Annotated in this window: 56 protein-coding genes (2 of these 56 cut by a window edge); 27 read left to right on the top strand and 29 right to left on the bottom strand. The window is 68.9% G+C overall.

Annotated features, from left to right (window positions below; genetic code table 11):
* The 6 genes from ACWEOW_RS01455 to ACWEOW_RS01480 all read left to right on the top strand — a co-directional run.
* On the top strand, positions 1-939 hold the 3' portion of the coding sequence (locus tag ACWEOW_RS01455; protein WP_452267361.1) for an acyl-CoA dehydrogenase family protein. 207 nt of this gene lie to the left of the window's left edge; 939 of the gene's 1,146 nt are visible here — the last part of the coding sequence; its start codon lies beyond the left edge, outside the window; the stop codon is at positions 937-939.
* Positions 940-987: 48 nt separating this feature from the next.
* Positions 988-1,764: an SDR family NAD(P)-dependent oxidoreductase gene (locus ACWEOW_RS01460; protein WP_452267362.1), complete on the top strand. Its 777-nt coding sequence runs from the start codon at positions 988-990 to the stop codon at positions 1,762-1,764.
* A 184-nt stretch (positions 1,765-1,948) separates the two neighbouring features.
* Positions 1,949-2,449: a SigE family RNA polymerase sigma factor gene (locus ACWEOW_RS01465; RefSeq protein WP_452267363.1), complete on the top strand. Its 501-nt coding sequence runs from the start codon at positions 1,949-1,951 to the stop codon at positions 2,447-2,449.
* The gene (locus ACWEOW_RS01470) at positions 2,446-3,786 is read left to right on the top strand and encodes a hypothetical protein (RefSeq protein ID WP_452267364.1); all 1,341 of its coding nucleotides are present in this window, start codon (positions 2,446-2,448) and stop codon (positions 3,784-3,786) included. The genes ACWEOW_RS01465 and ACWEOW_RS01470 overlap by 4 nt, the downstream gene beginning before the upstream one ends.
* Before the next feature lie 251 nt (positions 3,787-4,037).
* Positions 4,038-4,532: a SigE family RNA polymerase sigma factor gene (locus ACWEOW_RS01475; protein WP_452267365.1), complete on the top strand. Its 495-nt coding sequence runs from the start codon at positions 4,038-4,040 to the stop codon at positions 4,530-4,532.
* On the top strand, positions 4,529-5,935 hold the full coding sequence (locus ACWEOW_RS01480) for a hypothetical protein (RefSeq protein ID WP_452267366.1): 1,407 nt from the start codon (positions 4,529-4,531) through the stop codon (positions 5,933-5,935). Before ACWEOW_RS01475 ends, ACWEOW_RS01480 begins: the two co-directional genes overlap by 4 nt.
* A gap of 283 nt (positions 5,936-6,218) precedes the next feature.
* Here ACWEOW_RS01480 and ACWEOW_RS01485 read toward each other — a convergent pair whose 3' ends face one another.
* From ACWEOW_RS01485 to ACWEOW_RS01505, 5 genes are read right to left on the bottom strand one after another with little or no spacing between them, the layout of a single operon-like run.
* Complete coding sequence (locus ACWEOW_RS01485; protein WP_452267367.1) at positions 6,219-7,466, bottom strand: nitrate/nitrite transporter; 1,248 nt, start codon at positions 7,464-7,466, stop codon at positions 6,219-6,221.
* Positions 7,467-7,468: 2 nt separating this feature from the next.
* Positions 7,469-8,224: a respiratory nitrate reductase subunit gamma gene (gene narI, locus ACWEOW_RS01490; protein ID WP_452267368.1), complete on the bottom strand. Its 756-nt coding sequence runs from the start codon at positions 8,222-8,224 to the stop codon at positions 7,469-7,471.
* A complete protein-coding gene (gene narJ, locus ACWEOW_RS01495) occupies positions 8,221-8,925 on the bottom strand; it encodes a nitrate reductase molybdenum cofactor assembly chaperone (RefSeq protein WP_452267369.1) in 705 nt (234 codons plus the stop codon). Before narJ ends, narI begins: the two co-directional genes overlap by 4 nt.
* The gene (narH, locus tag ACWEOW_RS01500) at positions 8,922-10,655 is read right to left on the bottom strand and encodes a nitrate reductase subunit beta (RefSeq protein ID WP_452267370.1); all 1,734 of its coding nucleotides are present in this window, start codon (positions 10,653-10,655) and stop codon (positions 8,922-8,924) included. The genes narJ and narH overlap by 4 nt, the downstream gene beginning before the upstream one ends.
* Positions 10,655-14,476 carry a nitrate reductase subunit alpha gene (locus ACWEOW_RS01505; RefSeq protein WP_452267371.1) on the bottom strand — a complete coding sequence of 1,274 codons (3,822 nt, stop codon included), beginning with the start codon at positions 14,474-14,476 and terminating at the stop codon, positions 10,655-10,657. Before ACWEOW_RS01505 ends, narH begins: the two co-directional genes overlap by 1 nt.
* A 274-nt stretch (positions 14,477-14,750) precedes the next feature.
* Here ACWEOW_RS01505 and ACWEOW_RS01510 point away from each other — a divergent pair, with 274 nt between their 5' ends.
* The gene (locus ACWEOW_RS01510; RefSeq protein WP_452267372.1) at positions 14,751-15,158 is read left to right on the top strand and encodes a DUF7144 family membrane protein; all 408 of its coding nucleotides are present in this window, start codon (positions 14,751-14,753) and stop codon (positions 15,156-15,158) included.
* A 127-nt stretch (positions 15,159-15,285) separates the two neighbouring features.
* Here ACWEOW_RS01510 and ACWEOW_RS01515 read toward each other — a convergent pair whose 3' ends face one another.
* From ACWEOW_RS01515 to ACWEOW_RS01525, 3 genes are all read right to left on the bottom strand, one after another.
* Complete coding sequence (locus tag ACWEOW_RS01515) at positions 15,286-15,933, bottom strand: HAD-IA family hydrolase (RefSeq protein ID WP_452267373.1); 648 nt, start codon at positions 15,931-15,933, stop codon at positions 15,286-15,288.
* 34 nt (positions 15,934-15,967) lie between these two features.
* The gene (locus ACWEOW_RS01520) at positions 15,968-16,330 is read right to left on the bottom strand and encodes a cupin domain-containing protein (protein ID WP_452267374.1); all 363 of its coding nucleotides are present in this window, start codon (positions 16,328-16,330) and stop codon (positions 15,968-15,970) included.
* 85 nt (positions 16,331-16,415) lie between these two features.
* Positions 16,416-17,324 (bottom strand): LysR family transcriptional regulator, encoded by a 909-nt coding sequence (locus ACWEOW_RS01525; RefSeq protein WP_452267375.1) that lies wholly within the window; start codon positions 17,322-17,324, stop codon positions 16,416-16,418.
* A 97-nt stretch (positions 17,325-17,421) separates the two neighbouring features.
* Between ACWEOW_RS01525 and ACWEOW_RS01530 the strand changes: the two genes are divergently transcribed.
* The 4 genes from ACWEOW_RS01530 to ACWEOW_RS01545 all read left to right on the top strand — a co-directional run bounded on the left by ACWEOW_RS01530 (position 17,422) and on the right by ACWEOW_RS01545 (position 20,440).
* Positions 17,422-18,039 carry a LysE family translocator gene (locus ACWEOW_RS01530; RefSeq protein WP_452267376.1) on the top strand — a complete coding sequence of 206 codons (618 nt, stop codon included), beginning with the start codon at positions 17,422-17,424 and terminating at the stop codon, positions 18,037-18,039.
* Positions 18,040-18,296: 257 nt separating this feature from the next.
* Positions 18,297-19,619, top strand: coding sequence for a DUF1254 domain-containing protein (locus tag ACWEOW_RS01535; RefSeq protein WP_452267377.1), 1,323 nt, complete (start codon positions 18,297-18,299; stop codon positions 19,617-19,619).
* Positions 19,620-19,661: 42 nt separating this feature from the next.
* Entirely contained in the window at positions 19,662-19,973 is a 312-nt protein-coding gene (locus tag ACWEOW_RS01540) for an ArsR/SmtB family transcription factor (protein ID WP_452267378.1), read from the top strand.
* Positions 19,970-20,440, top strand: coding sequence for an SRPBCC family protein (locus ACWEOW_RS01545; protein ID WP_452267379.1), 471 nt, complete (start codon positions 19,970-19,972; stop codon positions 20,438-20,440). Before ACWEOW_RS01540 ends, ACWEOW_RS01545 begins: the two co-directional genes overlap by 4 nt.
* A gap of 152 nt (positions 20,441-20,592) precedes the next feature.
* On the opposite strand, the gene ACWEOW_RS01550 is transcribed toward ACWEOW_RS01545, so the two are convergent.
* A complete protein-coding gene (locus ACWEOW_RS01550; RefSeq protein ID WP_452267380.1) occupies positions 20,593-21,069 on the bottom strand; it encodes a PPOX class F420-dependent oxidoreductase in 477 nt (158 codons plus the stop codon).
* A 59-nt stretch (positions 21,070-21,128) separates the two neighbouring features.
* Here ACWEOW_RS01550 and ACWEOW_RS01555 point away from each other — a divergent pair, with 59 nt between their 5' ends.
* Positions 21,129-21,587, top strand: coding sequence for a methyltransferase family protein (locus ACWEOW_RS01555; protein ID WP_452267381.1), 459 nt, complete (start codon positions 21,129-21,131; stop codon positions 21,585-21,587).
* A gap of 22 nt (positions 21,588-21,609) precedes the next feature.
* Here ACWEOW_RS01555 and ACWEOW_RS01560 read toward each other — a convergent pair whose 3' ends face one another.
* The 3 genes from ACWEOW_RS01560 to ACWEOW_RS01570 all read right to left on the bottom strand — a co-directional run bounded on the left by ACWEOW_RS01560 (position 21,610) and on the right by ACWEOW_RS01570 (position 23,871).
* A complete protein-coding gene (locus ACWEOW_RS01560; protein ID WP_452267382.1) occupies positions 21,610-22,623 on the bottom strand; it encodes an RNA polymerase subunit sigma-70 in 1,014 nt (337 codons plus the stop codon).
* A 159-nt stretch (positions 22,624-22,782) separates the two neighbouring features.
* On the bottom strand, positions 22,783-23,307 hold the full coding sequence (locus ACWEOW_RS01565) for a pyridoxamine 5'-phosphate oxidase family protein (protein ID WP_452267383.1): 525 nt from the start codon (positions 23,305-23,307) through the stop codon (positions 22,783-22,785).
* 48 nt (positions 23,308-23,355) lie between these two features.
* Positions 23,356-23,871 (bottom strand): nitroreductase family protein, encoded by a 516-nt coding sequence (locus ACWEOW_RS01570; RefSeq protein WP_452267384.1) that lies wholly within the window; start codon positions 23,869-23,871, stop codon positions 23,356-23,358.
* A 534-nt stretch (positions 23,872-24,405) separates the two neighbouring features.
* Here ACWEOW_RS01570 and ACWEOW_RS01575 point away from each other — a divergent pair.
* Positions 24,406-24,903 carry a hypothetical protein gene (locus tag ACWEOW_RS01575; protein WP_452267385.1) on the top strand — a complete coding sequence of 166 codons (498 nt, stop codon included), beginning with the start codon at positions 24,406-24,408 and terminating at the stop codon, positions 24,901-24,903.
* Between the two features lie 52 nt (positions 24,904-24,955).
* Here ACWEOW_RS01575 and ACWEOW_RS01580 read toward each other — a convergent pair whose 3' ends face one another.
* Both ACWEOW_RS01580 and ACWEOW_RS01585 read right to left on the bottom strand, forming a co-directional pair.
* Positions 24,956-25,543 (bottom strand): GNAT family N-acetyltransferase, encoded by a 588-nt coding sequence (locus ACWEOW_RS01580; RefSeq protein ID WP_452267386.1) that lies wholly within the window; start codon positions 25,541-25,543, stop codon positions 24,956-24,958.
* Positions 25,544-25,672: 129 nt separating this feature from the next.
* Complete coding sequence (locus ACWEOW_RS01585; RefSeq protein WP_452267387.1) at positions 25,673-26,068, bottom strand: MerR family transcriptional regulator; 396 nt, start codon at positions 26,066-26,068, stop codon at positions 25,673-25,675.
* 31 nt (positions 26,069-26,099) lie between these two features.
* On the opposite strand from ACWEOW_RS01585, the gene ACWEOW_RS01590 reads away from it, so the two are divergent.
* Positions 26,100-27,329, top strand: a complete 1,230-nt coding sequence (locus ACWEOW_RS01590; protein WP_452267388.1) for an MFS transporter — start codon at positions 26,100-26,102, stop codon at positions 27,327-27,329.
* A 13-nt stretch (positions 27,330-27,342) separates the two neighbouring features.
* Here the strand turns inward: ACWEOW_RS01590 and ACWEOW_RS01595 are convergent, their stop codons facing one another.
* Positions 27,343-27,861 (bottom strand): NUDIX hydrolase, encoded by a 519-nt coding sequence (locus ACWEOW_RS01595; protein ID WP_452267389.1) that lies wholly within the window; start codon positions 27,859-27,861, stop codon positions 27,343-27,345.
* A 300-nt stretch (positions 27,862-28,161) separates the two neighbouring features.
* Here ACWEOW_RS01595 and ACWEOW_RS01600 point away from each other — a divergent pair, with 300 nt between their 5' ends.
* Positions 28,162-28,596, top strand: coding sequence for an SRPBCC family protein (locus ACWEOW_RS01600; RefSeq protein ID WP_452267390.1), 435 nt, complete (start codon positions 28,162-28,164; stop codon positions 28,594-28,596).
* A 76-nt stretch (positions 28,597-28,672) separates the two neighbouring features.
* Here the strand turns inward: ACWEOW_RS01600 and ACWEOW_RS01605 are convergent, their stop codons facing one another.
* Positions 28,673-29,284 (bottom strand): YdeI/OmpD-associated family protein, encoded by a 612-nt coding sequence (locus ACWEOW_RS01605; protein ID WP_452267391.1) that lies wholly within the window; start codon positions 29,282-29,284, stop codon positions 28,673-28,675.
* A gap of 170 nt (positions 29,285-29,454) precedes the next feature.
* Here ACWEOW_RS01605 and ACWEOW_RS01610 point away from each other — a divergent pair, with 170 nt between their 5' ends.
* Positions 29,455-29,664 (top strand): hypothetical protein, encoded by a 210-nt coding sequence (locus tag ACWEOW_RS01610; protein ID WP_452267392.1) that lies wholly within the window; start codon positions 29,455-29,457, stop codon positions 29,662-29,664.
* Between the two features lie 98 nt (positions 29,665-29,762).
* On the opposite strand, the gene ACWEOW_RS01615 is transcribed toward ACWEOW_RS01610, so the two are convergent.
* Entirely contained in the window at positions 29,763-30,287 is a 525-nt protein-coding gene (locus ACWEOW_RS01615; protein WP_452267393.1) for a hypothetical protein, read from the bottom strand.
* A gap of 89 nt (positions 30,288-30,376) precedes the next feature.
* A complete protein-coding gene (locus tag ACWEOW_RS01620; RefSeq protein ID WP_452267394.1) occupies positions 30,377-30,568 on the bottom strand; it encodes a hypothetical protein in 192 nt (63 codons plus the stop codon).
* Positions 30,569-31,070: 502 nt separating this feature from the next.
* Between ACWEOW_RS01620 and ACWEOW_RS01625 the strand changes: the two genes are divergently transcribed.
* Both ACWEOW_RS01625 and ACWEOW_RS01630 read left to right on the top strand, forming a co-directional pair.
* Entirely contained in the window at positions 31,071-31,538 is a 468-nt protein-coding gene (locus ACWEOW_RS01625; protein ID WP_452267395.1) for an N-acetyltransferase family protein, read from the top strand.
* 151 nt (positions 31,539-31,689) lie between these two features.
* Positions 31,690-35,211: an ATP-binding cassette domain-containing protein gene (locus ACWEOW_RS01630; RefSeq protein ID WP_452267396.1), complete on the top strand. Its 3,522-nt coding sequence runs from the start codon at positions 31,690-31,692 to the stop codon at positions 35,209-35,211.
* A gap of 194 nt (positions 35,212-35,405) precedes the next feature.
* Here the strand turns inward: ACWEOW_RS01630 and ACWEOW_RS01635 are convergent, their stop codons facing one another.
* Both ACWEOW_RS01635 and ACWEOW_RS01640 read right to left on the bottom strand, forming a co-directional pair.
* The gene (locus ACWEOW_RS01635) at positions 35,406-36,533 is read right to left on the bottom strand and encodes an acyltransferase family protein (protein ID WP_452267397.1); all 1,128 of its coding nucleotides are present in this window, start codon (positions 36,531-36,533) and stop codon (positions 35,406-35,408) included.
* Positions 36,534-36,669: 136 nt separating this feature from the next.
* Positions 36,670-38,070, bottom strand: coding sequence for a cytochrome P450 (locus ACWEOW_RS01640; protein ID WP_452267398.1), 1,401 nt, complete (start codon positions 38,068-38,070; stop codon positions 36,670-36,672).
* 213 nt (positions 38,071-38,283) lie between these two features.
* Between ACWEOW_RS01640 and ACWEOW_RS01645 the strand changes: the two genes are divergently transcribed.
* The 4 genes from ACWEOW_RS01645 (at position 38,284) to ACWEOW_RS01660 (ending at position 41,073) form a co-directional block, all read left to right on the top strand.
* Positions 38,284-38,859 (top strand): SRPBCC domain-containing protein, encoded by a 576-nt coding sequence (locus ACWEOW_RS01645; RefSeq protein ID WP_452267399.1) that lies wholly within the window; start codon positions 38,284-38,286, stop codon positions 38,857-38,859.
* A 110-nt stretch (positions 38,860-38,969) separates the two neighbouring features.
* The gene (locus ACWEOW_RS01650; RefSeq protein WP_452267400.1) at positions 38,970-39,632 is read left to right on the top strand and encodes a DUF1214 domain-containing protein; all 663 of its coding nucleotides are present in this window, start codon (positions 38,970-38,972) and stop codon (positions 39,630-39,632) included.
* Between the two features lie 8 nt (positions 39,633-39,640).
* Positions 39,641-40,228, top strand: coding sequence for a DUF1254 domain-containing protein (locus ACWEOW_RS01655; protein WP_452267401.1), 588 nt, complete (start codon positions 39,641-39,643; stop codon positions 40,226-40,228).
* A gap of 74 nt (positions 40,229-40,302) precedes the next feature.
* A complete protein-coding gene (locus tag ACWEOW_RS01660) occupies positions 40,303-41,073 on the top strand; it encodes a DinB family protein (protein WP_452267402.1) in 771 nt (256 codons plus the stop codon).
* A 206-nt stretch (positions 41,074-41,279) separates the two neighbouring features.
* On the opposite strand, the gene ACWEOW_RS01665 is transcribed toward ACWEOW_RS01660, so the two are convergent.
* On the bottom strand, positions 41,280-42,860 hold the full coding sequence (locus tag ACWEOW_RS01665) for a DHA2 family efflux MFS transporter permease subunit (protein ID WP_452267403.1): 1,581 nt from the start codon (positions 42,858-42,860) through the stop codon (positions 41,280-41,282).
* A 78-nt stretch (positions 42,861-42,938) separates the two neighbouring features.
* Here ACWEOW_RS01665 and ACWEOW_RS01670 point away from each other — a divergent pair, with 78 nt between their 5' ends.
* Positions 42,939-43,595: a winged helix-turn-helix transcriptional regulator gene (locus tag ACWEOW_RS01670; protein ID WP_452267404.1), complete on the top strand. Its 657-nt coding sequence runs from the start codon at positions 42,939-42,941 to the stop codon at positions 43,593-43,595.
* A 38-nt stretch (positions 43,596-43,633) separates the two neighbouring features.
* Here ACWEOW_RS01670 and ACWEOW_RS01675 read toward each other — a convergent pair whose 3' ends face one another.
* Complete coding sequence (locus tag ACWEOW_RS01675) at positions 43,634-44,116, bottom strand: nitroreductase/quinone reductase family protein (RefSeq protein ID WP_452267405.1); 483 nt, start codon at positions 44,114-44,116, stop codon at positions 43,634-43,636.
* Between the two features lie 106 nt (positions 44,117-44,222).
* Here ACWEOW_RS01675 and ACWEOW_RS01680 point away from each other — a divergent pair, with 106 nt between their 5' ends.
* The 3 genes from ACWEOW_RS01680 to ACWEOW_RS01690 all read left to right on the top strand — a co-directional run bounded on the left by ACWEOW_RS01680 (position 44,223) and on the right by ACWEOW_RS01690 (position 46,679).
* Positions 44,223-44,777 carry a TetR/AcrR family transcriptional regulator gene (locus tag ACWEOW_RS01680; protein ID WP_452267406.1) on the top strand — a complete coding sequence of 185 codons (555 nt, stop codon included), beginning with the start codon at positions 44,223-44,225 and terminating at the stop codon, positions 44,775-44,777.
* Between the two features lie 322 nt (positions 44,778-45,099).
* Positions 45,100-46,251 (top strand): helix-turn-helix domain-containing protein, encoded by a 1,152-nt coding sequence (locus ACWEOW_RS01685; protein ID WP_452267407.1) that lies wholly within the window; start codon positions 45,100-45,102, stop codon positions 46,249-46,251.
* Positions 46,252-46,493: 242 nt separating this feature from the next.
* Positions 46,494-46,679, top strand: coding sequence for a hypothetical protein (locus ACWEOW_RS01690; RefSeq protein WP_452267408.1), 186 nt, complete (start codon positions 46,494-46,496; stop codon positions 46,677-46,679).
* 53 nt (positions 46,680-46,732) lie between these two features.
* Here ACWEOW_RS01690 and ACWEOW_RS01695 read toward each other — a convergent pair whose 3' ends face one another.
* From ACWEOW_RS01695 to ACWEOW_RS01715, 5 genes are all read right to left on the bottom strand, one after another.
* Positions 46,733-47,503, bottom strand: a complete 771-nt coding sequence (locus tag ACWEOW_RS01695; protein ID WP_452267409.1) for a MerR family transcriptional regulator — start codon at positions 47,501-47,503, stop codon at positions 46,733-46,735.
* Between the two features lie 27 nt (positions 47,504-47,530).
* Positions 47,531-48,298, bottom strand: a complete 768-nt coding sequence (locus tag ACWEOW_RS01700; protein WP_452267410.1) for an ABC transporter permease — start codon at positions 48,296-48,298, stop codon at positions 47,531-47,533.
* An 11-nt stretch (positions 48,299-48,309) separates the two neighbouring features.
* Positions 48,310-49,176, bottom strand: coding sequence for an ABC transporter ATP-binding protein (locus ACWEOW_RS01705; protein ID WP_452267411.1), 867 nt, complete (start codon positions 49,174-49,176; stop codon positions 48,310-48,312).
* A 106-nt stretch (positions 49,177-49,282) separates the two neighbouring features.
* Positions 49,283-49,978, bottom strand: coding sequence for a response regulator (locus ACWEOW_RS01710; protein ID WP_452267412.1), 696 nt, complete (start codon positions 49,976-49,978; stop codon positions 49,283-49,285).
* On the bottom strand, positions 49,975-51,459 hold the full coding sequence (locus ACWEOW_RS01715) for a sensor histidine kinase (RefSeq protein ID WP_452267413.1): 1,485 nt from the start codon (positions 51,457-51,459) through the stop codon (positions 49,975-49,977). The genes ACWEOW_RS01710 and ACWEOW_RS01715 overlap by 4 nt, the downstream gene beginning before the upstream one ends.
* 81 nt (positions 51,460-51,540) lie before the next feature.
* On the opposite strand from ACWEOW_RS01715, the gene ACWEOW_RS01720 reads away from it, so the two are divergent.
* Entirely contained in the window at positions 51,541-53,514 is a 1,974-nt protein-coding gene (locus tag ACWEOW_RS01720) for an APC family permease (RefSeq protein WP_452267414.1), read from the top strand.
* Here ACWEOW_RS01720 and kdpC read toward each other — a convergent pair.
* On the bottom strand, positions 53,474-53,998 hold the full coding sequence (kdpC, locus tag ACWEOW_RS01725; RefSeq protein WP_452267605.1) for a potassium-transporting ATPase subunit KdpC: 525 nt from the start codon (positions 53,996-53,998) through the stop codon (positions 53,474-53,476). The genes ACWEOW_RS01720 and kdpC overlap by 41 nt on opposite strands.
* Before the next feature lie 76 nt (positions 53,999-54,074).
* Positions 54,075-55,048, bottom strand: partial view of a potassium-transporting ATPase subunit KdpB gene (gene kdpB, locus ACWEOW_RS01730; RefSeq protein WP_452267415.1) — the end only. 1,195 nt of this gene lie beyond the right edge of the window; only the last 974 of its 2,169 coding nucleotides appear in the window; its start codon lies beyond the right edge, outside the window — the gene reads right to left on this strand; its stop codon occupies positions 54,075-54,077.

Here is a 55,048-nt window from a genome sequence, read left to right on the forward strand (position 1 = left end):
GAGGTCTACCTCCAGGTCGTCGAGGAGATCGCCTCGGTGTGGATGAGCGTGGCTGTAGGGGTCAGCGTCCACAGCCTGACGGCATACCCGGTGGCGACGTACGGCACCCGTGAGCAGCGGGAGGCACTGCTGCCCGACATGCTCTCCGGTGAGCGCCTCGGCGCGTACTGCCTCTCCGAGCCGCTCGCCGGCTCCGACATCGGCTCGATGACGACCCGGGCTACCCGCGACGGCGACGGCTGGTCGCTCAAGGGCACGAAGGCCTGGATCTCACACGCCGGCCACGCCGACTACTACACGACCTTCGCCCGCACGTCCGACGACGGCGGCAGGGGTCTGTCGACCTTCGTCGTGCCCGCCGACGCCACCGGCCTGACGTTCGCCGAGCCGGAGAAGAAGATGGGGCTGCACTGCGACCCGGTGTCGCAGGTGATGTTCGACGGCGTGAAGGTCGACGGCGCACGCCTCGTCGGCAAGGAGGGCGACGGCATCAAGATCGCGCTCGCCGCCCTCGACTCAGGCCGGCTCGGAATCGCCGCTGCCGCAACGGGACTCGCACAGGCCGCCCTCGACGCTGCGGCAGGCTACGCGAAGGAGCGGGAGCAGTTCGGCCGACCCATCGCCGACTTCCAGGGCCTCGCGTTCCTCATCGCCGACATGGAGGCGGCCGTGACCTCCGCACGCGCCACCTACCTGCACGCCGCCCGGCTGCGCGACGCCGGCCGCCCGTTCAGCAAGGAGGCAGCGGTCGCCAAGCTCGTCGCCACCGACGCCTCGATGCGGGTGACGACCGACGCGGTGCAGGTGCTCGGCGGTGCCGGCTACACCGAGGACTTCCCCCTCGAGCGCTACATGCGCGAGGCCAAGGTCACCCAGATCTTCGAGGGCACCAACCAGATCCAGCGCCTCGTCATCTCCCGACACCTCCTCGCCCGCTGACCAGCCCCTGAGCCCCACCAGCACGCCGACGACCCGAAAGGCCTTGCCATGCAGCTGAACTCGTCCGCAGTCGCCATCGTCACGGGAGGTGGGTCGGGCCTCGGCGGGGCCACGACCCGGCGTCTCGTCGCCGACGGTGCTCGCGTCGTCATCCTCGACCTCGAGGGGTCGGCAGCGCCCGCCCTCGTCGATGAGCTCAACGCGAGCCGCTCTGGCAGCGCTGTGTTCAGCCCGGCTGACGTCCGCGACGAGGAACAGGTTCAGGCGGCGGTCGCGACCGCGCGGGACCTCGGTGAGCTCCGCGTCGCCGTCAACTGTGCCGGAGTTGCGACACCCGGCCGGGTCGTCGGCCGCGGCGGCCCGCTCGCGCTCGACACCTTCCGCACCGTCGTCGACATCAACCTTGTCGGCTCGTTCAACGTCATGCGCCTCGCAGCCGCGGCGATGCTCGACAACGAGCCGCTGGAGGGCGACCGCGGGGTCATCGTCAACACGGCCAGCATCGCGGCATACGACGGTCAGATCGGACAGGCTGCGTATGCCGCGAGCAAGGGCGGAATCGTCGGGCTCACCCTGTCAGCCGCTCGAGACCTGGCGGACAAGGCGATTCGCGTCATGACCATCGCCCCAGGCACGTTCGAGACGCCGATGCTGGCTGGCCTGCCCGGCGAGGTGAAGGAGATCCTCGAGAAGCAGGTCCCCCACCCTTCGCGCCTCGGCCACCCGGAGGAGTACGCCAGCCTGGTCCGTCACATCGTCGCCAACCCGATGCTCAACGGCGAGGTCATCCGCCTCGACGGCGCGCTCCGTATGCCGCCGCGCTGACTCCCAGCACACACTGACCCGGGCGCCCGGTCGAGCTCACTGCTCGGCGGGGCGTTCCCTTTCGCCGGCACGTATCGGGCGGCCCCTGGACGGTCTCTGAGAGCCAGCACACCGTTCGATGACAACCGGATGAGGTGCCAGCGCGTTCAGAGAGCATCACGCCCGACCGAACAGGGGAACGTCAGTGTCAAGCACCGAGCGCGAGGCCGACTTCACGGCCTACGTGCGCGCGAGGCAGAAGTCCTTCGCACGGTTCGCCTACCTGCTCACCGGTGACCCGCACAACGCCGAGGACCTGGTCCAGTCGGCGCTGGCGAAGGTGTACGGCCACTGGGACCGCGTGAGCACGGTGGAGTCGCCCGACGCCTACGTGCGCAAGGTCATGGTCAACGAGCACACCTCGTGGTGGCGCCGCCAGTGGCGGCATCGCGAGCGCACCGACAGCGACCTCATCCGCGTGATCGACCCGGCGGCGGTGCCGGACGTCGCTCACGACGGTGACCTCTGGGCCCAGGTCCAGAGCCTCGCGCCGCAGCAGCGTGCGGCCGTGGTCCTGCGCTTCTACGAGGACCTCAGCGAGGCCCAGACGGCGGAGATCCTCGGCTGCTCCGTGGGCACGGTCAAGAGCCACACCAGCCGGGCGATCAGCTCCCTGCGCGGCAAGATGAAGGAAGTCACGTCATGACCACGACACCCGAGCGCGAGTACGAGCTGCAGGCGTTCCTGCGCCAGCGTGCCGAGAAGGTCGACGTGCCGGGCGACTTCGCTCCGCTGGCCATCGCGACGCGGCGTCGGACGATGCGCAACCGAGCCGTGCTCGGTGCGGTCGCAGCGGTGGCCGTGGTCGCGGTCGCGACCCCGGCTGTCTGGTCTCGGCAGGGGCCTGGCCCGTCGCCGGCCCCGGCCATCACGACTCCGACGTCGAGCTCGGGGACGAGCACCGTGCCGACGGAGACCGCCCCGACGACGCCGCCCACTCGGTCAGCGACCGTGACGAGTGGTCCGCCGGCCACATCCACCTCTCCGCCGGCCAGCCAGCCGGCAGCAGCACCGACCCAGGACTCGAACGCCTCGCCCATGAACACACAGGAGCTGGGGTTCGGCCCTCAGGACGGAAGCCCAGAGGCCGCATACGCGGTGGGTGACGTCCTGTACTTCCGTGGGGCGGAACGACGACTTCCGGTCGCGTCCGGCATCCAGTACCTCGCGATGCTCGCGCAGGACGGGGTGCTCGTGCACGCTCCCGCCGAGGGGCGAACCCGGCCGACGTACGTCATCGACTCCAACGACGCGATCGTCCTGCGCCTGTCGGACGTCCAGGACATCAAGGCCAGCGGCGACGGCAGCCGGTTCACGACGGTCGACGGGACGGGCAGGATTCGCCTCCGCGACGCGAGGGGCGCCGTCCTCGCGTCGCTCGCGGTCGGCGACCCGAACGTCACCGTCCGGGGCTTCTTCGGCGACGCCGTCTACTTCGTGGTCGTCGACGGGTCCGGCCACTCGAAGACCCGCGCCTGGGATCCGGCCAGCGGCAGCACCCGTGACGTCACATCCGGCAGCTTCGTGGACATCAGCGAGCTCAAAGGTCTGGCGATCCTGTGGCCCGAGCAGGACTACGACCCCGGACACACCTGCTACGGCATGTTCGACCTCGCCGCGGGTCGCGTCAACTGGTGGTCGTGCGGCTCGTTCGCCCCGACCCATTTCGGTGCCGGCGGAAACATCGTGGTCGGCCCCGAGGTCGCCGATGGTGCCGGAACGACCGGCTTCAAGTCGGCGCGCACGGACGACGGAAGGATCGAGGGACGGGTGACCCTCACCCGCGGGGCGTGGTCCCCGTCGTGGACTGCGGACGACGCCAAGGGTCTGACCTTCACGCTGCTCGACCGTGAGGCGCCCACGCGCCAGGCCCTCGCCGCCTGTTCCTTCCCGACCGCATGCTCGATCGACTCGCTGCCTGCGAGCGTGACCGCTGCGCAACGCGACTCCTACGACTGGCCGATCGTGCTGGCCGACAACTGACCCCGCCACGCCCGGCCACCGCAACACACCGAGCAGTCGCAAGATCCGACCGAAATAACCGCCGAAGTTGCCGACTGCTCGGTGTGTTGCACGGGGGCACCCGGTTGCGCGGGGGGCACTGGGGGTGCGCAGGGGGTGCATACGCGGCTGGACGGCATACGTTTTCGGGGACCGAGGCAACCCTGACGCGGCGCCGATGCGTCATGGGGGCAACGGGTCCGCAGGGGGACCCGGCCGAGGAGGCTCACACCATGCAGGGACACGAGGAGGACTTCGCCGCCTTCGTCCGCGCGCGGCAGAACGCTCTCGTGCGCTTCGGCTACCTCCTCACGGGTGACCGGATGAGCGGCGAGGACCTCACCCAGACAGCCCTGGCCCGGCTCTACCTGAAGTGGGACACCATCCGCCAGACCGAGGCCATCGAGGCCTGGGTCCGCCGAGTCATGGTCAACGAGCACGCAAGCTGGTGGCGCCGGGCATGGCGGCACCGTGAGCGCCTCGACTTCGACACCGCCCACTCGGACTCCAACGCCGGCCCCCAGTCCGCGCCGTTCGACGACGATCTCTGGCGGCAGGTGCTGGCCCTGCCACCCCGACAGCGCGCCGCGATCGCGCTGCGCTACTACGAGGATCTCAGCGAGGCACAGACCGCCGAGATCCTCGGCTGCTCGGTCGGCACCGTCAAGAGCCAGACTCACCGAGCCCTGACGGCGCTCCGGACCAAGCTCGAGGAGGTCCCCGCATGACCATCGACCCGACCGGCTTCCGGCCCGACGACCTCGAGGCCCGCCTCGGAGCGGCCCTGCGCGGCCGCCTCGACACCGTCTCCGCATCGACCGACCTCACCGGCCCGTCCCTGCTCCGCTCGCGGCGCATCCGGCGCACCCGCACCATCGCTACGAGCGTGGCCGCAACTGTTGCTGCCCTGGCCGTGGCCACGCCGCTGGCCTGGAGCAGTCTGCGCTCCCCCGACGAGCCGCCGTTCGTCCCCGGCACGACCCAGCCCGCAACGGGGCAGAGCTCGGTCCCGACGCAGACCGCACCCCCGCCCACCTCGGGGCCGGCGACCAGCGCCCCGCCGACGAGCTCGTCGGGGACCGGCGGCACCTCCACGGCCACCGGGCAACCGCCCACGGGCCCAACGGGATCCGGCGTCAAGGCTGCCGACAACAACCGCCCGCCGGTGCGGACGGTCAACGTCGCCCCGAGCGCGCCGAGCGGCCCGGCTCCGGACACCGCCTGGACCCAGGGCAAGACCCTCCACCGTGGAGGCACATCGGTGACCCTCGACGTCGGCGACCCGTGGGCGTATGTGCCGCTGAGCGCGGGTCGGGGCGTGGTCATCGACTCCACGCCGGGTCAGGCGGAGTCCCTCCGCATCGTCGGACCGGACGGCTCCACCGTCCGCACGCTCGCGGACCTGCCCATCGGTCGCTCCGCACAGGTGAAGGCGAACGACTCCGGCACGCGGTTCACGGTCTACGCCGGCCTCTACGGCAGCTTCCCCGACGCTGGATCCGACGCCCGCATCACGACCTACACCGTCGACGGCGCGGTCATCGCACAGAAGGACAACCTTCGCCGCGACGTCACCCTCGTCGGACTCGTCGGCGACAAGGTGTACCTCGCCAACAACAACGTCGATCGCAGCTACGTCTGGGACCTCGACAGCAACGTCATCGACCGGTACACCGACTCCGGAGTGCTCAACGCCGTCAACGAGGCCGCCGGCCGTGGGGCCCTGTGGACGCACGACGCGAACTTCACCACCGGGTGCACCGAGATCCTCGACCTCGCCACGAAGCGGACCATCGCCGAGAGCTGCGGGCGGTTCGTGCCCGACGGGTTCTCGGACGATGGAGACCTGCTCGTCGGCTATCCCATCGGCGCCGACGGCTTCGGTGCCCCCCAGGTGGACGTGCTGGACGTCGCCACCGGCCGGATCAGCCTGCGCATCAAGGGGGCGGTCTTCCCGCAGCTGAGCGTGTTCCTGCCCGACGGGAGGGTCGGCGTCAACGTGGTCAGCTACGCGACACCCACGGCGAGCAACAACCTTCAGGCGTGCTCGCTGGACGCCCGGTGCACCTCGTGGGTCGACACCGTGCCCATGCCCAACGACCTGGAGACGCCATACCGGCTCCCCCGCTAGGTGCGGTCGGTTCGCAACGAGAGCAGTGCCCGTCGCGTATGCCGTTCCGCCCGACGCGTATGCCGTTCCGCCCGTCGCGTATGCCGTTCCGCCGGTCCCGCGCCGTGCCGTGCCGTCGCGTGCCCGTCACCTCCTCACGTCGAGTGGCCGCCCCGTCACTCTGGTCACACGAGGTCATGTGACTGGTGGGACGGGGCGCCCACTCGACTGGCGGTTGGGGTGTGGACCCAGGCGATCAATCGGTCAGATCGTCAGGGAGTCAGGCGGTCAGATCGTCAGGGAGTCAGGCGGTCTTGGTGGCACCGGTCGCCGCGGCCGAACCGCTGCGGTCCTTGTCGCGGATGCCGGCGTAGGTGAACACCAGCGCGCCTGCGGCGACGATGGCGAGAAGGACCAGGCCGAGGCCGTAGCCGGCGAAGACCTTCTCGTAGGTCGCGCCCATGACCAGCGGCGGGAAGTACCCACCGAGGCCTCCGGCGGCACCGACGAGGCCGGTCACCGTGCCGACGCGCTCGGCCGGCGCACGCTGCGCGACCCAGGCGAACACGCCGCCGGTGCCCAGGCCGAGGAAGAAGGCCATGGCGACGAACGCGATGCCGGCCGGCACCTCGAGCGGCGGTTCGAAGGCGAGGACCACGGCGAGGACGGTCGTGCCGGCCAGCGAGATCCCGAGCACCGAGCGAGGCCCGATGCGGTCGGACAGGATGCCGCCGAGCGGGCGGGCGACCACGGCTGCGATGGCGAAGCCGGCCGTGCGGGTGCCCGCGTCGGTGAGGTTGAAGGAGTAGATGTCCTTGAGATAGGTCGGCAGGTAGGTCGAGAAGGCCACGAAACCGCCGAACGTCACCGCGTAGAGGAACGCCATCTGCCAGGTGACCGGCAGGGCGGCCGCGGCACGCAGCTTCGGCATGACCGGGTCGGTGTTGGACTTCCAGAGCGGAGAGTTCCGCATGCCGAACCAGCAGATGGCGGCCACTGCGACGAGGGCGACCGCGATGATGATGTGTGTCGCGGTGTAGCCGAACCACTGGACGAACCGTGGCGTGAAGAACGCGGAGAGTGCGGTCCCGCCCATGCCAGCGCCGAAAAGCCCGGTCGCGAACCCGCGGCGGTCGGCCTGGTACCACGCGTTGACGAACGGGATGCCGATCGCGAACGTCGTGCCGGCGATGCCGAGGAAGAAGCCGACGACGAGCATCATGCCGTAGGAGCCGATGTTGCCGGCGACGGCGAGCAGGAGCACGAAGGGCACCGTGACCAGCGTCATGATCGGGAACATCAGACGCCCGCCGTAGCGGTCGGTGAGGGCGCCGACCGGGATGCGGCCGATCGACCCGACGAGAACCGGCGTGGCCACGAGCAGGGCCTTCTGCGTGCTCGACAGGTGCATCTGCTCGGTGTAGCGCACACCGAGCGGGCCGATGAGGTTCCAGGCCCAGAACGTGATGGCGAAGGCCAGCGTTGCGAGGCCGAGGTTCTTGCCCTGGCCCCGAAGGTCGGGTACCACGGCAGTGGGGGCGGACTGGGTCATGATCACTCCTGACGGCGGTCACGGTCAGGGGTGCCGACGGTGCTCCAGCCTCGACGGGAGGAGCGGGCGCCGGACACCGGCTGCCGATCGCGGGACCGGTAGACGATGTATGGGCGGAAGAGGTAGTGCAGCGGGGCCGTGAAGGCGTGGACGAGACGCGTGAACGGCCACAGCGCGAAGAGCAGCATCCCGACGATGGCGTGGATGTGGAACTGGATCGGCGCGGACTCCATCGCGGCGATGTCCGGGTGGAAGTAGAAGATCGACCGGAACCACGGCGAGACCGTCTCGCGGTAGTTGTGCGCCTCCGAGCCGGCGCCCACGCTGACGAGCGTGGTCCAGAGGCCCAGGACGATCGCCCCGACGAGGAAGACGTACATCAGCTTGTCGTTGCGGGTCGTCGCCATGAACACGGGTCCCGTGCGACGTCTCCGGTAGACGAGGATGAGAATCCCGACCAGGGTGCAGAGCCCGGCGATGCCGCCGAAGAGCAGCGCGTTGAAGTGGTAGAGGTTCTCGCTGATGCCGAGGGCCTCGGTCCAAGACTCCGGGATGATGAGCCCTCCGACGTGGCCGAAGAAGACCAGCAGGATGCCGAAGTGGAACAGCGGTGACCCGATCCGCAGCAGGCGCGACTCGTAGAGCTGGCTCGACCTGGTGGTCCATCCGAACTTGTCGTAGCGGTAGCGCCAGATCGTGCCACCGACGAGGCTCGCGATGCACAGGTAGGGAAGGACGCCCCACAGGAAGGTGCTCATCGTGACGCTCCCGTTGGTTGGTGAGCCGAGATCGGTTGCAGCGGAAGGAGTCTCGGGTCATAGGGTTCGAGGCCGACGGACTCAGGCGACGGCGGTCCGGTCACGCCCGCCATCGCCATGACCGCGGCGCGGTCGCGAGGCGACTCCCCGGGAAGGGTGGCGCACACTGCAACGATCGCACCGGCATACGGGGACTGTCTCTCCTGCAAGGCGATTCGCAGCAGCTCGAGGCTGGGGCGGTACTCCTCGAGGATGGCCCGACCAGCGTCGGGGTCGGCGCACGCCGCGAACTCGAGCACCATGGGGAGGTAGTCGGGCAGCTCCCCTCGCGTGTCGACGAGGAAGCCACTCCCCCGGTATGCCGCCTTGAACCGTGCCAGCACCTCGCCGCGCCGGCGCGTGTCGCCGTCGGTCCAGTAGGACAGGTAGAGGGCGTGCTTGCGGCTGAGGTCGAACACATCGACGTACACGTTCTGGAGGTCGGCGAGAGGGGTCGACGCGAGGTGAGCGAGTAGTGTTCCGAAGTCCCGCGCTCCCGCCGAGTCACCTTGCTCCGCAAGGGCGTTCGTGAGCATCGGCAGTGACTCGACGAGCTCGGCCGTCGGGTACTCGAGCAGCCGGCCAGCGACGAGGTGGACGACGCGGTTGTCGTCGGCGTCGGGGCGGCCATGCTGCTGACGTCTGCGCGGCAGGCCGATCATGGCGCCGACTCCTCGTCACGCGTCTGCCCTTGCGGTGCCTGCGCAGCGACTGGCGTCGCCTCCGCCTCATGTGTCTCCGGGAAGAGGCCCGGCGGGGTCCCGTTGCCGTCCCAGTTGAGCAGGTTGACCCGACCGCGCAGCTGCCCCGAGCTGGTCGTGGACGCCGCGGTCTCGGCCTGCTGTCGCTGCTTGAGCGCGGCGAACGTCTCGACCGCGACCGGGGCCGGCCTGCCGCTCGCCTCACCGAACGGGCCGGACTCGTACATCCCTGGCCCTTCGTCGTAGTCGAGCGAGCAACCGATCTCCTCGAGCATGTGGGCCTGCTCGACGTGGGCGGTGGGGATGACGTAGCGCTCGTCGTACTTGGCGATCGCGAGGAGCCGGTACATCGAGTAGACGAGCTCATCCGTCATGCCGACCGACTCGGGGATCGAGGGGTCGCCGTCGCGCCCGAGCGAGACGTCCCGCATGTAGGCGCGCATCGCCGCGAGCTTGCGCAGCACCCCGGTCACGACGTCGGTGTCACCGGCCGTGAACAGCTCGGCGAGGTACTCGACGGGGATGCGCAGGGCCTCGATCGCGCCGAACAGGACACCGTGATCCTCGGCATCATGTCCTTGCGACGCAAGGACATCCACCACCGGCGACAGCGGCGGGACGTACCAGACCATCGGCATGGTGCGGTACTCCGGGTGCAGCGGCAGAGCGACGCGGTACTTCTTCGCGAGCGCATAGACGGGCGACCGCCGGGCCGCCGCTATCCAGTCGTCGGCTATGCCGTCCCGCTTGGCCGCTGCGACCACCTCGGGGTCGTCGGGGTCGAGCATCAGGTCGAGCTGCGCCTCGTAGAGATCCTTCTCGTCAGGGGTGGCGGCCGCCTCGGTGACCCGGTCGGCGTCGTAGAGGAACAGGCCCAGGTAGCGCAGCCGGCCGACACACGTCTCGGAGCAGACCGTGGGGAGGCCGACCTCGATACGCGGGTAGCAGAAGGTGCACTTCTCGGCCTTGCCGCTCTTGTGGTTGAAGTAGATCTTCTTGTACGGGCAGCCGGTGATGCACTGCCGCCAGCCGCGGCACCGGTCCTGGTCGACGAGGACGATGCCGTCCTCCTCGCGCTTGTAGATCGCGCCGGACGGGCAGGACGCCATGCACGACGGGTTGAGGCAGTGCTCGCAGATGCGCGGCAGGTAGAACATGAACGTCTTCTCGAGCTCGAAGCGCACTGCGTCCTCGGACTCGCGTCGCAGCTTCGCGACGATCGGGTCGAGGTGGCCGAGCTGGCTGGCGCCGCCGAGGTTGTCGTCCCAGTTCGCCGACCAGGTCACCTTGGTGTCCTCGCCGGTGATGAGCGACTTTGGACGGGCGACCGGGAAGTCGTCGCCGAGTGGTGCCTCGACGAGTGTCTGGTAGTCGTACGTCCACGGCTCGTAGTAGTCGGCGAGCTTGGGCTGGACCGGGCTGGCGAAGATGCCGAGCAGCTTGCGCACGCGGCCCCCGGCACGCAGCTTGAGGTTGTCGTCGCGGCCGAGCGTCCAGCCGCCACGCCAGGTGTCCTGGTCCTCGTAGCGGCGCGGATAGCCCTGGCCGGGCCGCGTCTCCACGTTGTTGAACCAGACATACTCGGTGCCGGCCCGGTTCGTCCAGGCCTGCTTGCAGGTGACCGAGCACGTGTGGCACCCGATGCACTTGTCGAGGTTCATCACCATGCCCATCTGGGCCATGACGCGCATCAGTACGTCACCTCCTGCGAGCGCTTGCGGATCGTCGAGACCATGTCGCGCTGGTTCCCGGTGGGTCCGAGGTAGTTGAAGGTGTAGGACAGCTGTGCATAGCCGCCGATGAGGTGGGTGGGCTTGACGAGCAGTCGAGTCACCGAGTTGTGGATGCCGCCGCGGCGACCTGTCGCCTCAGACTTCGGGACGTCAATCGTGCGCTCCTGCGCGTGGTGCACGTACACCACGCCCTCCGGCATACGGTGGCTGACGATCGCGCGTCCGACGAGAACGCCGTTGGCGTTGACGCACTCGACCCAGTCGTTGTCGGACACGTCGATCGCGCCGGCGTCCTGTGGGCTCATCCAGACGGTCGGGCCGCCACGGGAGAGCGACAGCATGAGCAGGTTGTCCTGGTACTCCGAGTGGATCGACCACTTGGAGTGCGGTGTGAGGTAGCGGACGGTCACCTGGGTGGCGCCGTCCGGCCCGAGTCTCGGCTCGCCGAAGAGACGGTGCATGTCGAGCGGTGGACGGTAGATCGGCAGCCCCTCGCCCACGTCCAGCATCCAGTCGTGGTCGAGGTAGAACTGCATGCGGCCGGTGAGGGTGTGGAACGGTTTGAGCCGCTCGATGTTGACAGTGAAGGGTGCGTAGCGCCGGCCGCCGGTCTCGGAGCCGGACCACTCTGGCGACGTGATGACCGGGACTGGCTGAACCTGGGTGTCTGCGAAGGAGATTCGCTTCTCCTCGGCCCCTTCCGCGAGGTCAACGAGGTGTTTGCCGACGCGTTGCTCCAGTGTCCGGAAGCCTTGCACGGCGAGGTGCCCGTTCGTCGTTCCCGAGAACGACAGGATCGCCTCGGCGAGCTTCTCGTCGGTGTCGATCGCGGGCCTGCCGTCGCCGGCGCCGCCGAGCATGACGCCGTTCTTCTTGGCGAGACGGGCGGCCTCCTCCTCGACTCGGAAGGTGACGTTCTTGACGGTGAAGCCGAGGGTGTCAGCGAGCGGGCCGACGGTCGCGAGCTTCTCCGCGATCGCGGTGTAGTCGCGCTCCACGACCTGGAAGACCGGCATCGACTGGCCCGGGGTGCCGGGGCGGCCGGTGCCTCGCCAGTCCACGACCCTGCCGCCGGGCTGGGCGGTCTCGCCCGCCGTGTCGTGCATGAGAGGCACGCTGACAAGGTCCTTGCGGACGCCCAGGTGCTTGCGCGCGAGACCCGAGAACCGTTCTGCCAGAAGGTGGAAGAGGTCGAAGTCGCTCTTGGCCTCCCAGGGCGGGTCGATCGCCGGCGTGAACGCGTGGACGAACGGGTGCATATCCGTCGAGCTGAGATCGTGTTTCTCGTACCACGTGGCCGCAGGCAGCACGATGTCCGACAGCAGGGTCGTCGAGGTCATCCGGAAGTCGGCCGACAGAAGCAGGTCGAGCTTGCCCTGCGGAGCCTCGTCATGCCACTTCACGTCGGACGGCCTTGGCGTGTTGGGGTTTTCGGTGCCCATCACGTTGGAGTGGGTGCCGAGCAGATGCTTGAGGAAGTACTCGTTGCCCTTGGCGGAGCTGCCCATGAGGTTCGACCGCCACAGCACCAGGGTGCGGGGCCAGTTCTCGGGGGCGTCGACGTCCTCGATCGAGGCTGTCAGCTTTCCCTCGCTGAGGGCATCCGCGACGTATGCCGCTGGGCTGGCTGCCGCTCCCGACTCGACCGCCTGCTGGGCGTCCTCGGCCACCGCGAGCGGGTTGGCAGAGAACTGCGGGTAGAACGGCATCCACCCGAGCCGGGCCGACTGGGCGATGGCGTCGGCCGTGTGCATGCCCCGGAGGTGGCCCTTGGCGAGCGGAGAGGCGAGGGAGTCGGCCGAGTAGCCGTCGGTGCGCCACTGGTCGGTGTGCATGTACCAGTAGGCCGTGCCGATCATGGTGCGCGGCGGGCGTGACCAGTCGAGCGCGTTGGCCAGGGAGATCCAGCCGGTGATCGGGCGGCACTTCTCCTGCCCGACGTAGTGGGCCCAGCCACCGCCGTTGCGACCCATGCAGCCGGTCAGGAGCAGGAGCGTGAGGATCGACCGGTAGGTCGTGTCGCCGTGGAACCACTGGCAGATGCCGGCGCCCATGATGATCATCGAGCGGCCTTGCGACTGCTCAGCATTCGCCGCGAACTCGCGCGCGATCCTGATGCACTGCGCAGCGGGCACGTTCGTGACCTCGGCCTGCCACGCCGGCGTGTACGGCGTCGATGCGTCGTCGTAGCCGGTCGGCCACTCACCCGGGAGCTCTTCTCGCTCCACGCCGTACTGCGCGAGCATGAGGTCGAAGACGGTCGTGACGAGGTGGTCTCCGATGCGGCGCGCGGGGACGCCGCGACGGAGCACGGAGCCCGAGCCGTCGGGCTCGGTGAAGGCGGGCAGCAAGACCTCGATCTTCAGGGCATCGGCTCCGGCCATGGTCAGCGCGGGCCGCACGCCCTCGAGGTCGAGGTTCCAGCGCCCGACGCCGGAGTCGGCGTAGCGGAAGCCCATCGAGCCGTTCGGCACCACCGGCTTTCCGGTGGCCTCATCGAGGATGACTGTCTTCCAAGCACTTTCCGATGCCGTCGGCTCGTAGATGGGCTCGGCGAGGTCTGCGGCCGTGAGGAACTTGCCCGGCACCATCGCACCGACGATCTGGTCTGCTGCGGCCGGGTCGAGGCAGACGAGGAAGGGAAGGTCGGTATACGTGCGCACGTAGTCCGTGAAGAACTCGACCTCGCGGTCGACGAAGAACTCCTTGAGCATGACGTGGCCCATGGCCATCGCGAGCGCGGCGTCGGTGCCCGCCTGGGCAGGCATCCACTCGTCGGCGAACTTCGTGTTGTCGGCGTAGTCAGGACTGACCGTGACGACTTTCGTTCCGCGGTAACGGACCTCGGCCATCCAGTGCGCATCCGGTGTCCGCGTGACGGGGACGTTCGAGCCCCACATCATGAGGTAGGTGGCGTCCCACCAGTCGCCCGACTCGGGGACGTCGGTCTGGTCACCGAAGACCTGCGGGCTGGCCACCGGCAGGTCGGCGTACCAGTCGTAGAACGACGTCATGACGCCGCCGATGAGCTGGATGAACCGTGTGCCGACACAGTGCGACACCATCGACATCGCAGGGATCGGCGAGAACCCGGCGCAGCGGTCGGGCCCGTAGGTCTTGATCGTGTGTACGTGGGCCGCGGCTGCGATCTCGACAGCCTCGCCCCAGGACGCGCGGACGAGACCGCCCTTGCCACGGGCACTCTGGTACCGCCGGCGCTTCTCGGGGTCGCCCGTGATCTCGCCCCACGCGAGCACCGGGTCGCCGAGGCGGGCCTTGGCCTCGCGGTACATCTCGAGGAGCACGCCGCGGACATAGGGGTAGCGCACTCGCGTGGGCGAGTATGTGTACCAAGAGAATGCGGCGCCGCGAGGACATCCTCGCGGCTCGTACTCCGGCCGGTCCGGGCCGACCGACGGGTAGTCGGTCTGCTGGGTCTCCCAGGTGATGATGCCGTCCTTGACGTACACCTTCCACGAGCACGAGCCCGTGCAGTTCACCCCGTGCGTCGAGCGCACGACCTTGTCGTGGCTCCAGCGGTCGCGGTAGAACACGTCGCCGGCACGCCCGCCTTCGCGGTAGACGACGCGGCCGTCCTTCGACTCGTCCCACCTCGTGAAGTAGCGGCCGGCCTTGAGCAGCGCCGCCGAGGCTGGGCCGTCGATCTGGGCCGTGGCCGTCCTGGGGCCACTGCCCTGTCTGCCATCTGCTGGGCCACCGCTGGTCGCGGGCCTCTCACTCTCGCGAGGCGAAATCTGCGGGTCCTCTCGCTCACTCATACGTCCTCAACTCCCCATGTCGAGACGATCTGACAGCCATGAACACCAGGCAACGTCATGGTGGAAGGATCGCACGCCCAGGTCCGCCTCGCACCCTTCTACGACGCTCTGTCGTTGAGATCTACGACACAGTGTCGTAGAAAATCCAACCTCCGCCGCGGACCACCGAGTTTCACCTTCAAAGGATGAGTTCGGTTGGCACGCGTGGCGCCTAGCGTCGAGCTGAGGGGTCAATCCGGCCGCGTGGGCGCCGGTGACATGAAGGAGAGAGTGAATGTCGAGTCAACCTTCACCGACCAAGCTGGCATGGTCCGAGGGCCTCACCGTCTTCGCGGCGTCGCTGCTCATCACGGTCGGCATCTTCCAGGCGCTGCAGGGCCTGGCCGCCATCATCAACGACCAGCGCTTCGTCGTGACCGGCGACTACATCTACAAGTTCGACACCACCACATGGGGCTGGATCCACCTGGTCCTCGGCCTGGCCGCGATCGGCCTCGGCATCGCGCTCATCATGGGCCAGACGTGGGCGCAGATCGTGGCGCTCGTGGTCGTCATCCTGCAGGCCGTGGCGCAGTTCATGTGGCTGCCGTACTACCCCGTGTGGGCGATCGTCATCATCATCCTCGACGTGGCCATCCTGTGGGCGCTCGTGGTCCAGCTAGGCCGGCCGAAGACCGTCTGACCGCTGTCCGCCTGCACCCAGCCCTTGGTGTGCGGCGAGACCGTGATCCTGTTTCGGGGCGTCCTACCTCAGGTTCGTGAGGAGGTAGGACGCCCCGAACGCGTGCCCCGGCAGCCTGCCTCGAAACTTATCGAGAGGCCGTGACCGCGAGACCGTCCGGCATCGCCGCGACAGTGAATGCCGTCAGGTCGGGGATGACGGCATCCGCGCGGTCGAGAGCGTCGGCAGGGTGGGAGGTCGCCACTGCGACGACTCTGGCGCCGGAGGCCCGGCCGGCCTCGATCCCAGCGGGTGCGTCCTCGACGACCAGGCAGCGGCATACATCGACGCCGAGCGTGGCGGCGGCACGACGGTACCCCTCAGGGTCAGGCTTGCCCTGTGACACATCCTCGGCTGAGACCAGGACCACCGGGACGGGCAGCCCTGCTGCGCCGAGCCGGGCGTGCATGAGACGGCGAGGCCCGGACGTCACGGCCGCCCAGCGGTCCGGCGGTAGCGCTTCGAGGAGGGTGCTCGTGGCCGGCAGTGCCGTGATGTCTTCGAGATCCGCGAGCTCCAGCTGCTCGAGCTCGCTCACAGCCGCGGCCTGCTCGGCGGGCGGCAGGAGCAGGGCGATGGTGTCCTCGCTTCGGCGTCCGTGGCAGATCCGCAGGATCTCGTCGGCGTCGAGGCCACGGCCTGCGGCCCAGGCCCGCCAGGTGCGCTCGACGGCGCCCGTGGAGTCGACCAGGGTGCCGTCGATGTCGAACAGGATGGCCTCTACGTCAAACCGCATGCACGTCAACCTATGCGCCGAAGGCGGACCTGGCTCAGATCTGCTCGACCACCGCGGTCAGCTCTCCTCCCGCGTCGCCGGTGTTGACGACTCCGGTGGGCTCGAGGAGCAGCACCTTCACCTCGTCGTCGGCGCGCGGGCAGTGCTCCACGCCGCGCGGCACGACGAACAGCTGACCCGGCCCGAGCGTCACATCGCGGTCGCGCAGCTGGATCGTCAGGCTGCCCTCGACGACGAGAAACAGCTCGTCGGTGTCGTCGTGCGTGTGCCAGACGAAGTCGCCCTTGACCTTGACCAGCTTGACCTCGTAGTCGTTGAGCCGGGCCACCAGCTTGGGTGACCAGTGCTCTGAGAACAGGGCGAACTTCTCGTTGAGGTCCACGGCGTCGGCGGTCATGACGACCAGTCTGCCAAGCCCTCCGCGGTGGCACGCGGACTCAGGGGACGCCGTCGTCATGTCTCGTCCGCCCTGCGGTCGTTCATCAGTCCAGGTCGGCGGCTGCCGCCACGAGCAGCTCCTGAAAGGCACTGGCCAGCGGGGCAGTTCGTGCGGCGGTGGGCGTAAGACTGTGGATCGTGCGGTGGGCGTTGCGGTGACGGAGCGGCCGGTGCGTGAGGCCGGAGTCGCGCCGCAGTGCCATGCGGGACACGAGCGCGACGCCGTACCCGGTGGCGACGAGCGCCTGTGCGACGTCGTATGACTCCGTCTCGAAGCGGATCCTGGGCTCGAACCCGGCCTCGCGGGTGATGCGGTCGAACTGCTGCCGGGCCGCGGTCCCACCGCGGATGACGACCCACGACTCGTCGGCGAGCGCTGCGAGCGAGACCGGTCCGGTCTTCGACGCGAGTGGATGGTCGTCGGCGAAGGCGACCACCATGGGGTCCTCGAGGATGGTCTGCAGTACCAGGTCCGGCCCGGGGTCGGGTGCGGCGTCCCAGGAGGCGAGGACGGCGAGGTCGAGCTCGCCCCTGGCTACGAGGTCGACGGCATCACTCGACTGGATGTCGATGACCGACAGGTCGACGTCCGAGACCTGGTGGCGCAGCGCGGTCATCGCCGGTGGGAGCAGGTGCACGGCCGCGGCCTGGAAGGCGCCCACGCGGAGCCGTCGCACGAGCCCCTGACGGTATGCCGGGAAGGACGCGAGCGCGTCCTCGACCTCGCGGCCGATCCTCCGTCCGTGACCGGCCAGGGCCGCGCCTGCCGGCGTCAGGCGGGCACCGCGGGGGCCGCGGTCCACCAGCCGTGCGCCCCACTCGGCCTCGGCGCGGCCGAGGCGCTGGGAGACCGCTGGGGGCGTGAGCCCGAGGGCCTCGCCGGCCGCCGACAAGGTCCCGTGCTCCTCGATGAGCGCGAGAAGGAGCAGCTGGTCGGCTAAGTCGCTCTTCACAATTCTTCAGACAACCACGAGTTGTCTTACTTTTCCTCACCCACGGATCGGTCCAGGCTTGCGTCGGAAACCACAGGATCGACCGCGAGGACCGGAAATGCTGCTCAGCTTCATCGTCACCACCTGGCTGCTCGCGATGCTGCCCGGCGTCGGCCAGGCACTCATGTTCAGGCAGACGCTGGCGCACGGTCCCCGGACGGCGATCGCCACGATCGTCGGCACCGCGACGGGCCTGCTGATCTGGGCTGCCGCCGCCGGGGCGGGCTTGTCCGCTGCGCTGCTGGCGGACCCGGCCGTCTACCAGGTGCTCACCCTTGCCGGCGGAGGGTTCCTTGCGTACATGGGGCTTCGGAGCCTGTGGGCCGCGCGACGCGGCACGACCGGCGTCCCACCCGACGCGGACGTCTCGGTCACCGACAGCCGCTGGGGCGCGTATCTCGCCGGCCTCGCGACCAACCTCGCGAACCCGAAGGCAGGAGTGTTCGCGATCTCGCTCCTGCCGACCTTCGCCGGTGCCGCAGTCGGGTCGTTCTGGCCGACACTCGGCCTGGGCGCCGTCTGGTCCGCCGTCACGGCGGCTTGGTACGTCGTCTTCGTGGCCCTCGTCTCACGCGGTCGCTCGTTCGTCACCCGGCCCGCAACGCATCGCACCGTCAGGGTCGCCAGTGGGGTCGTGCTCGTCGGCGTCGGCACCGCCGTCGCCCTAGGTCTCTGAAAGGCGCTCGGTGAGCGTGCCCGGCGCCGGTCGGCGTGGACGAGCCACAAGCCCCGCGCGTGCCTCGTGAGCTCGCGATCCGGCATACGGGGACCGCGGCCAGCCTGAGCCGGCGGGCCGAAGGCGTGATCTCACCCCCGGGAGATGAGGACCGGGCAACCCCGCGGCGCCTAGCGTCGTGAAGGGTCGCGGGCTCGAAACGGCCGCCTGCGTGACTCACGCCGACCCGACTCAGGGCGCCACTGACAGGAGATCTCGTGAACGACCAATTCGACGCCCGGAGCATCGGCATCGAGCTCTACACCTACCTGTATCCGCTGGTGACGATGGAGGTCACCCGGCGGCAGATGACCAACGCACCGCTTGGTTCGGTGACCGGCCGCGGACCGATGAACACGTTCGTCCATGTCCGCCAGTTCCCGCCGGCGGACTTCCGCGACGTGGTCCGCCCGAACTTCGACACGCTGTACTCCGTCGCCTGGCTGGACCTGTCGACCGAGCCTCTCGTCGTCTCCGTCCCGGACACCGACGGGCGCTACTACGTGCTGCCGATGTACGACATGTGGACCGACGCGTTCGCTGCGCCGGGTTGGCGCACCACCGGCACCTCGGCGACCTCGTGGGCGTTGCTGGCCCCGGGGTGGGACGGGCGGCTGCCGGACGGTGTCCGTCCGATCCACTGCCCCACGTCGACGGTCTGGGTCATCGGGCGCACGCAGACCAACGGCCCCGACGACTATGCCGCCGTCAACACCGTCCAGGACGGGCTGACGATCACGCCACTGTCCGTGTGGCCTGGAGCGCCGGCACCGGTCAGCGCGATCGTCGACCCCGAGGTCGACAACGAGACGGAGCCGCTCCGGCAGGTCAACGCCATGTCCGTCGTCGAGTACCTGACACTCGGGGCCGACCTCCTGCTCACGCATCCCCCGCACGCCACGGACTTCGCTGTCATCGAGCGCGCCAGGCAGATCGGCTTCCACGCGGGACAGCCGTTCGATGCCGCTGCTCTCGGTGCCGACATCGTGGACCAGCTGGAGCACGTGCCGGCCGATGCCGTCGCCCACATGCAAGCGGTCGTCCCAACGATGGCTCGGCTCGCCAACGGCTGGTCTATGAACACCGACTCGATGGGCGTCTACGGCAACTTCTACCTCAAGCGTGCGGTCATCGCCATGGTCGGTCTCGGGGCCAACCAGGCTGAGGACGCGATCTATCCGCTCCAGGTCGCGACGAGTGACGGTGCGCACGCTGACGGGGAGAACGCCTACACGCTGCACTTCCCGGCTGACCAGCTGCCGCCGTGCGATGCCTTCTGGTCGGTGACTATGTACGACGAAGAGGGTTTCCAGGTGGCAAACCCGATCGACCGATTCGCGATCGGCAGCAAGAACGACCTGCGCCATGACGCGGACGGCTCCCTGACCTTGCTGGTGCAGCACAGCGATCCCGGCGGCGAAGACTCGGCCAACTGGCTCCCAGCACCGGCCGGCCGCTTCTCCCTCTGTATGCGGCTCTACGCGCCACGCCCCCAGGCGCTCGACGGACGGTGGAACCCACCACCGCTCGTCCAAACGTGAGGGGTAGACAGCATCGTCCATAAGTCGTAACTTCTATTTACGATGACTTATGGACCAGACGAAGCGTGGGCTGCGATGGCCGACCGGACGCGCCGGGCGATCGTCATGGAGCTTGCCGAGGGCGAGCGGACGGTCGGGGAGCTCGCCGATGCGCTGCCGGTCAGTCAGCCGGCCGTCTCCCAACATCTCAAGGTCCTCAAGCACGTCGGCATGGTCAGCGACCGGGCACAAGGAACGAGGCGCATCTATCGGCTGAACGAGGCCGGGGTCAGCGCCCTGCGGGATCAGCTCGACACCTTCTGGAGACAGACCATGTCCGGCTTCGCACAGCTGATGGAGGAGGAAGACGAATGACCGAAGCACCAGTGGTGCGCCACGAGGTTGTTGTCCGCGGCACGCCGGCACAGGCGTTCGCCGCATTCACCGAGCGGATGAGCGACATCAAGCCCAAGGAACACAACCTGCTCTCCTCGCCGATCGTCTCGACGACGTTCGAGCCCTATGTCGGTGGCCACATCGTCGACCGCGCCGAGGACGGCAGCGAGTGCAGATGGGCACGGGTGCTGACCTATGAGCCACCGGACCGGCTGGTGTTCAGCTGGGACATCGGTCCGACCTGGCAGCTCCAGCCGCCGGAGAACGCCAGCGAGGTCGAGGTCCGCTTCATCGCCGAAGGCTCGGACCGCACCCGCGTCGAGCTGGAGCACCGCAACCTCGACCGCCACGGGCCCGGCTGGTCGTCGGTCCGGGACGGCGTCGACGACCCGCAGGGCTGGCCCCTCTACCTGGCGCGGTGTGCCGGCCTGCTGGAGGCAGCCTGACCACCGTCGCCGTCGACATCGACCTGTGCACCTGCGGGTGACCGCCCCTCGAGCGGGTCTCGCTGTGGCTCGCGAGCCGGCGAGCCGGCATACCCGCACGGCTGACGACGCGGCATACGCCGGGTGACGCTGGGACGCTCGGCGTGACCTGCTCAGCCGTCGAGTCGGGCGGCGACGTCGGCCGGGAAGCCCCCTGTGGCGATCGGGCCCCAGCGTGTCGGGGTGATGCGGATCAGAGACTTGTCCTGGATGCGCATGGCCTCGCGATACTCGTCCCAGTCCGGGTGCTCTCCGGCGATGCAGCGGTAGTAGTCGACCAGGCCGTCGGCCGCCTCGGGCATGTGCAGGACCTCGGCGTCGCCGTCCACCTGCACCCACGGGCCGTCCCACTCATCTGACAGGACGAGCACCGAGACGTGTGGTTCCTGCTCCGCGTTTCGGGTCTTCGCCCGTGACGGATAGGTCGAGATGACGATTCGGCCCTGGGCGTCCACTCCCCCGGTCACCGGCGATATCTGGGGGCGGCCGTCGCGACGAGCGGTGGCAAGGAGCAGATGATGGCGTGGACGCACGAAGTCGATGAGCTCTGGCAGCTCGACGGTGCTGTTGGTCGCAATGGATCTGGCCATGAAGGCACCCTACGAGCCGCCAGCAGCGCAAGCGGTGTGCCCGATGGGAGGATCGCGGAGTGGACGCGCCATCGTTTCGGATCTGGCCACCCGTAGCGCTCGGCGTCCCGCTCGCCTGCGGCTGGGTCCTCACGGCGACACTGGGCGACCCGGTTCCTGTCACCGGCGCGCCGGCGAGATGGGCGGGCGGTCTGCTGATCGTCGCGTTCGCACTGTGGAACGGCTGGACGTTGCTGGTCATGGCGTCGCACGGCACCTCGATCTTGCCGGGCGGCCCGGCGACCGAGCTCCTTCAGGCGGGTCCGTTCCGTCTCAGCCGCAATCCGCTCTATCTCGGGTTGATCGCGCTGGACATCGGACTCGCGCTCTTGATGGCCTCTTTCTGGGCGCTCGTGTTCGTGCCGATCGGCGTCGCTGCGCTGTTCTGGGGTGCGATCCGACCTGAAGAGCGTTACCTGTCAGGCAAATTCGGCTCGGACTACGAGGCGTACTGCGCTCGGGTGCGCAGGTGGCTCTAGCGGCGAAGGCTCCGCACCCGGACTACTCGGTGCCGTTCGCCGGCAGGTGCCCCGGCAGCCCGAGCCGCGGGAACTGGTCGTCGTGGAACGTGACGATCTCGGTGATCGCCCCGCCCGTGACGCGCAGGACGTCGATGGTCAGCGGCAGGTACGCACCCTCCTGCTTCTGCCAGAGGTAGAAGGCGATGGCGGGCTGCCTGTTCACCGACGTGGGGACGGCACGCAGACGCTCCAAGCCGTCGAATCCGCTCTCGACCCAGTCCTTCACCACGGCGTCGCGCCCGACGTACAGGCCCGGCGTGGGAGGCATGCAGCAGCGGACGTCGTCCCGCAGCAGTGCGGCGACCCCGTCGATGTCCTTGGCCACGCTGGCGGCGGTATAGCGGCGCACGAGCTCGCGCGTCCCGGCGTCCTCCTCGCCGCCGGTCCAGTCCTGGCGCTCGGCGGGCAGGTGCTCCCGCATCCCTGCACGGGCCCGCTGCAGCGCGCTGTTCACGGAGTTGACGGAGTCTCCGAGGAGCTGCGCGACGTCCTTCGCTGGCCAGCCGAGCACGTCGCGCAGGATCAGCACGGCCCGTGGGCGCGGCGCCAGATGCTGGACGGCAACCAGGTACGCCAGCTCGATCGTCTCCCGCGCGACCGCCACGGTCTCCGGCTCGTCGGCGTCGTCTGCCGGCAGCTCGTCGAGCAGCCGGTCCGGGTAGGGCTGCAGCCACAGCACCTCGCCGCCGGTCGCCGGCTCAGGGCGGCGCTTGGCGAGCAGGTCCAGGCACGCGTTGGTGGCGATCCGGTAGAGCCACGCCCGGAACGTCGACCGTCCCTCGAAGGTCTCCCGTCGCCGCCAGGCACGCAGGAACGTCTCCTGCACGGCGTCCTCGGCGTCCTCGAACGACCCGAGCATCCGGTAGCAGTGCACGTGCAGCTCCCGGCGGTGCCGCTGCGCGAGCCGCGAGAACGCCGGCTCGTCGACCTCGCCGAGACCGCTCACGCCCAGACCGCTCACGCCCACCTCCTCCAGTCGCGCGTCCGCACTCATCACGTCATCCTTCCGTCACGAAGTGTCCCGTCGTAGATAGGACGGCCGCGGGCGCGACAACTCATCACCAGGCTTTCGGGCTCCCGGCCGCGCGGTCTCCTGAGTGGGCGCAGGGGCGAGCGATCACCGCGCCGGGCAGACGACCCGACGCTCAGCCCGTCAGAAGAGGAAGCGAGTCAGCCCCCCTGGCTCCGCTGCCGAGACCACGGTCGCCGAGCGTGGCTCGATCCGATACACATTCCACGGCGGGGGGCCCTGCGACGGAGCGTTGAACGGGGCTGTGATGCCTGACCCGCTCGCATCGGGTTCGGCCGGCCAACCGTTGTCCGCCCACGCCTTGGCGATGCGTGCCAGGGCCCCCGGCTCGGTCACCCGCACCGCGTCGCCCTCGATCACGACGTCCGCGTCGCGGATCGACACCGCTACCGAACACCGCTGATCGCGCGTGACGTTGCGTCCCTTGCGTGTTCCCGCGCCGGTCTGGAACCAGAAGACGCCGTCCAGCCACAGAGCACCGACGGCGGTGACATGCGGGCTGCCATCCTCGTTGACGGTAGCCAGCCAGGTCGCGCGGGCGTTCGCCGCCTCGGGTGGCGGCGTCGACCCCGCCTCGAGCTTCGCGACGACGTCGGCCCAGTCCACCGGCGGCAGGCCCTCGGCCTCACCCAGGTTGATGCGCTCCATCTCCCGAGCCTACGCATCGCCAGGCCAGAGAGGCCGTAGACGGCCTGGTCACCACCGTCCGCGGTGCACGACCTCGTCGAAAGGACGTCGGTCCGGCCGCTGTATGACGGCCAACGGCCGGTCCGACGGGTAGCCGACGGAAAGCATGTAAGCCAAGAAACGTCCCTGCGGAATGCCCAGAACCGCCCTCGCCTGGTCCTGGTCCGCGGCTGCCGCATGGCCCGTGCCAATGCCCAGGTCAGCCGCGGCGACCGTCATCGCATACGTCGCCTGACCGAGGTCGTACTGCAGCAGAGCCGACTGCCGATCATCCTGCGGCTCGGGCGCGACGATCGCGATCGCGGCTGCCGCCCCGGCGACATGCCTGGCGCCCTGCCAGACCTTCGCCAGCTCGACCAGCTGCGCCCGGTCCGTCACGAGCACGAAGTCCCACGGTTGCCAGTTGCCCGCTGACGGGGCACGTCGCCCAGCCTCGAGAATGCGATTGAGCGCCTCGTCGGGGACTGGCTGCTCCGTGAACTGCCGAACGTTTCGCCGCGCCCGCAAGGCGTCCCAAGTTTCCACGGAGTCAATCGTGCGCCTCCGGCGCCGTTCTGGCGAGCGTATGCCGCGCCGACTGCTCGTCCGGGTGCGCGCGATGACCGGTGGCGCTCGGCCGACACCATGCGCGCCGGGTGTGTGGCCGGATGTCCGCTTGGTCGAGGTCGACGCTCACGCTCACTCAGCTGGGCGATCGGGGCCGCGCGGGCCGGCATACGGGGACGGCACGCCTCGACCGCGCGTTGCGGTCCTTCGCCCACGACCCAACCTCGGAACGGGCACGACAGTCGACCAGCTGGCGGGTTGTTGCGGTCCGGGTGCCCGTCGGCGCGCGACACCTGACCATCGGGTCGACTGTCGTGCCGCCGGGGGCCGGTAAAGGCACTGGCCCAATACAGGATCCAGCCGGTGCGGGTCCTCGTAGGGAACTCCTGTGGAATCCGCAACGCGATCCCGCCCGGGCCGGATTCTGTAGGCGGCGAGGGCTATCGCCACGATCGACAGGGCAGGTGTGGCACCTTGTGCAACACCAGAGGCCGCCGACGTGGAGGAATGACGATGGACCAGCTTGAAGGGACCGGCGCGCCGGCGCACGAGGCGTTTGTCGCGCACTTCACCGACCCGATCTACGACGATCCGGCTGAAGAGTTCGCTCCGTTCGGGTCCGACGAGGGAGCCGACATCCTGTCCGAGTGGGTCGAGCGGGCCGACGATCTGGACGACAGATCCACGGTGCGATTCGTCCTCCAAGACTGGTTCGAAGACTCAGAGGACCTGCAGGCCTTTCTCCATGACCTGGAACTGGCAGCGGAGGGAACGTCCGGCTCCTCGGCCGAGGGCGCGCAGACACCGGGTCCACGGATCCCCGAGCCTGGCGGCGACGTGGACGGTGCGACCATCGTTCTGGGCGCCGGCTTCACGCTTCTCCGGCTCACGGGCCACATCGACAGCGAAGGGCGTCGTCTCGTGCTGGCGGCGCTACGAGTCCTGGAGAGCTTCTACGGTCCACAACGGGAGTTCGACGTGATGCGACGAGACGTCGAGGCATTCGCCTGACGCCTCTTGAACAATCTGCTCTCGCTCTCGAAATGGGCGACCGGCTTGCGGGTCAGTGGCGTGCGGTCGGGGCCACCTCGCGCACCATCACGCAGTTTCCTTGCCCCTTGGGACGGTCGTACGTAAAGCCCTCGCGCTCGTACATCGTGCGGGTGCCGTTGTAGAGGAACGACGAGTTCTTCTTCCGAACCCCGCCGGTGTCGTGCGGGTAGCCCTCGACCAGGCCGCCCCCGGCTTGCGCGATCAGCTCGACGGCACCGCGCAGGGCCATGGCCGCCAGGCCCTGGTCGCGAAAGCCGCGCTCGACCAGGATGCAGGTGACCCGGTAGTCGGGCGATCGCTCGGACGTGGCGAGGTACTCCTTGCGGTGCTGGATGTTGGGCAGCTCCTCGGGTGATCCGTACTCCGCCCACGCCACGGCCCGGTCGCCGTCGTAGACCAGTGCCGCGTGCGCGATCCCCTCGGCTACGAGACGTTGCTTGAGGGCCCGGTTTCCTTCGGCCGTCTGGCCCTTCTCCGCGCAGTCGGGATGGAAATGCGTGCACCAGCAGCTGGCGAACATGCCCTTGTTCCGCTCGACGAGAGCGGCGAAGTCGTCGAATGTCTCCGGTGTGAGCTCCTTGATCGTGAAGTCGGACATGCTCGGCAATGTACCCGCGAATGCGGACGTTCAGCGTCCGGATGTTGGTCAGCCAGCCGCCGATGCCTGTCCTCGAGCCAGCGATGCCCGCGCGCAGACATTCTTGAGACCCGCAAAATCTGCGCCCCGTCACTCGTGGAGCAGGGCCTGGTGTCGGGTGCGCTCGAGGTAGGTGCGGATGGTGTCGCGGCTGCGGGTGAGGCAGGCGATCCGGCTCTCGAGCGGACCGAGCTCGGCGGCAAGCTGCGCGGCGACCTCGGCGGGGCAGCTCGGCTCATCCCGGGCGGCGGCATCCTCGGCGTCGAGGAGCACCTTGACCAGCCTGGTCGGGATGCCCGCCTGGACGAGGCCGGCGATCCGGGTGACTCGCTCCACGTGCTCGTCGGTGTAGGTGCGGTAGCCGTTGTCCGCGCGGTCGGCGTCGAGCAGGCCCTGCTGTTCGTAGTACCTGATCAGCCGGGGCGCCACCTGCGTGCGCTCGGCGACCTCACCGATCTTCATCCGGCTCACCCCAGAGTTTGACATTGACATTAGTGTCAGACTCTACCTTTGGCGGGTGACCCAGACCAGCACCATTGCCACCCCGGTCCCGGCGGCCGCACTCCCGTGGCCTGCGCTGCTCGCGCTCGGCACGGCCACCCTCGTCATGGTGACCGCCGAGATGCTCCCGACGGCCGTCCTTGTCCCGATGAGCGACGGGCTCGGCATTGCCGAGTCGCTGACCGGACAGCTCGTTGCGGCTTGGGCCCTCACCGTCGTCGTTGCCAGCCTGCCGCTGACTCACCTCACCCGGCGATTGGACCGTCGCACGCTCCTCGTCTACGGACTCGGGGTCTTGGCCCTGTCCTCGCTGGCGACTGCCGTGGCGCCAGCGTACGGCGTGGTGCTCGGCGCGCGGCTCGCCGGCGCCGCGGCGGTCGGCCTGCTCTGGTCCACCGCGAACGCGCACGTCGCCGACCTCGTTCCCGTGGCGCTCCTCGGTCGAGCGGTCGCTGTGGTCCTCGGCGGCGCGACACTCGGCATGGTGATCGGGACGCCGATCACCCGGCTGATCGCCGACATCGCGAGCTGGCGAGCGGCTTTTGGCGTGCTCGCTCTGGTCACGCTCGGCGTCGCCCTGCTCGTGCGCGGCGTCGTACCGAGTCGCACTCGCGCGAGCGCCGACTCGACCGCTCACGAGGCTGGCGCGCGGGCATCGCTGGCTCCCACGGTGGTCCTGACCGGGCTCGTCGGGCTCCTGCTCATCGGGTTCTACGGGACGTACACCTTCATCACCAGGATCGGCGAACCTGCCGCGGGTCTGTTGCCCGGCGGCGCGAGCAGCCTGCTGCTGGTCTTCGGCGTCGCCTCCGCGATCGGCGTCGGGATCACCGGGCGGGTGAGGCGAACCGGGACCGCGCTCGTGGCCGCCGCGGCCGGCACCGCAGCGGCGCTGTTGGCCTTGGCCTGGGCATCGCATGCGGCAGTTGGTCTCGTGGTGATCACCGCGCTCGGCCTGGTCACGGGCGCGTTGCCGCCGCTGGCCCAGACCGAGATCCTGCGCCGAGCGGGCACGACACGCCGCGACCTGGCTGCGGCCCTGATCCCCGTGGTGTTCAACGGGGGCATCGCCGTCGGTGCTGCCACCGCGAGCCTGTTGGTCGCGGAGGCCGGGCCCTCGGCTCTAGCCGTGCCTGCCGCCGTCACGGCTGGGGTTGCCGCGGTCGGCTTGGCGGCCGCCTCCCGACTACAGGCCCGTCACGACACGCGGTCCTCGGTGCCTCAGGCGGGTGCAGCGGACGCATGAGTGCCCGGCGAGGTCACAGGCCGAGCATCACTGGCGTGCCCGGGATGTCACCGGCGATCAGCGCCGCCAGCGGTGTGGCGAGGTCACGGGGCGAGAACAGGTCGGTTCCGTCGTATGCGGCGATGTCTGCGTGCCGCCACCAGCGCATCCCGCTGATGTGCTCGGCGGCGAGGTCGTCATCGGACAGCGCCCCGCGGGGATCAAAGCGCGCGGTGCGGACAAGGAAGTAGTCGTTGACCACACCGTCGTAGCCGTCGGCATGGCCGGGAGCGGCGACCTCCTGGTGCCAGACGTGGGGCGGGTCGGCATCGATGACAAGCCCCGTCTCCTCGTGCAGCTCCCGGCGAAGGGCCGCCAGCGGCTCTTCACCGGGCTCGATGCCGCCGCCAGGTGCAGCCCACACGACTGTTGCGCCCGTCGGTACAGCCGGATGCGGGAAGCTGAAGCGGCACAGCAGGACCCGGTCATCTTCGGCCAGGATGACCGCCCGGACGGCACGTCTCAACCTCGCCGTGGCTGGCGTCTCGTTCATACCCAGATGATCGCTGCGCCAGCGGCCGGGCCGCAATCTGGCTGTGCGTCACTCATATTCGGCCTTCCGCACGTCCGCCGGCATTCGGCCTGAGGCGATGGATGGGGCGACGCTCAGCTCGGTGAGATCGTCATGGTGACGTTGTCTGCGGGCTAGCGCTGAGGGTCGCGACGCCCGCGGGTGCAGGCGAGCCCGGGCCCGCCAACCTGACCGCTTCCTGCGAGTCGGGTCGCCGACCTTGTGGCCGGCGATGCGCCGCGCAACAATCGCGAGGCAGCGACCATAGTCCGAAGGAGTCCAATGCCAACGGCGCAGCGAACGATCGTCATCGACCGGCCCGTGGAAGCCGTCTTCGCGTTCTTCAGCACTCCTTCCAACGATCCTCGCTGGCGATCCCACGTCAAGGAGATCGACGGTCCGGCGGAGATGCGCACCGGAGCACGGGTCCGTCAGGTGATCTCCGGTCCAGGGGGTCGCGGCATCGATGCTGATATCGAGGTGACCGAGTACTCGGCATCGTCGCGATATGCCTTCAAGGTGATCGCAGGGCCCGCACGGCCTCGCGGTGAGTTCTCGTTCAAGAGCGCAGGGCCCGGTTCGACCGAGGTCACCTTCTCCCTGACTGCGGAGCTGAGTGGCCTCAAGAAGCTGGTGATGTCCGGAGCAGTTCAGAAGTCCATGGACGGTGAGATGGCGTCTCTGGACACCGCGAAGAGGCTGCTCGAGTCTGAATAGATCCAGCAAGGGATCCCGGCCCGTCGCACGGCAGGCTCAACCACTGCGAGCGCGAGCTTGCCGCGGTTTCGTCCAGCTACGCGTCGCGGTGATCGCCTTGGTCCCTCGTGGTGGGGTAGATGGTTTCTCCCCGCTCGAGCATGGCGACGAACTGCTCGATGCGTCGGCTGCGGGTCTCGGCACGCTTCGCAGTCTCGATGCGGTAGAGGATGGCGTAGCGATTTCGGCTGTTGAGGTTCTGGAACATCGTCCGCGCGGCGGGGTGGGAGTCGAGGGCTGCGGCGAGATCGGTCGGCACCTCGATGCTCGCCGGTCCGGAATACGCGGCCTCCCAACGGCCATCAGCCCTTGCGCGCTCCACCGCGGCGAGTCCCGACGCCTGCATGCGCCCTTCCGCTATCAGCCGCTCAGCGATTGCGACGTTGCGCTTTGACCACCCGCTGCGCGGCGTGCGAGGCGTGAAGCGCTGTCGGTAGCTGTGCTTGTCGCCACCGCGGACCTGCCCGTCGATCCATCCTTGGCACAGCGCCTCCTCGAGCGCCTCATCGTAGGTGAGGCTCGTGGGCGCGGCAGCGCCCTTCCTCGCCAGGGTCAGCCACACACCGCGGTCATCACCGTGGTGCTCTCGCAGCCAGACGCGCCATGCGGCGCTGTCAGCGACTGTCAGACCGAGCAGCTCGTCACTCACGCTCCCCACCTTCGCACGCGCACAGAGGCAGCGTTTCCCAAGGCGCGCCTGCGATGCGCCGAATCGGATCCTGCCAGCGGCACGACAGGCAGACAGTCATGGTCGCTGCGTTCGGCCCGGGCATCACAGGCGCCGTTGACGAGGCTGCCGACCACGGTCAGAGTCGGTGCGTGACAACGTCGATCGAGTCGCTCATCGAGCTGTACGGCCACCGATACTCCGCGCACGACGCGAACGGCGTTGCCGAACTGTGCGAGGCTCCCTTTACCGCGATCCGCAAGGGCGTCGCCATCCACCTGGCCGAACCACTTCTGAGGCTCACCGGTTCATCTCGGCGGGACTCGCACGCGTCGCCCGGTGTTGCCGTCCCCGTCACGTGACACAGCGTTCTCCCATGGACGTACGCCGTCCGCCAGGTCCGCGTGAACCGCACGCGCGCGACCCAGGCACTGTCTGAGCCACGGGTCCGCTTCTGCGACTACCGCTGAAAGGGTTCCTGCCCAGGTTGAAGCAACGCCTGGAGGGCCAGGATGACAGCGCCAAGAAGCAGGCCATATCCCGCCGACGCCACCAGCCGCCAGCCGGTCAACCCGGCCCTGCGCCCAGCGACGGCACCCCAGACGCCCAGCGACACCGCTCCGGTCAAGACGATCACCCGAATGATGTGGTCGTACGAGACGCCCGCCACGCTCAGCACGATCAACAGGAGCACCGGCGGTACTGCGATGACGAGGAATCGACACTCCTCCACGAAGGCCGCGCGGCGCTCGCGCGAAGTCAGCGGACGACCCTTTGCAACGCGAGTTCCAAGCTCTGCACCGAAGAGGTGGCTGAGGAAGATCGCCAACAATGGCCCGAGGATGACGGCCAGGACGCCCCAGAAGGTCAGCTGGTTCCAGCCGTCGTAGATGATCAGGACGGACACCAACGTGATCGTCGTGTAGATCAACCGATCGACACGGATCTTCAGCCGGCCAACCCGCGTCCCCTGTCCGATGGACACCGTTCGACCTTATGGTCGGTGCGCCACCCGGTAAAGGCCTGCCGCCAGACTCCGGACGTGGAGGCCCAAAGCCGTTCACCTGCCGCTGGTCAGCTGCTGAGGGCCGCGATGGCGGGGGGATACTCGACCCGTCCTCTGAACTCCGGGTCATAGCGAGACAGCCGGTATACCTGAGCCGCTTCGCGCGGCGCCCAGCCCGGCAGGTCGATGGTGATCCCGTGCGCGGGCGCGAACGTGAATCCGAGCCGCCCGTAGTACCGCGGGCTACCTTCGAGAACCACGAGCGGCTCACCGCGACTGTCCGCCTCCTTGAGCGCGGCACGAACCAGGGCCGAGCCGATCCCCGTCGCTCGTACTCAGGCACGACTGCCAGAGGCGTCAAGGTCAGCACCTCCCGCCGCGTTCCCAGGTCGACCAGGTCCGTGCCGCTGAGCATCACGAAACCTACGACGTGATGGCCGACTCTCGCGACGAGCGCCAGGCCTGGCCGGAAGCGCGGCGAGACGCGGACAGCCGCGACCATGTCGGCGACCCCCGGATGGTCCGCGAACGCTCGCCGCACCACCTCGTCCACCGCGGCGTGGTCGGCGAGCTGTTCCCGCTCGATCACGACGTCGTCCACGGACCGCACGGTAGAGCGAAACCCGCGGCCAACGCGACGGGTTTGCCGGCAGGGCATCCAGCAGGATCGGCCGACTTTCCAGGTAGCTGCGCCGGAATGCGGCGTTGAGAACGCGGAGGCACCAGGAGCGCAACGACCCGCGGGTGGCGCATGATCGGTGCATGGCTGAGGTCACCGTGCGGCTCGCCGGCGTCGCCGACGCCGACACCGTTGGCCGGTTGCTGCGCGACTTTAACGACGAGTTCGAGGCCGCAGGCCCGACCGCTGCTGAGTTCGCGGGTCGGTTCACGACGCTCCTGGCGATGGACGACGTTTGCGTTGTCCTGGCCGATCACGGCGGCCCAGCTGTCGGCTTCGCTCTCCTGACCCTGCGACCGACCCCCTACTACGACGGATCGCTCGCGCAGCTCGAGGAGCTGTACGTCATGCCCAATCTGCGCGACCAAGGCATCGGCACTCTGATCCTCAGGACGGCGATCGAGACTGTGCGAGCCAAGGGAGCGGGCGAGATGCACATCAACGTCGACGAGATCGACGAGGACACTCGCCGTTTCTACGAGCGCCACGGTTTCAGCAACATCGAGGCCGGTAAGGACTATCGAATGCTCTGTTATATCCAGGAGCTCTAGGGTCCAGAACCCAGCCGGGGCGCGGCATACCTCCGCCGTGGAGCTCTGCACTCGCGAGCTCAGCCGGCGTATCAGACCCTGACTCCCCGGGCTCTGGGAAAACGGGAGGCGCACTGTCGGCGGCGATCGGTAGCGTTTGGTGACTGTGACGATGACCAGACTTGGGTACGACGAGGCGCAGGGCACGAGACAGGACGGGGCCCTTCGCGGGGCGGGAGTGCCTGCGGATCGCGTCCCCGTCGACTGGCGCCGGGTCCGTCGTCCCCTCACGGTCGTGTGTTTCGCCATGTCCCTGTTGGGTGCCGTCGCGGCATCCCTCGGGTCCCTGGTCGCCGGCCGGCTCGCCGAGCAAGCCACCTCGACGCTGGTCGTGCTGCTGGCGTTGTGTGTCGTCGGCGGTGCCGTCATCGACACCGTCGCCAGGATCATCTGGGGGGTCGTGTGCGACCGGGCCGAGGGCAGGCTGCGCGCCGACCTGCTCGACGCCGCGATGGCCCAGCCGCTCTCCGAGCTGTCCGAGCAGGCCGTCGGTGAGGTGCTCGACCGCATCGACGACGACACGTGGGAGGTCGGCCAGCTGATGCGCTGGGGTGTGTGGCAGGCCGTGCGCACCCTGCTCGCCTCGGGACCGCTCTGGGTGGTCGCGAGCATCGCCTGGTGGCCCGCTGCCCTGCTCTTCCCCCTGACGGGGTACGCGACGTACTGGGTCGTGCGCCGGCTACTGCCCCAGGTCGCCGAACGCAAGGTGGTCGAGGAAGCCGCGTGGACCGACCATGCCGCATCCACCGAGGAGGGCGTCACCGCCCGCGACGACCTGCGCACCGCTCTCGGCCAGGCGCACGTGCTGCGCCACAACGCGCGGATGGCGGCCCGGGTCCACGCGGCGCTCGACAGGGTGCTCCAGGTCGAGGCCCGGATCACCCGACGCAGCGGCGGGCTGCTGCACGGCGCGCTCGCCGCGGTCGCGGTCGTCGGCACCGCCCTCGTGCTCGCGGACGGCCTGTCAACCGCCGAGCTGGTCACGCTCTTCCTCGTCACCACGATGTTCGTCGGCGGTGTCGACATGCTCGCTCGCCACCTGCCCGACCTTCAGGAAGGCTTTGGCGCGGTCCTGCGGCTGCGGGCCATGCTCGCCTCTCCTGCCGAGCCGACCGGCGGGCTGCCACTGCACGAGGGACCGCTCGACGTGGCCTTCCGCGACCTCGAGTTCAGCTATGGCACCGGCACTTTCGCGCTGCGGGACATCAACCTGGTCGTCCCTGCGGGACACACCTGCGCGCTCGTCGGACGCACCGGCTCCGGCAAGTCCACGCTCGCCTCCCTGCTGTCACGGGCTGTGGAACCGCCGCGCGGCTCCGTGCTGCTGGGAGGCACCGACGTTCTCGACCTCGATCTTCAGCAGCTTCGCGCCGCGGTCGGCGTCGTCACGCAGCGCACCGAGGTGCTCGCCGGCACCCTCGCGGAGAACATGACGCTCTTCGGCGACGTCCCCCGTGCCCGAGTGGAGGCCGCGGTCGCCGAGCTGGGCCTCAGCGAGTGGGTAGCCGGGCTGCCCGACGGTCTGGACACGATGCTCGGCCCTGGCGGCACCACCCTCTCGGCGGGAGAGGAGCAGCTCGTGGCCTTCGCCCGGCTGCTCGTGCGCGACGTGCGCGTCGTCGTCCTCGACGAGGCCACGGCCCGCATGGACCCGGTCACGGAGGCGCGCGTCGTCCGCGCCGCGGACCGTCTGATCTCGGGGCGCACGGGCATCCTCGTCGCCCATCGCCTCTCGACGACCGAGCGGGCCGAGCAGGTGGCTGTCCTCGAGTCGGGCCGCGTGGTCCAGCAGGGTCCCCGTGGCCGACTGGCCGCCGTCGAGGGGCCGTTCCGGCGGTTGCTCGAGGCGGCTGCACACGAAGTGGCTGTCGAGGAGCACCACCACGATGACGCCGCGATCGGCTCGGTCCGTCGCAGCACCAGCCCGCCACCGCCTCCGGCCCTGGCTCCGACGCCGAGCCTGGCCCGGCAGGTCCTCCACGCGGTGCGCATCCTGCCCCACTGGGGACTGCTGGGTGCCTCCCTCTTCCTGGTCGCATCGCTGACGGGCGCGTTCGGAGCAGTCACGGGCTGGATCTGGGGGCTCGTCGTCACCGACCTGCAGGCCGGGCAGGACCCCGGCTGGCTCCTCGCAGCCCTCGTCGTCTCCCTTGTCGTCGCTCCGTTCCTCCTGTCTCAAGCATTCCGGACCTATCCCCACTGGTGGGTCGAGGTCAGGCTCCGCGTGCGCGCCGCTGTGCTCGCCGGCCAGACCGCGCAGCGCCGGCTCGTGCGGACCCCACCCGGCGAGGTGGTGGCGCGCACGATGGACGCCGATCGCCTGGCGCGGTACACCGACCGCTGGGTCGACTTCGTCAACGGCCTCGTCGTCGCCTCGATGACGGCGCTGATCGCCGGCACCTGGCTCGCGGGCGCGGTCCTGCTCGTGGTCATGGTCGTCTCGGGGCTGGCGTCGGCCCTCGGCCGGCCGGTGGCCGGGCGCTCGGCCGCGGCCGCCTCGACAGCCCGGGCCAGCTTCGGACGCTCCCTGGTCTCGGCACTGGAGTCCATCCGCACGGTCAAGCTCGCCGCGGCCACCCCGCAGGTGCACCAGCACCTTCGCCAGGTCGATGGTGGCCGAGTCGATGCAGCCGTCCGCGAGCATCGGGTCCAGGCCCTGCTCGACGGCGTGCCCATGGTCATGGTCCAGTGCGGTGTCGTCGCCGCCTGGGCGGGTTATCTCCACGGCACGTGGTCGCTCGCCATCACCCTGCTCGTCGCCAACGCCGTCAGCGGTTTCAACTGGTTCGGCCGGGTCGCCGGCTCGGTCGTGACCGAGGCGCCCGGAGTGCGGGCGTGGATGAGGGCCACGAGCAAGCTCGCCGGTGGTGGCGACCTGATGAACCTCCCGCCGGGCATGGACCTGGTGCACGGCACTGCCGACGAGCCACGGCCGGGGCAGCGTGAGCCGTTGCGGACCTTGAGTCTGCGCGGGCTGACCGCGGTCCACGACGACGGCACCATCGGTGTGCAGGACGTCGACCTCACGGTAGAGGCAGGCGAGCTGGTGCTCCTGCTCGGCCAGGTCGGCTCAGGCAAGTCCAGCCTGCTCTCCTCACTGGCCGGCCTGACCTCGCACACCGGGCAGGTCGTCTGGAACGGACGCACCCTCGCCGAGCCGGAGATCGAGCTGCGACCCGGACGGGTCTCCCACATCGCCCAGGTGCCGCGGGTTCTGTCCGGGACCTTCACCGGCAACATCGCCCTCGACCACGCCGACCGGCAGGTCGGGCCCGCCATCGCCACGGCTCGTATGGAGCGGGACGTTGCCGAGGCCGGCGGACCCGACGCGCTCGTCGGCCACCGCGGGGTCCGGCTGTCCGGCGGACAGGTGCAACGGCTGGCCCTCGCCCGGGCGCTCGCCTGCGAGGCTGACCTGCTGCTGGCTGACGACGTGTCCTCGGCGCTCGATGCGGCGACAGAGATCGAGCTCTGGGCCGCGCTGCGCTCCGGCCGGGCGACCGTCATCGGCGCGACGAGCAAGGCGGCCGCGCTGGCCCAAGCAGACCGAGTCGTCGTCCTCGACGGAGGCCGGGTTGTCGAGACCGCCCCGTGGCGCGAGCTCTCCGAGAGGTGGGGCCACCTCGCCGGGTGATGGCTCAACCGTGAGCTGCCCTGGCGGGCACCACCGTGAGCTGCCTGGCGGGCGCAAGCGCGCGCTCCCGTTCGCCGAGCCCGTATGCCGTGCCCGCCGGGTGCTGGCTCAACCGCGAGCGACCGCTGGCCGAGCCCGTATGCCGGCCCGGTCGACCCGGATGTGCTCGCTCGGCACCTCCTCGGTCGGCTCGCTCACGTCTCGCCCGCTGCCGGTGAAGCAAGCGGCGGAAGCGTGCCGGCCGGAGCGGTGGACGGAGCAGGTCGGCTCGTTCGTTCCCATCTGACGGGCCGCGACTGCAGGACAGGCCGCTCGACCAGCACCCACGACACCGACGCGATCACGAGCGACACCAGCGTCACCACCACGAACGGCACCGGTAGCCCGTAGCCCAGCACGAAACCAAGCACGGCCGCGTGCCACAGGTACACGCCATAAGACACGCGCCCGACGTATCGCAACGGGCCCAGCTGCAAAGCCGAGACCATCAGGCCCGGCCGGGTCACCTCGATGCACCGGGCGACGAGCACCGCAGACGCGACCACGGCGAGCGGCAGCAGTGCCAGCACGCCGTCGCCCCACACGAAACAGACGACGAACACCGCCAGCGCCGCCGATGTCAGCCCGCGACCGACCCAGCCCCCCGGAAAGCGCCAGCCGCGAGCGACCTTGAACGCCAGCGCGCAACCGACCAGCAGACCGTCGGCGCGCGTGACCGGGCTGTAGGACCCGAAGGCCCACGCCCCTGCGAGACACGCCGCGAGCCGCAGTCCGGCCGACGCCACAGCCGCCCACGCCAACACGACCACCGGGCGTCGCAGACGGACCAAGAACGGCAGGAGCAACGGCCACAGCAGGTAGAACTGCTCTTCCATCGCCAGCGACCACGTGTGCGTCAGCGACGACCACTCACCCATCGAAGCCTGGACGTTGGTCGCATACCCAGCCGCCAGGAACACCGGCACCAGCGTCTGGCCCGATGCCACCCTCAATGCAACGTCGAAGGCCAGCAGTATGGCCAGCGCGGGCAGGAGCCGTCGAGCCCGCCGCGCGTAGAACGACCGCAACCTGACTGCCCGGCCGTCGGCGACGTGGCCCTGCAGCAGGATCGAGGTGATCAGATAGCCGGACAGCACGAAGAACAGGGTCACGCCGGCGGCGCCGAGGGCGGGGTTCTGCGGCTGGCCGGTGTGCGCGGCGACGACGAGCAGGATTGCGCATGCCCGGAGGCCGTCCAGAGCCGGAATGCGCCTCGGGCTCTCCCGCGGGTGCGCGGCCGCGCGCTCGTCCGCGTGGCCCGCCGCGTGCCGTGCCCCCGCCATGGCCCCAGGGTGCCTGACCTGCCCGGCTCTGTCCCCCGAACCACGCGAATCCGAAGGCCGGGCGACGACCCGTCCGAATGCACACCGTCGGGCGCTCGGCTCTCGGTGCCCCTGGAGGTACCGCCTGACTTCGCTGTCAGCGGTCGATCAGCCGCACGTCAGCCAACACGGGCCCCCGGGGATACAGGGTGATGAGCGACCCGACGGGCATGACATCGGAGTCGCTCACGGACGTGATGGCGTGGTCCTGGAGGATGAGGCCGAGCGCGAGCGCTGCTTCGACCATCGAGAAGTGCTGGCCGATGCACGCACGTGGTCCGCCGCCGAAGGGCATCCACGCATAGCGGTGGCGGGACCTCGTCGCCTCCGGGTCGAGGAACCGGCCGGGGTCGAACGTCATCGGGTCGTCCCAGAAGTCTGGGTGCCGGTGGATGGTCCAGGGTGCGACCACGACGACCGTGCCCGCCGGGACCGGTTGCCCGAGCAGCTCGTCGTCGGCCACCGTGAGTCGCCCGAAGAAGGGGGCCGAGGGGTACAGGCGCATCGTCTCCTTGAGCACCGCATTCGTCACGGGCAGCCCGGCAGCCATCGCCGCGGTAGGCCGCCCGTTGGCCGCACCGGCAACCGCAGTGCCGAACTCCTCGCGGACCTGCTGCTGCAGCTGGGGGCGGCGGCCGAGCAGGTGCAGGGCGAAGGTCAGGGCCGTCGACGTCGTCTCGTGGCCGGCAAGGAGGAATACGAGCACCTGGTCCCGGATCTCCTCGTCGGTCATCCGCTCCTCGCCGTCGCGCGCCGCGAGAAGTCGCCCCAGCAGGTCGGTCTCGCCAGAGGTCGCCCCCACCCGTCGGTCGGCGATGATGCGGTCGCACACCCGAAGCAGGTCCGCCTGGGCCACTCGGCCACGCCGGATCCGCGGGGTCGGCACCGACCGAGGCAACCGAACCGCGCCGAGACCTCGCCGCATGATGGTGTCGCTGACGATCGGGAACGACTCGCGGATGTGCGGCACGACCTCGTCCGCAGATCCGCCGAAGAGCGCCCGAACGACCACCCGCAGGGTCAGACGTTGCATCTGCTCTGCCAGGTCGAGCCGCGTCGGGCTCACCACCTGCAGGTTGCCCACAGCGGCGACGATCTCGTCGACCATGAGCTCGCCGTAGCCGTCGACCGCCGCATGGGTGAACAGCGGCTGCACGAACCGCTTCTGCCGAGTCCACTGCTCGCCTTGCGAGGTGAGCAGACCGTGTCCGAGCCAGTGCGCGATCTCGTCGTAGACCGGCCCGTTCTTCGAGTAGTTGGTCCACGAGCTGCTGCCCAGCACCCGGGCCGCCGCGTCGGGATGGTGCAGCATCCACACGTCGACCTCGAGCCCTGGCGGCCCGATGCGCAACCGAACGATGTCGCCATGACTGCGCCACATCCGCTCGTGGTAGCCGACCATGTCGCGGCGCATCTCGAGGGCAGGACGGATCCTGCCACCGACGGCCGCCGCTGGACGGACGCGGCGGCGCACAGAGTCGATCTCGTGCGTCGACATGACTACATGGTCCTCTGCGGCGCGGTGGGCGACAACAGACTGGCGGCACAGGCGAGTCCAACAGCGCTGGCGCGCACCCGCGCCGAGGGGGCACGCGGCATACGGGGAGGGCGTCGAGGGAGGCGCCACGTAAGTACCTTGACGGTTACGTAACCATATAGGTACGCTCATGGAGTAGAAGTAGTGGTGCACGCACGAACGGAGGAAGACCAGATGACCAAGAGCACGCAGGAGCGCCGCATGACCGACAACACAGGTCGCAACACCCGCATCCTGGGGAGCCTCGGATCAGCCGACGGCAAGGGCGTCGTGCGCATCGAGGATCGCTACGACACTGACATCGACGACCTGTGGTCCGCCCTCACGGACCCGCGCCGCCTGGCGCGCTGGTACGGCGAGGTCGAGGGTGACCTCCGCTCCGGCGGGCAGTTCACCCTGTACCTGGAGAATGCCGGCCTGCGCGCACTCGGACGGGTGGAGCAGTGCGAGCCTCCGCGCCGGCTGCAGGTCCTGACCAGGGAGACCGACGAGTCCTATCAGCAGGGCGAAGGTGTCCCACCCTTCGACGAGCTCGTCACCGCGACGCTCACCGCCGACGGAGGTCAGACCATCCTGGTCGTCGAGGTGCACGGTATGCCGGTGGACAAGGTCGCCTTCTATGGGGCCGGGTGGCAGATCCACGCCGAGGACTTGGCCACCTACCTCGCGGGCCGCGAGCCCGGCGACGCCGAGGCCCGATGGGGCGAGCTCGTCCCCGCCTACCTGGAGCTGGCAGCGGCCATCGGCTAGCGTCGCCGCAGCGCCGAGAAACGGCATACGGCTGTGCCGCGTCCGGCCACTCGAACATGTGCAGCGGTCTGCCGGTGCCGCCCGGACCACCGGCCTGTAATCCTGGTCACATGACCAGGAGAACGTCCGCCCTGCTGGCGACCGTCGTTGGTGCAGTGTGTGTCTACGCGATCGTCAGAATCGTGCTGGCCTCTGAGCGACTTGTCCGCAACGACATCATGCAGGGCGCCCTCGTGGGCATCGGGCTCGCGGTCGTCACCCTCGAGGTCCTTTCGAGGATCAAGGCCACGAAAGTCAACGGCTGGACCACCATTCTCGGGTGCGGCGTCCCCGGCAACGGCCCACTGATGCGGGCCACCTGTACGTGGCTTTTTCCAGGACCGGTCAACGTGCCTGAGGAAGCGACGTACTGGATCACGCAGATCGACGGGGCGGGCCGGTCCTTGAGCGGCCAGCACAGCTACGTGATGCGCTTTCCCGCCGGGGGCCTCCCGCCCAACGACGCATTCTGGTCACTGACGATGGGCGACACGAGGAATCGCTTCGTCCCGAACCCTATCGGCCGATACAGCGTGAGCGACCGGTCCGGGCTGGCACCCAACGCCGATGGCTCCGTCGACATCTACATCCAGAACAGCGCACCGCCAGGTCGCGAGACCAACTGGCTGCCTGCGCCCGAAGGAAAGTTCACGCTCTGGCTGCGCGTCTACCTGCCCGGCCAGGTCATCCTCGACGGGGCGTATGCCGTGCCGCCGGTTGCCAGGGCGGCGTGACCTCTGTCATGAGGCTCGAACACCTGCTCGTCTTCGGCGCGGTGATGGCCGTTGCCTGGTTCCTGGCCATCTATCTCTGGCCCCGCCTGCTCCTTTCCGTGTTCAAGAGAGCGATCCTCGTCAAGGGATTCGGCGACGGCCCGGTCCCGGTGAACTCGCTCTACGTGGAGTCCCAGGCCCTCTTCGCTGATCCGCTCGGAGCCACCACGGGTTCGAGACTGGCCACCACGGGCGTGAACAGGGACACGCTCATGGCAGCGGGTTGGCTGGACCTCCGCAAGGGACCTCAGCTCGTGCACGTGCCGGACGCGGCAGGTCGCTATTACAGCCTCCAGTTCACTGATCCGTCCACGAACACGAACTTCGCCTATGTCGGCACGCGCACCACGGGGACGCAGGCAGGCGACTATCTGGTCACCGGACCGGGCTGGGCGGGGCAGGTTCCTGCCGGGATGAGGCAGATTTCGTCACCCAACAGCTCGGTCCTGGTCTTCGGCCGCGTGCTCGTGTATGCCGACAGCGACCTGCCGACCGCCCATGACCTCGCCAGTCGCATCCGGCTCATGGCACCGCCGACCCCTCCGGAAGCCGCGTAGGTCACTTTCCGTCGGGTTCACCGAGACCGGGCGCGAGCATCGTCGCTGTCGGTGGGCTGTGCCAGGGTCACCCCATGAACGAGAGCCAGCCGGAGAGCCACCCCGAAGACCTGAGCGGCCGGATCCTGCGAAACCGGGCCCTGCGGCAGACGAGATTCATCAGCTGCGACCTGAGCGGTGTCGTGGTGCGCGGGAGCGAGGTCGCCGGGATGGAGATCGACTCCCCGTGGCTGCTGGAAGACGGCGGCCGCCTGCTCGTCAACGGTGTCGATGTCGTGCCGATCGTGGACGCCGAGCTGAACCACCGCTTTCCCGGTCGCGAGCTGCGTGTGGCCGCGGACCCCGCCGGCCTGCGCTCCGCCTGGGCGGCCGTGGAGGCCACCTGGGCCGCCACGCTCGAGCGCGCCGCCGCCATGCCCGCCGGAACAGTGGACGCGACCGTCGACAACGAGTGGTCGCTGGCCCAGACACTGCGCCATCTGGTCCATGCGACGGACACCTGGCTCGGGAAGGCGATCCTCGAGCGGGAGCAGCCGTATCACCCGGCGGGCCTGCCCAATGACGACCCCGACACCGAGGCCGCCACGGCGCACGACGAGGCCGCGTCCCCCGCCGAGGTGCCATACGACCGGGTTCTCCAGGCGCGGGCAGGGCGGCAGGCGATGGTGCGCGACTTCCTGGCTGAAGTCGCCCCACAGGACCTCGCGGCGCCCCGAAGGAACCCACACGACCCAGAGATCGACGAGACGGTGCTCACGTGCCTGCGCACGATCCTCGAGGAGGAGTGGGAGCACCACCGGTATGCCGTGCGTGACCTCGACGCACTCGCCGCACGACCGGCCTGACTCGGCCCGGTCGGTCGGCGAGCTCCTCGCCCGCCGGACTCCGCTCTCAGCGCGCTCGCTCCTCGGCCGCCGCGATCTCGGCTGCCAGGGAGTCTGAGAAGTCGTCTGCATCAAGGATCTTGCGGATCTCGACATCGGGCTGGAATCGACAGGTCGCGGCAGCTCTTTCTCGTCGTCGCCGGCCCGCGCTCGCTCTGCCAATGGCCTCACGGCTTGGCGGCCACTGCAACCTCGCCCGTCCGTTCCCGCAGCCACTCGGATGCGGCCTCGGGCCGGCTCGGGGGCTGGGCAGGAAGGAACAGCCACGACACGATGCCGCCGATGAGCGCGACCACCCCGGCGACGACGCAGCCGACAGCGACGCCGTGGTCGAAGGCCGCGGTTGCCGCATCGCGGAGCGCACCTGCTGCGGCTGTGTGCCCCTGGGCGGCGAGACGGGCGGCGACGCCGTACGTGGCTCCGATCGACTCATCGATCCCATGCGGCACCGTCGGGAACAGGTGCTGCGCGGCGTCCTGAATGCGTTCGCGGTACAGCGAGGCGTAGACACTGCCGATCACGGCCACCCCGAGAGTGCCGCCGAGCAGTCGGGTGGCGTCGTTGACCGCCGATCCGACGCCGGCCTTGTCATCAGCGATAGCCCCCATGATCGACTCCGTCGCAGGTGCCGAGGTCAGGCCCATGCCGAGCCCGAACACCACCATCTGAACGGCGATCACCCCATAGGGGAACGACGGCGAGACATCGCTGGCGACCCAGAAGTAGAACGCCACCTGCAGCAGCATCCCGACGGTCACGACGGCCTTGGTGCCGACTCTGATCGCCAGCCTGGTCCCCAGAGTCGAGCCCACAGCCACCGCGATCGCCACCGGCAGCAGGCGCACGCCTGCGGAGAGTGCGCTGTACCCCCGGACGAACTGGAAGAACTGGGTCATCAGGAAGATGAAGCCGAACAGCGTGAAGAACGCGACCGAGACCGAGGCGCTCGCGGCGCTGAAGCGCGGGTTCGCGAACAGTCGCACGTCGAGCATCGGAACGGCTGCTCGCCGCTCGCTGACGACGAACGCCGCCAGCAGGGCCGCGCCTGCGGTGAAGCCGAGGACCGACTGGGTCGACGTCCAGCCACGGTCCGGCGCCTCGATGATCGTGTAGACGAGGACCCCCATGCACGCGGCGGAGGTGATCAGGCCCAGCGCGTCGAGTCGGTGCCGCGCGTCGCCTGCGCGTCGTGGCACACCCACCGCGACAAGGCCGATCACCGCGACCGCCACGGGGCCAAGAGTGTAGAAGACGCTGGACCACTCGTACCGCTCCAAGAGGAATCCGCCGACGATGGGGCCGAGAGCGATCGCCATCCCGCCCGTCGCGCCCCACAGCCCGATCGCCAACGCCCGCTCCTTGCGCTCGGTGAAGGCTCCGGTCAGCAGAGACAGGGTCGCCGGGAAGGTCATCGCGGCCCCGAGACCCATCACGGCCCGAGCGGCGATCAGCTCGCTTGGCGTGGTGGCGAATCCACCGATGAAGCTGGCGGTCCCGAAGACGGCCAGCCCGCCGAGGAGCATGCCCTTGCGACCGAACCGGTCGGACAGGCTTCCGGACGTGAGTATGAGCGCGGCGAAGACGAGGTTGTAGGCGTCGACGACCCACTGGAGCTCGGAGGTCGTAGCACCCAGCTCCCGGGAGAGGGTCGGCAGAGCGACGTTCACCAGGGTCGTGTCGAGGCTGATCACGAAAGAGGCGAGAAGAAGCGCGGCGATGATCAGCGGCTTGGACGGCATACGGGTCATGTCTCACACGGTAAGCCCAGCAACTTTAGTTTTTCAACCATCAAGTCCAAAATCTCTACCAGATCGTAGGATGGCAGAGTGAGAAGCTATGGCCAGTACTGCTCGATCGCCCGCGCGCTCGACGTCGTCGGCGACCGATGGACCCTGCTGCTCGTGCGGGAGCTCCTGCTCCGTGGGCCATCTCGGTATACCGACCTGAAGAACGGGCTGCCCGGCGTTGCCGCCAACCTGCTTGCGGCCCGCCTCAGGGAGCTCGAGCAGGCCGGCCTGGTCAGACGCGAGGACGCTCCCCCGCCGATCGCGACCCAGGTGTACGAGCTCACCGAGGACGGCGCCGCTCTCGAGCCGGTCCTGAAGGCCTTGGGGCTGTGGGGCCTGCGCTACATGAACGACGAGCGGCCGGACGATGCGTTCCAGGCCAGCTGGCTCGCGTACGCTCCGGCCTGGTTCACCACCGACTCAGACCCCGCCGGGCCGGCTGCCGCCATCCAGCTCGTGGCCGACGACGAACACGCCGTGGTCGAACTCGGCGACGGGTCCGTCCGCGCCCGGGCGGGTCGGACGGACAGTCCCGACCTGACCCTCGTAGGCCCCGCCCGCGCCGTTCTGGGCCTGCTGGTCGGAAAGATCGACCTGTCTCGTGCGAGGGCTATCGGCCTGACCGTCAAGGGACGGCGCGACCTGCTTGCCAGGCTCCGGCCCGCCCAGGGCGTGTCACAGACACGACGATCCTGACCATCACGTCCCGCCCGCGTATGCCGCGCTACGAGCGGTCACACGCGAGCTGAGCTCCCGGTCGGGTGCCACCGCACGATGCAGAAGCCATGGTCGATGGCCGCCTGCAACGGAGCCGCCTCCAGGCTGCCGTCGGCCTCGCGCGGGATCGGGATGAAGCCGCCCGCACGCGGATTCCCCGCCTCGATGGCCCGGATCTGCCGCTGGATCTCCTCGGGGTCGGTGATGAGCTCCGGTCTCGCCATCACGTCGCGCCCTCGGATCCGCAGCCGGACCGGCTCGCCGGCCTCGAGGCTCAGAGTCCACCGCCCGCCACCAGGGGTGAGGAGGACGTCGCCGTCGCGCACGTAGCTGAGCGGCTGACGGTAGGACGTGCCGGTCTTGCGCCCGGTGTAGTGCAGCAGCATCAGCGATCGCCCGAGGGGCGTGGGAAAGGGCAGGCCCAGGACCGCGCGCATCGGCACGTTGACTCGACGCATCAGCTTCCTGCGCCGCTGGGCGGCTTCGAGGTCCGTCGCCATCGTCGTCTCCTCTTTTATTCAGTCAGTGTGTGTGACCAAATCTAGCCCGATGCCCCGTAGAGTCAAGGCGATGTCACCCAGGCCCTATCAGCTCGGCAAGCGGCAGGTGCAGATCGACGAGAGCCGCCGCCGCGTACTGGATGCCGCCCGCGCGGTGCTCGGAGGTGACGGCGGCGGCTTCTCGGTGGACACGGTGGCGCGCCATGCCGATGTCGCGCGCGCGACCGTCTACTACCAGTTCGGCTCGCGCAGTGGCCTTCTGGAGGCGGTGTGCGACGACCTCGCCGAGGAGGGCAGGGTCTCAGGGATTGCCGGCGCGTTCCAGCGCCCCGATCTGGACGGGGCACTCGCCGAGTTCGTGCGCGTGTTCGGGCAGTTCTGGTCCGTTGACCGCACGGCGATGCGGCGTCTGCGCGCGTTGGCGGCCCTCGACGCGGACGTTGCCGCCGTCATCGCAGCCCGCGACGAACGCCGGCTCAGTGCCCTCACCGCGCTGTTTGCGAAACACGAGGCCGGCCCCGAGGCCATCCGCGCCGTCTATGCCCTGACCTCGTTCGAGACCTACGACACCCTCGCGGGACTGGACACCATCGCCGACGTAGTGCCTCTCGTGGCCCGGCTCGCCGTTGCGTCGACAACCGCGCTTGACGGCCCGAGCTGACCGCCCGACAGCGTCACCCGTGAAATCGACCGGCTTCCTTCTGTGCCGTGTCCTGGTACCTGTCGGCGCAGGTCGGTGTCCTTGACGAGGTCGTTACAGAACGCGGTCACATGGCTGCCGATGAGCTTGTTGGCCGCTGCGCTGCGTGCGGGTGCGCTCACGCTCGCGGAAGTGAGCGAAGCAACCGGGTGGCCCGAGCAGCTGGTCTCCGACCTGTTCACGGACTCCACCGACAGGCGGCCGTCCATCAAACTCCGACGACCCGCCGTCGCTCGGGGCTGCAGGTGTTGGGATTTTCCCAACAGTCGGCTATCATCAGTTCATGGTGACTGACACGATCGGTGAGCGCGTACGCGCGTCGATTCCCGCCCACCTGAGTCAACGGAAGCTCGCTCCGGAGGTCGGGATGACGCATGACGCGCTGTCGCGCGCCATCAACGGCCAGCGCCACTTCTCCGCGGTGGAGCTCGCCAAGTTGGCCGACTTGCTCGACGTCGACACACGCTGGCTCATCACGGGAAGCGAGGACCCTTTCAAGGTGCGTCTAGCAGCCCGTCACCCCTGGGGCCAGAGCTCCACCGAACAAGAAGCCAGCGATGACGCGATCATCGCTCGAGTGGTTGAAACGTACCGGACCGCCTACGCGAACGAGGGCCTCGTCCCAAGCGTGGTAGGCGCGCTGCCGACCGATCCCACGGAGCTTAGGAGGCGCCTCTCCGCGCGCGAACAGGGCTTAAGCGTTCGCGACCTGGCAGAACAAATCGAAGACGTGCTGGGCGTCGACATCGTCCGCGACCCGGGCCTGCAAACGGACTACTCCTTCCGTATCGGCGATCATGCCGTGGTACTCCTCAAGAGCACCATCTACTGGTTCCGGGCCAACTGGTCTATCGCCCACGAACTCGGCCACCTCGCGCTCGGCCACCACGTCCGAGATCGGACCACGACTGCCGACGAAAATCCGGCCGACACGTTCGCCACCGAGTTCCTTCTCCCGGAGTCTTTGATTCGCGACGTTCAATGGCAGAGAATGACTACCCCTGAGCTCGCGCTCTGGCTATGGGAGAGCGGCGTCTCAACGACCGCACTTAGGCGCCGGCTTGCAGAACTACACATCTCGCCGCCGGAACAGATTCGCGCGGCGCTAGAGGAGTCGACGCCAAAGTTGATGCGCGCTTACATCGAGCTGATCAAGGCCAGCGCTGGGACACACCCTTACAGCGATCCGATTTGGGAACGGGAGAATGCTACAACTGGCCGCCAGTTCCCTGAACGCGTCGTGGCAGCGCTCACCGAGCGCGTCGAGACTGGGCTAGCGGACCCATACATCCTCGCCTGGGTCCGCGAGGTTCCAGTCGACGAACTGTCGTGGCCGGAACCGGATCTCGACAGTCCGTCCGTCGACTATGCCCAGCTTGCGGCGAAGTCGACCGAGACCGATTGGTTCGACCCAATCAAGCATCAGGGCCAATAGGCCCGGCAGACAGCCTTGGAGCCCTCGCCCGACATAGTGAGCGCCGAAAGACAGCTCGACTGGCGACCGGTCGAGCAGAAAAGACTCGCGGCTGCACTCCTTCAACGGTTCCAGTGCACTCAGCCGCGGTCGTGCATCTCCGCTTCCAAGTGAATGGAACACGACTGGTTACCTATGTTGAGGTCGGCGCCGTAGCGACCACCCACCGTAATCCTGAGCCTCCTTACCTCGGCGATGAGCTTATGGCCGTCGCACTGGAGGAGGCGCGGGCCGCCATGGAGGCTCACGGATGCACGGAAGGGGTGCTGGCCGGGTTCATCCACGTCCAGAACAACGCGAGCATGTACATGGCAACGCGCAACGGGTGGGAGCCTCTCGACGACCCACAAGAGCGTGGATACCTGCCGTGGCGAAGACCACTGGCCTAGCGCCGATCTCGAGGTTGCCTCCGCGCTGAAGCGGGCGCCACGGAGCCCAGCGCTCAAGGCTGGCGCTTCTCCAGCTTGGTCCACCCGGTCCAACCACGCTCCGCGAGCAGCTCCCGCAACCGCCCGACGACCGGGTGGGTCGCGTCGGCGAACGAGTCCATCAGCCCGATGAACGCAGCGTCCGGCATGAGCTCGTCCTGCTCGTCCAGCTCCCCGCTGGCCGCCGCCTGCTCGAGCAGCTCGCTCATCAGGTCCGCCGTCTCGCGCAGCAGCTCCTCATCCTGCCAGTTCTCCGCGATTCGGCCGATCAGCTGGTAGAGCCGGACGACCTTCGGGTTGTCCAGCTGGGCCACCTTGTCGGCCATCATCGCCGGGAGCAGGTCCGGATATCGCGCCGCCATGAGGATCCACGCATCTCGCTCGGGCGCGATGATGGCCTCCGATGCTCCGGTGGCACGGAGCCGGTCCAGATAGTCGACCACCTCCGCCGGGAGGGCCAACGAGTCGCCCGAGCCCAGCTGCGCAATCCGCCGTCGGTGCTCCTGGAGCGCCCGGACCTGCGCACGTAGCTGCCGGTCGATCTCGGCGGTCGCGGCGGCGAACGTCTCCGGGTCCGCGTCGAGCAGCTCGCGGACCCTGGCCAGAGGCACGCCGGCCTCGGCCAGGGTCCGGATCCGGATGAGCCGCACGACCGCCGCGGCGTCGTAGGTCCGGTAGCCGGACGCGTCGCGCTCCGGCTCCGGAAGCAGCCCGACCTGGTGGTAGTGCCGGACCGCCCGGATGGTGACCCCGGCATACGATGCGAGTCGTCCGATCGTCAGCACGGCCACAGCCTGCCCGAACGCGGAGCCCTAGGCGACTTTGCGCCGGTACGCGGCCATCGCGAACGCGTAGGCGACGACAAGGATGCCCACGCACCAGGCCAGAGCGACCCAGGCATCGGAACCGACCGGCTGCTCGGTGAGCAGGTTGCGGATCGTGTTGACGATGGGCGTCACCGGCTGGTGCTCCGCGAAGGCGGCCACCACGGTGGGCATGGTGTCCGTGGGCACGAACGCCGAGCTCACGAACGGCAGGAAGATCAGCGGGTAGGAGAAGGCGCCCGCGCCGTCCGGGCTGTTCGCCGACAGGCCGGCGATGACGGCGATCCACGTCAGCGCCAGAGTGAACAGGACCAGGATCCCCGTGACCGCGAGCCAGGCGAGCACCCCTGCAGGAGAACGGAACCCGATGATGACGGCGACGGCCACGACGAGCACGAGCGAGATAAAGGTCGAGACCAGCGAGGTCACCACGTGGGCCCACAGCACGCTCGAGCGGGCAATCGGCATGGACTGGAACCGCTCGAAGATCCCGTTCTGCAGGTCCGTGAAGAGCCGCAGGGCGGTATAGGCGGTCGCGGTCGCGATCGTGATGATGAGAATGCCGGGCAGCATGTAGTTCACGTACTCGACCGAGCCGGTGTCGATCGCCCCCCCGAACACGTAGACGAACATCAGCATGATGGCGATCGGCATGATCGTGACCGTGATGATGGTGTCGACGCTGCGGATGATGTGCCGCATGGACCGGCCCAGCAGGACGCTGGTGTCGCCGACGAAGTGCGTGGCGGTGCTCATTTCGTTGCTCCTCAGTGGTCCGTGCCGTCGACGGCGGCCTTGACCGCGCTGTCTCCGGGGTGGCTGACGTGGTCGCCGTTGTCGGCCTTGCCTTCGCTGTCGCCGACGATCGCGAGGAAGATCTCCTCCAAGGTCGGCTGCTTCTCGACGTACTCGACGGTGGCGGGCGGGAAGAGTGCCTTGAGCTCGGCCAGGGTGCCGTTGGCGATGATTCGCCCCCCGTGCAGGATCGCGATCCGGTCCGCGAGCTGTTCGGCCTCGTCCAGGTACTGGGTCGTGAGCAGCACAGTCGTTCCCTTGCCTGCGAGCTCCCTGACGCTCTTCCACACCTCGATGCGAGCCTGCGGGTCAAGCCCGGTCGTCGGCTCGTCCAGGAAGATCACCGGTGGGTCCCCGATCAGGCTCATGGCTATGTCGAGTCGCCGTCGCATGCCTCCGGAGTACGTCGACACTCGCCGGTCGGCGGCGTCGGTGAGCTGGAAGCGCGCCAGGAGGTCGTCGGCGATCCGGCGGGCGTCCTCGAGGTGGCGCAGGCGAGCCACGAGCACGAGGTTCTCCCGGCCGGTGAGGATCTCGTCCACGGCGGCGAACTGGCCGGTCAGGCTGATCGACTCCCGCACGCTCGCCGCCTCGTCGGTGACATCGAAGCCCTCGACACTCGCGGTCCCCGAGTCCGACTTGAGGAGGGTGGACAGGATCCTCACGACGGTGGTCTTGCCAGCACCGTTGGACCCCAACAACGCGAAGATGCTGCCTCGCGCGACGGCGAACTCCACGCCGCGCAACACCGCGAGCCCGCCATACGACTTCTCCAAGGCCTGCACGTGGATTGCAGGACCCCGGACCTGTTCAGCTGTCATGTGGGTATCTGTGGACATGACGACAGCGTGCAGGGTTGACGTTACGTCAAGGTCAAGCCCCTTTTGGCAGGGAAGTGCAACACGGGCACGAGACAGGTGCGCGAGGGGGCCGGTCGGCGCTCCGTCAGGGACGGAACCGGTAGCCCATGCCTGGCTCGGTGAGCAGATGGCGAGGTCGGGTCGGTTCGGGTTCGAGCTTGCGGCGCAGCTGGGTCATGTAGAGGCGCAGGTTGGCGGGCTGGTTGACGTATGCCGGACCCCACACCTGAGTGAGCAGCTGCCGCTGCGACATCAGCTTGCCCGGCGCCCGCACGAGTGCCTCGAGCAGGCTCCACTCGGTCGGGGTCAGGTGGACGCTCTCGACGACCTCGTCCGGCCGCTGGCGAGTGACGAGCTTCTGGGCGAGGTCGACCCTGATGTCGGCAAACTCGACACAGGGGGTGGCCGCTGCGTCGGCAGAAGGGACGCGACGAGTGACGGCCCTGATGCGGGCGAGCAGCTCATCCATGCCGAACGGCTTGGTGACGTAGTCATCCGCTCCGGCGTCGAGCGCCGCGACCTTGTCCGGCCCGCTGCCGCGCCCGGAGAGAACGATGATCGGGACCTCGCTCCAGCCCCTGAGACCGTGGATCACCTCGACGCCGTCGAGGTCGGGCAGACCGAGGTCGAGGATGACGAGCTCAGGCTCGACGGAGGCGGCCAACCGCAAGGCTTCGGCGCCCGTGGCGGCGACATGGACGTCGTGGTCACGGGCGCGCAGGTTGATCCGCAGGGCCCGCGCCAGCTGCGGGTCGTCGTCCACAACGAGCACCTTCGTCACGTCGGCACGTCCTCTGGTCCGGCCTGTGCAGGCAGGGAGATCACCATGGTGAGCCCCCCGGACGGTGTCGACATAGGCGTGATCGTGCCGTCCATGGCCTCGACCAGGCCGCGCGACAGGGCGAGCCCGATGCCTAGTCCCGACGTGTTGTCCGTGTCTCCCAGCCGCTGGAACGGCCGGAAGATCCGTTGCTGGTCGGCCTCGGGGACCCCGGACCCGTGGTCGATGACGAGCAGCTCCACGCGATCGCCCGTCAGATGGGCCGTCACAGTGGGCGGGTCTGCGGCCGAGCAACCATGGCGCAAGGCGTTACCGACGATATTGACGAGGACGCGCATGACGAGCGCCGCGTCTCCGACCACCGGAGGCAGGTCGTCCGGCAGATCGACAACGACCCCGGCCGCCTGCGGCCCGAGCTCGTCGAGCACCGGCGGCAGCAGCTCGTCGAGCCACAACGTCTGACGCATGACGCTCAGCACCCCGGCTCGCAGCCGGGACAGATCGAGGACGTCCGAGACCAGGGTCCCGAGCCGGGCGAGGGACTCGTCGGCGGTCGCCAGCAGCTCGTCCTGCTCTTCGTCGGTCCACGCGACGTCCTGGCTGCGCAGACTCGTGACCGCGGCCGTCGCCGAGGCAAGGGGGGTTCGCAGGTCGTGACCCAGGGCGGCGATCAGCGCGTCCCCGAGTCGCTCGGAGGCCTCGAGTCGGGCTGCCAGGGCGGCACTGCGCTCCAGCTCGTCGCGTTCGAGCAGGGCCTGAGCCTGCGCGGCGAAGGCGCCGAGGATGACGCGGTCCGAAGATCCGAGCGAACGACCCGAGAGTGCGAGCACGAGCTCCTCACCGGCAGGCACGTACACATCGGCGGTCCCCGGCTGGTGCGGGGCATCTGCCCCGCAGGCCTCGACGACCTCCCAGTCCGTCGCCCTGTCTGAGGTTCGCCGCAGCAGGCTGGCCGATGTCATCCCGAAGGCCCGACGCATGTTCTCGAGCAAGGTCGGCAGCGCATCCTCACCGCGCAGCGTCGCCCGCGCGACCTCGGACAGGGTCCTGGCCTCGGCCGCCGCGCGCGCGGCAGCCGAGGCGGTTGTTGCGGCTCGGTGCACGACGCCACTGACCAGCAGGCCGACGATCACGAAACCCACGACCGTCCAGATGTTGTGCGGCTCTGCGATCTCGAAGGTGTGCACCGGGGGGATGAACCAGTAGATGAGCAACGTCGAGCTGAGCACGGCGCACAGGACCGCGGCCCGCATGCCTCCGACCAGCGCGGTGACGACGACGCCGATCAGCAGCACGAGGGCGTCACCGGCCAACCCGACCGACGTGCCCAGCCACACCAGGCCAGCGGTGAGCCCGACCGGCAGGACGAGTGCAAGCACCAAGCCGCTCAGGCGCCGGGAGAGCGGCAAGGCACTGACGGCAGCCGTGTCGGGGAGCGTGCCCAGCGGCATACCCACGTCGTCCGACCCGTGTTGCGGCACTGAACCATCCTTGCGCACTCCATGCGACAGGACCGGATTCCCTTGCAGAACGTATGCGGCGGCCGTCCTAGCGTCGGAAGGGTGCTGACCCAGCTCAACACCGCCAAACGGATCCTCGTCGGGCGGCCCATGCGCAACGAGAGGCTCGACGAGACCCTGCTGCCCAAGCGGATCGCCCTGCCGATCTTCGCGTCCGACCCGCTCTCGTCTGTCGCATACGCCACCGAGGCGATCCTCAAGGTCCTCACGCTGGGAGGTCTCGCCTACCTCTACCTCACGCCGTGGATCGGGGCCGCGGTCGTCATTCTCCTTGTCGTCGTCGTGATCTCGTACCAGCAGGTCGTCAGGGCCTACCCCGGCGGGGGCGGCTCCTACGAGGTGGTGCGAGACAACCTCGGTCCCACGGCCGCGACAGTGGTTGCCGCGGCGCTGATGGTCGACTACGTCATGACGGTCGCGGTGTCCGTGGCCGCCGGCGTCGACAACGTCATCTCGGCCTTCCCGGGGCTCAACGCCTACCGCGTCACCATCGCCGTCTCGGTGGTCATCGCCCTGACCCTCATGAACCTGCGCGGCACACGCGAGTCCGGTCGGGCGTTCGCCGTGCCGACCTACGTGTTCGTGGCATCGATCCTGGCCGTCATCGGAGTCGGCCTGATGCGCACCCTGCTCGGCGCCGCCCCCGTCGCCGAGAGCGCCGGCTACTCGGTGCGCCCAGTGCAGTCGGGACTCACCGAGGTGGCGATCCTCTTCCTCGCCCTCAAGGCGTTCTCGTCCGGCTGCACCGCACTCACCGGGGTCGAGGCGATCAGCAACGGCGTGCCCGCGTTCCGCCCACCGAAGTCCCGCAACGCGGCCCGCACTCTCTTCGCCATGGGCGCCCTTGCCGTGACGATGTTCTCCGGCATCACCGTCCTCGCCATCATCACGCACGTCCGCGTCGCCGAGGACACGTGCAACCTCGTGGGCTTCCCCGGCAACTGCCAGACGGACCCACAGCCGACAGTCATCGCGCAGCTCGCGACTGCCGTCTTCGGTGCGGGCAGCGTCATGTTCTATGTCGTCCAGGCCGCCACCGCTCTCGTGCTCGTCCTCGCGGCGAACACCGCCTACAACGGCTTCCCGATGCTGACATCGCTGCTCGCCCGGCACCGGCTCATGCCGACCCAGCTACGCACCCGCGGGGATCGGCTCGCCTACAGCAACGGCATACTCGCTCTGGCCCTCGTCGCGGGCCTGCTCATCGTGGCCTACCAGGCGAACGTGACCCAGCTGCTGCACCTCTACATCCTCGGCGTCTTCACCTCGTTCACCCTCAGCCAGGCTGGAATGGTCCGGCACTGGAACCGCGAGCTCAAGGTCGTCATCGCGCCGGGTGTCCGGCGCCGGATGAGCGGGTCTCGCCTCATCAACGCCTTCGGCGCCACCCTCACCGGCCTCGTGCTCCTCATCGTGCTCGTCACCAAGTTCACCGGCGGCGCCTATCTGGTCGTCATCGCCGTGCCCCTCATGTGTCTGCTCATGCGCGGGGTCAGCCGGCACTACGCGACGGTGTCGCGAGAGCTTCAGCCCCACCGGAGCGCCCGGCTGCTGCCCAGCCGGGTCCACGCCCTCGTCCTGGTCTCGAGCGTCAACGAACCGGCCCTGCGTGCCGTCGCGTACGCCCGTGCGACCCGGCCCTCGACGCTCACGGCCCTGACTGTGGCCGTGGACGCCGACGACACCCGTGCGCTCGAGCACAGCTGGGTCGAGGCTGACCTGCCCGTACCACTCACGATCCTCGACTCCCCCTATCGAGACATCACCACGCCCATCGTCGAGCAGGTGCTGCGGCTCCGCACCGACAACCCTCGCGATCTCGTGGTCGTCTTCATCCCCGAGTACGTGGTCGACCGATGGTGGGAGGGGATTCTGCACAACCAGAGCGCGCTTCGCCTCAAGCTGCGGCTGCTCACCGTCCCCGGGGTCGTCGTGACGAGCGTGCCGTACCATCTCGAGCCAGGTTCCGCGCTGGTCAGCCAGCGGAGCCTGAGAGGCGGGCGAGCGCGAGGTTGAGCTCGAGCACGTTCACTCTCGGCTGGCCGAGGAAGCCGGCCGAACGTGCCTGAGTGTGCTCGGCCACGAGCGCTGCGACCCGGTCCTCCGGCAGGCCGCGCGCGGCGGCGACTCGCGCGACCTGCGCGGCGGCATACGCGGGTGAGATGTGCGGGTCGAGGCCGCTGGCTGAAGCGGTCAGCGCATCCGCGGGAGCGATGGCCTGGTCGAGGCCGGAGGCCGATGCTCGCTTGGCGACCTCGTCGGCGAGCGCGCTGCCGGACAGGTTCGAGCCGCCGCTCGTGTCACCTGAGTAGTCGCTCGCGGACGGGCGGCCCCAGAACCACTGGTCGCCGTTCCACTGCTGGCCGATCAGCGAGGAGCCGACGACGTGGCCGTTGACGCTCACGAGCGAGCCGGCGGCCTGGTCCCGCGCGACGACCTGCCCGACCCCCCACACCACGGCGGGGTACAGCAGCCCGAGCAGGACGGTCAGGACGATCATCGCGCGCAGGCTCGCCCAGGACTGCCTGACGAACGAGTTCACGGTGCTGGACACAGGGATCACATCATTCCGTTGTTCAGAGCGGGAGGTGGCTCACGACGAGGTCGATCAGCTTGATCCCGATGAACGGGGCCACGATGCCGCCCAGACCGTAGATGAGGATGTTGCGTCGAAGGAGGGCGGTGCTGCCGACTGCGCGGTAGCGAACCCCCTTCAGCGACAAGGGAATCAACGCGATGATGATGAGTGCGTTGAAGATGACCGCAGAGAGGATGGCCGACTTCGGAGACGCGAGTCCCATGATGTTCAGCGCGTCGAGCCCAGGGAAGATGAGCACGAACATCGCCGGGATGATGGCGAAGTACTTGGCGATGTCGTTCGCGATCGAGAACGTCGTCAGCGCCCCGCGGGTGATGAGCAGCTGCTTGCCGATCGAGACGATGTCGATGAGCTTCGTCGGGTCGGAGTCGAGGTCGACCATGTTGGCTGCTTCCTTGGCTGCCATCGTGCCCGTGTTCATCGCTACGCCCACGTCGCTCTGCGCCAGGGCCGGCGCGTCGTTCGTGCCGTCACCCGTCATGGCGATGAGCCGACCCCCGTGCTGCTCGCACTTGATCAGTGCCATCTTGTCTTCCGGAGTCGCCTCTGCAAGAAAGTCGTCGACGCCGGCCTCTGCGGCGAGGGACGCGGCCGTGAGCGGGTTGTCGCCGGTGACCATGACGGTCTTGATGCCCATAGCCCGAAGCTGCGCGAACCGCTCCTTCATGCCGGGCTTGACCACGTCCTTGAGGTGGACGACCCCGAGGGCGCGCGGCGGGCCGCCGGATTCCTGAACCGCCACGACGAGCGGGGTGCCACCCGAGGACGCGATGCCGTCGACCTCGGCGCGAATGCCGCCCGGCATCTCACCGCCTTGGCTGGTGACCCAGCGGTCGACCGCGTCCGCCGCACCCTTACGGTATGCCGTGCCGTCGGGCAGGTCGACGCCGGACATCCGCGTCGTGGCACTGAACTCGACGAACGTCGCGCCGTCCCTTGGGAGCCGGTCCA

The sequence above is a fragment of the Monashia sp. NPDC004114 genome, from assembly GCF_053603855.1.

Excerpts from the sequence above, each read along its gene's own strand:
- ACWEOW_RS01550 (WP_452267380.1), bottom strand. The coding sequence starts at position 21,069 with ATGGCCAGATCCATTGCGACCAACAGCACCGTCGAGCTGCCAGAGCTC.
- ACWEOW_RS01700 (WP_452267410.1), bottom strand. The coding sequence starts at position 48,298 with ATGAGCACCGCCACGCACTTCGTCGGCGACACCAGCGTCCTGCTGGGC.
- ACWEOW_RS01530 (WP_452267376.1), top strand. The coding sequence starts at position 17,422 with ATGCTGCTCAGCTTCATCGTCACCACCTGGCTGCTCGCGATGCTGCCC.
- ACWEOW_RS01520 (WP_452267374.1), bottom strand. The coding sequence starts at position 16,330 with ATGACCGCCGACGCCGTGGACCTCAACGAGAAGTTCGCCCTGTTCTCA.
- ACWEOW_RS01600 (WP_452267390.1), top strand. The coding sequence starts at position 28,162 with ATGCCAACGGCGCAGCGAACGATCGTCATCGACCGGCCCGTGGAAGCC.
- narH (WP_452267370.1), bottom strand. The coding sequence starts at position 10,655 with ATGCGCGTCATGGCCCAGATGGGCATGGTGATGAACCTCGACAAGTGC.
- ACWEOW_RS01540 (WP_452267378.1), top strand. The coding sequence starts at position 19,662 with ATGACTTATGGACCAGACGAAGCGTGGGCTGCGATGGCCGACCGGACG.
- ACWEOW_RS01595 (WP_452267389.1), bottom strand. The coding sequence starts at position 27,861 with ATGAACGAGACGCCAGCCACGGCGAGGTTGAGACGTGCCGTCCGGGCG.
- ACWEOW_RS01705 (WP_452267411.1), bottom strand. The coding sequence starts at position 49,176 with ATGTCCACAGATACCCACATGACAGCTGAACAGGTCCGGGGTCCTGCA.
- ACWEOW_RS01665 (WP_452267403.1), bottom strand. The coding sequence starts at position 42,860 with ATGACCCGTATGCCGTCCAAGCCGCTGATCATCGCCGCGCTTCTTCTC.
- ACWEOW_RS01625 (WP_452267395.1), top strand. The coding sequence starts at position 31,071 with ATGGCTGAGGTCACCGTGCGGCTCGCCGGCGTCGCCGACGCCGACACC.
- ACWEOW_RS01635 (WP_452267397.1), bottom strand. The coding sequence starts at position 36,533 with ATGGCGGGGGCACGGCACGCGGCGGGCCACGCGGACGAGCGCGCGGCC.
- ACWEOW_RS01560 (WP_452267382.1), bottom strand. The coding sequence starts at position 22,623 with ATGAGTGCGGACGCGCGACTGGAGGAGGTGGGCGTGAGCGGTCTGGGC.
- ACWEOW_RS01545 (WP_452267379.1), top strand. The coding sequence starts at position 19,970 with ATGACCGAAGCACCAGTGGTGCGCCACGAGGTTGTTGTCCGCGGCACG.
- ACWEOW_RS01650 (WP_452267400.1), top strand. The coding sequence starts at position 38,970 with ATGACCAGGAGAACGTCCGCCCTGCTGGCGACCGTCGTTGGTGCAGTG.
- ACWEOW_RS01510 (WP_452267372.1), top strand. The coding sequence starts at position 14,751 with ATGTCGAGTCAACCTTCACCGACCAAGCTGGCATGGTCCGAGGGCCTC.
- narI (WP_452267368.1), bottom strand. The coding sequence starts at position 8,224 with ATGAGCACCTTCCTGTGGGGCGTCCTTCCCTACCTGTGCATCGCGAGC.
- ACWEOW_RS01565 (WP_452267383.1), bottom strand. The coding sequence starts at position 23,307 with ATGGAGCGCATCAACCTGGGTGAGGCCGAGGGCCTGCCGCCGGTGGAC.
- ACWEOW_RS01480 (WP_452267366.1), top strand. The coding sequence starts at position 4,529 with ATGACCATCGACCCGACCGGCTTCCGGCCCGACGACCTCGAGGCCCGC.
- ACWEOW_RS01460 (WP_452267362.1), top strand. The coding sequence starts at position 988 with ATGCAGCTGAACTCGTCCGCAGTCGCCATCGTCACGGGAGGTGGGTCG.
- ACWEOW_RS01685 (WP_452267407.1), top strand. The coding sequence starts at position 45,100 with ATGGTGACTGACACGATCGGTGAGCGCGTACGCGCGTCGATTCCCGCC.
- ACWEOW_RS01515 (WP_452267373.1), bottom strand. The coding sequence starts at position 15,933 with ATGCGGTTTGACGTAGAGGCCATCCTGTTCGACATCGACGGCACCCTG.
- ACWEOW_RS01470 (WP_452267364.1), top strand. The coding sequence starts at position 2,446 with ATGACCACGACACCCGAGCGCGAGTACGAGCTGCAGGCGTTCCTGCGC.
- ACWEOW_RS01655 (WP_452267401.1), top strand. The coding sequence starts at position 39,641 with ATGAGGCTCGAACACCTGCTCGTCTTCGGCGCGGTGATGGCCGTTGCC.
- ACWEOW_RS01690 (WP_452267408.1), top strand. The coding sequence starts at position 46,494 with ATGGCCGTCGCACTGGAGGAGGCGCGGGCCGCCATGGAGGCTCACGGA.
- ACWEOW_RS01475 (WP_452267365.1), top strand. The coding sequence starts at position 4,038 with ATGCAGGGACACGAGGAGGACTTCGCCGCCTTCGTCCGCGCGCGGCAG.
- ACWEOW_RS01505 (WP_452267371.1), bottom strand. The coding sequence starts at position 14,476 with ATGAGTGAGCGAGAGGACCCGCAGATTTCGCCTCGCGAGAGTGAGAGG.
- ACWEOW_RS01640 (WP_452267398.1), bottom strand. The coding sequence starts at position 38,070 with ATGTCGACGCACGAGATCGACTCTGTGCGCCGCCGCGTCCGTCCAGCG.
- narJ (WP_452267369.1), bottom strand. The coding sequence starts at position 8,925 with ATGATCGGCCTGCCGCGCAGACGTCAGCAGCATGGCCGCCCCGACGCC.
- ACWEOW_RS01575 (WP_452267385.1), top strand. The coding sequence starts at position 24,406 with ATGGACCAGCTTGAAGGGACCGGCGCGCCGGCGCACGAGGCGTTTGTC.
- ACWEOW_RS01580 (WP_452267386.1), bottom strand. The coding sequence starts at position 25,543 with ATGTCCGACTTCACGATCAAGGAGCTCACACCGGAGACATTCGACGAC.
- ACWEOW_RS01660 (WP_452267402.1), top strand. The coding sequence starts at position 40,303 with ATGAACGAGAGCCAGCCGGAGAGCCACCCCGAAGACCTGAGCGGCCGG.
- ACWEOW_RS01585 (WP_452267387.1), bottom strand. The coding sequence starts at position 26,068 with ATGTCAAACTCTGGGGTGAGCCGGATGAAGATCGGTGAGGTCGCCGAG.
- ACWEOW_RS01485 (WP_452267367.1), bottom strand. The coding sequence starts at position 7,466 with ATGACCCAGTCCGCCCCCACTGCCGTGGTACCCGACCTTCGGGGCCAG.
- ACWEOW_RS01645 (WP_452267399.1), top strand. The coding sequence starts at position 38,284 with ATGACCAAGAGCACGCAGGAGCGCCGCATGACCGACAACACAGGTCGC.
- ACWEOW_RS01675 (WP_452267405.1), bottom strand. The coding sequence starts at position 44,116 with ATGGCGACGGACCTCGAAGCCGCCCAGCGGCGCAGGAAGCTGATGCGT.
- kdpC (WP_452267605.1), bottom strand. The coding sequence starts at position 53,998 with ATGATCGTCCTGACCGTCCTGCTCGGGCTGCTGTACCCCGCCGTGGTG.
- ACWEOW_RS01630 (WP_452267396.1), top strand. The coding sequence starts at position 31,690 with ATGACCAGACTTGGGTACGACGAGGCGCAGGGCACGAGACAGGACGGG.